This is a genomic window from Citrobacter sp. Cpo012 (assembly GCF_030333015.1).
In the GTDB taxonomy this organism is placed as follows: domain Bacteria; phylum Pseudomonadota; class Gammaproteobacteria; order Enterobacterales; family Enterobacteriaceae; genus Citrobacter; species Citrobacter portucalensis.
Genome location: NZ_JAOWGR010000036.1, coordinates 517,764 through 575,434 on the forward strand (window position 1 = coordinate 517,764; position 57,671 = coordinate 575,434).

General features: G+C 45.5%; 60 protein-coding genes and 1 pseudogene (2 of these 61 cut by a window edge). 57 read left to right on the forward strand and 4 right to left on the reverse strand.

The features are described from left to right. The 27 genes from OGX90_RS09185 to OGX90_RS09315 all read left to right on the forward strand — a co-directional run. Positions 1-718, forward strand: partial view of a DEAD/DEAH box helicase gene (locus OGX90_RS09185; RefSeq protein WP_286623583.1) — the 3' end only. It extends 1,220 nt beyond the left edge of the window; the window shows 718 of its 1,938 coding nt (coding positions 1,221-1,938); its start codon lies off the left edge, out of view; its stop codon occupies positions 716-718. 98 nt (positions 719-816) lie between these two features. Continuing rightward, positions 817-975, forward strand: coding sequence for a hypothetical protein (locus OGX90_RS09190; protein ID WP_286623586.1), 159 nt, complete (start codon positions 817-819; stop codon positions 973-975). Between the two features lie 272 nt (positions 976-1,247). After that, positions 1,248-1,736 (forward strand): hypothetical protein, encoded by a 489-nt coding sequence (locus tag OGX90_RS09195; protein ID WP_051129171.1) that lies wholly within the window; start codon positions 1,248-1,250, stop codon positions 1,734-1,736. A 391-nt stretch (positions 1,737-2,127) separates the two neighbouring features. After that, positions 2,128-2,508, forward strand: a complete 381-nt coding sequence (locus tag OGX90_RS09200) for a hypothetical protein (protein ID WP_051129173.1) — start codon at positions 2,128-2,130, stop codon at positions 2,506-2,508. A 40-nt stretch (positions 2,509-2,548) separates the two neighbouring features. Next, positions 2,549-2,797 carry a hypothetical protein gene (locus tag OGX90_RS09205; RefSeq protein WP_286623589.1) on the forward strand — a complete coding sequence of 83 codons (249 nt, stop codon included), beginning with the start codon at positions 2,549-2,551 and terminating at the stop codon, positions 2,795-2,797. A gap of 77 nt (positions 2,798-2,874) precedes the next feature. Continuing rightward, entirely contained in the window at positions 2,875-3,204 is a 330-nt protein-coding gene (locus tag OGX90_RS09210) for a hypothetical protein (RefSeq protein WP_052959842.1), read from the forward strand. Continuing rightward, positions 3,204-3,410, forward strand: a complete 207-nt coding sequence (locus tag OGX90_RS09215) for a hypothetical protein (RefSeq protein ID WP_051129176.1) — start codon at positions 3,204-3,206, stop codon at positions 3,408-3,410. Before OGX90_RS09210 ends, OGX90_RS09215 begins: the two co-directional genes overlap by 1 nt. A gap of 371 nt (positions 3,411-3,781) precedes the next feature. Further along, positions 3,782-4,264 (forward strand): hypothetical protein, encoded by a 483-nt coding sequence (locus OGX90_RS09220; RefSeq protein WP_286623592.1) that lies wholly within the window; start codon positions 3,782-3,784, stop codon positions 4,262-4,264. A 37-nt stretch (positions 4,265-4,301) separates the two neighbouring features. Beyond that, the gene (locus OGX90_RS09225; protein WP_191215596.1) at positions 4,302-4,976 is read left to right on the forward strand and encodes a hypothetical protein; all 675 of its coding nucleotides are present in this window, start codon (positions 4,302-4,304) and stop codon (positions 4,974-4,976) included. Next, positions 4,977-5,321, forward strand: coding sequence for a hypothetical protein (locus OGX90_RS09230; protein WP_109017401.1), 345 nt, complete (start codon positions 4,977-4,979; stop codon positions 5,319-5,321). Positions 5,322-5,471: 150 nt separating this feature from the next. After that, a complete protein-coding gene (locus OGX90_RS09235; protein ID WP_109017402.1) occupies positions 5,472-5,705 on the forward strand; it encodes a hypothetical protein in 234 nt (77 codons plus the stop codon). A 714-nt stretch (positions 5,706-6,419) separates the two neighbouring features. Further along, positions 6,420-6,974, forward strand: coding sequence for a hypothetical protein (locus tag OGX90_RS09240; RefSeq protein ID WP_128295872.1), 555 nt, complete (start codon positions 6,420-6,422; stop codon positions 6,972-6,974). Beyond that, positions 6,889-8,784, forward strand: coding sequence for a terminase gpA endonuclease subunit (locus tag OGX90_RS09245; RefSeq protein WP_284884755.1), 1,896 nt, complete (start codon positions 6,889-6,891; stop codon positions 8,782-8,784). The genes OGX90_RS09240 and OGX90_RS09245 overlap by 86 nt, the downstream gene beginning before the upstream one ends. A gap of 12 nt (positions 8,785-8,796) precedes the next feature. Next, entirely contained in the window at positions 8,797-9,288 is a 492-nt protein-coding gene (locus tag OGX90_RS09250; RefSeq protein WP_051129218.1) for a hypothetical protein, read from the forward strand. After that, on the forward strand, positions 9,288-10,793 hold the full coding sequence (locus tag OGX90_RS09255; protein ID WP_286623598.1) for a phage portal protein: 1,506 nt from the start codon (positions 9,288-9,290) through the stop codon (positions 10,791-10,793). The genes OGX90_RS09250 and OGX90_RS09255 overlap by 1 nt, the downstream gene beginning before the upstream one ends. After that, positions 10,738-12,576 (forward strand): phage major capsid protein, encoded by a 1,839-nt coding sequence (locus OGX90_RS09260; protein ID WP_286623600.1) that lies wholly within the window; start codon positions 10,738-10,740, stop codon positions 12,574-12,576. Before OGX90_RS09255 ends, OGX90_RS09260 begins: the two co-directional genes overlap by 56 nt. 9 nt (positions 12,577-12,585) lie before the next feature. Further along, positions 12,586-12,897 (forward strand): hypothetical protein, encoded by a 312-nt coding sequence (locus OGX90_RS09265; protein WP_191215601.1) that lies wholly within the window; start codon positions 12,586-12,588, stop codon positions 12,895-12,897. Beyond that, on the forward strand, positions 12,894-13,292 hold the full coding sequence (locus OGX90_RS09270) for a hypothetical protein (RefSeq protein WP_286623602.1): 399 nt from the start codon (positions 12,894-12,896) through the stop codon (positions 13,290-13,292). The genes OGX90_RS09265 and OGX90_RS09270 overlap by 4 nt, the downstream gene beginning before the upstream one ends. 9 nt (positions 13,293-13,301) lie before the next feature. Then, positions 13,302-16,076, forward strand: coding sequence for a tail fiber domain-containing protein (locus OGX90_RS09275; protein ID WP_286623604.1), 2,775 nt, complete (start codon positions 13,302-13,304; stop codon positions 16,074-16,076). Between the two features lie 55 nt (positions 16,077-16,131). Next, a complete protein-coding gene (locus OGX90_RS09280; protein ID WP_052959875.1) occupies positions 16,132-16,596 on the forward strand; it encodes a hypothetical protein in 465 nt (154 codons plus the stop codon). A gap of 54 nt (positions 16,597-16,650) precedes the next feature. Further along, on the forward strand, positions 16,651-16,932 hold the full coding sequence (locus OGX90_RS09285) for a hypothetical protein (protein ID WP_052959879.1): 282 nt from the start codon (positions 16,651-16,653) through the stop codon (positions 16,930-16,932). A gap of 2 nt (positions 16,933-16,934) precedes the next feature. Continuing rightward, positions 16,935-17,327 carry a hypothetical protein gene (locus OGX90_RS09290; RefSeq protein ID WP_223585396.1) on the forward strand — a complete coding sequence of 131 codons (393 nt, stop codon included), beginning with the start codon at positions 16,935-16,937 and terminating at the stop codon, positions 17,325-17,327. Next, positions 17,314-19,479, forward strand: a complete 2,166-nt coding sequence (locus OGX90_RS09295; protein ID WP_286623606.1) for a hypothetical protein — start codon at positions 17,314-17,316, stop codon at positions 19,477-19,479. The genes OGX90_RS09290 and OGX90_RS09295 overlap by 14 nt, the downstream gene beginning before the upstream one ends. A 47-nt stretch (positions 19,480-19,526) precedes the next feature. Next, positions 19,527-20,090, forward strand: a complete 564-nt coding sequence (locus tag OGX90_RS09300) for a hypothetical protein (RefSeq protein WP_052959882.1) — start codon at positions 19,527-19,529, stop codon at positions 20,088-20,090. After that, positions 20,090-20,713: a DUF2163 domain-containing protein gene (locus OGX90_RS09305; RefSeq protein ID WP_252428763.1), complete on the forward strand. Its 624-nt coding sequence runs from the start codon at positions 20,090-20,092 to the stop codon at positions 20,711-20,713. Before OGX90_RS09300 ends, OGX90_RS09305 begins: the two co-directional genes overlap by 1 nt. Further along, positions 20,713-21,093 carry a DUF6950 family protein gene (locus OGX90_RS09310; protein WP_284881532.1) on the forward strand — a complete coding sequence of 127 codons (381 nt, stop codon included), beginning with the start codon at positions 20,713-20,715 and terminating at the stop codon, positions 21,091-21,093. The genes OGX90_RS09305 and OGX90_RS09310 overlap by 1 nt, the downstream gene beginning before the upstream one ends. Then, complete coding sequence (locus OGX90_RS09315) at positions 21,093-24,116, forward strand: phage tail tip fiber protein (protein ID WP_284881531.1); 3,024 nt, start codon at positions 21,093-21,095, stop codon at positions 24,114-24,116. The genes OGX90_RS09310 and OGX90_RS09315 overlap by 1 nt, the downstream gene beginning before the upstream one ends. Before the next feature lie 29 nt (positions 24,117-24,145). On the opposite strand, the gene OGX90_RS09320 is transcribed toward OGX90_RS09315, so the two are convergent. After that, entirely contained in the window at positions 24,146-24,598 is a 453-nt protein-coding gene (locus tag OGX90_RS09320; RefSeq protein WP_286623608.1) for a glycoside hydrolase family protein, read from the reverse strand. Positions 24,599-24,639: 41 nt separating this feature from the next. Here OGX90_RS09320 and OGX90_RS09325 point away from each other — a divergent pair, with 41 nt between their 5' ends. From OGX90_RS09325 to OGX90_RS09360, 8 genes are all read left to right on the forward strand, one after another. Then, positions 24,640-25,074: a GIY-YIG nuclease family protein gene (locus OGX90_RS09325; protein ID WP_052959887.1), complete on the forward strand. Its 435-nt coding sequence runs from the start codon at positions 24,640-24,642 to the stop codon at positions 25,072-25,074. Next, a complete protein-coding gene (locus tag OGX90_RS09330) occupies positions 25,056-25,616 on the forward strand; it encodes a hypothetical protein (RefSeq protein ID WP_052959889.1) in 561 nt (186 codons plus the stop codon). Before OGX90_RS09325 ends, OGX90_RS09330 begins: the two co-directional genes overlap by 19 nt. Next, positions 25,616-25,942: a hypothetical protein gene (locus tag OGX90_RS09335; protein WP_286623609.1), complete on the forward strand. Its 327-nt coding sequence runs from the start codon at positions 25,616-25,618 to the stop codon at positions 25,940-25,942. The genes OGX90_RS09330 and OGX90_RS09335 overlap by 1 nt, the downstream gene beginning before the upstream one ends. Continuing rightward, complete coding sequence (locus OGX90_RS09340; protein WP_119174073.1) at positions 25,939-26,232, forward strand: hypothetical protein; 294 nt, start codon at positions 25,939-25,941, stop codon at positions 26,230-26,232. The genes OGX90_RS09335 and OGX90_RS09340 overlap by 4 nt, the downstream gene beginning before the upstream one ends. Continuing rightward, the gene (locus OGX90_RS09345; RefSeq protein WP_191215606.1) at positions 26,232-26,495 is read left to right on the forward strand and encodes a hypothetical protein; all 264 of its coding nucleotides are present in this window, start codon (positions 26,232-26,234) and stop codon (positions 26,493-26,495) included. The genes OGX90_RS09340 and OGX90_RS09345 overlap by 1 nt, the downstream gene beginning before the upstream one ends. Beyond that, positions 26,495-27,154 carry a hypothetical protein gene (locus OGX90_RS09350; protein WP_191215607.1) on the forward strand — a complete coding sequence of 220 codons (660 nt, stop codon included), beginning with the start codon at positions 26,495-26,497 and terminating at the stop codon, positions 27,152-27,154. The genes OGX90_RS09345 and OGX90_RS09350 overlap by 1 nt, the downstream gene beginning before the upstream one ends. 19 nt (positions 27,155-27,173) lie before the next feature. Then, positions 27,174-27,428 (forward strand): hypothetical protein, encoded by a 255-nt coding sequence (locus OGX90_RS09355; RefSeq protein WP_191215608.1) that lies wholly within the window; start codon positions 27,174-27,176, stop codon positions 27,426-27,428. An 83-nt stretch (positions 27,429-27,511) separates the two neighbouring features. Then, the gene (locus OGX90_RS09360; protein WP_286623610.1) at positions 27,512-28,240 is read left to right on the forward strand and encodes a class I SAM-dependent methyltransferase; all 729 of its coding nucleotides are present in this window, start codon (positions 27,512-27,514) and stop codon (positions 28,238-28,240) included. A gap of 54 nt (positions 28,241-28,294) precedes the next feature. On the opposite strand, the pseudogene yegD reads toward OGX90_RS09360, so the two are convergent. Further along, positions 28,295-28,975: pseudogene (gene yegD / locus OGX90_RS09365) on the reverse strand (molecular chaperone); the annotation flags it as partial. Between the two features lie 136 nt (positions 28,976-29,111). Here yegD and alkA point away from each other — a divergent pair. Further along, positions 29,112-29,981 carry a DNA-3-methyladenine glycosylase 2 gene (gene alkA / locus OGX90_RS09370; protein WP_079934518.1) on the forward strand — a complete coding sequence of 290 codons (870 nt, stop codon included), beginning with the start codon at positions 29,112-29,114 and terminating at the stop codon, positions 29,979-29,981. On the opposite strand, the gene OGX90_RS09375 is transcribed toward alkA, so the two are convergent. Further along, positions 29,949-33,278, reverse strand: coding sequence for a diguanylate cyclase (locus tag OGX90_RS09375; RefSeq protein ID WP_079934592.1), 3,330 nt, complete (start codon positions 33,276-33,278; stop codon positions 29,949-29,951). The two genes, alkA and OGX90_RS09375, sit on opposite strands and share 33 nt — an antisense overlap. Positions 33,279-33,593: 315 nt before the next feature. On the opposite strand from OGX90_RS09375, the gene udk reads away from it, so the two are divergent. The 3 genes from udk to asmA all read left to right on the forward strand — a co-directional run bounded on the left by udk (position 33,594) and on the right by asmA (position 36,788). Continuing rightward, the gene (gene udk / locus OGX90_RS09380) at positions 33,594-34,235 is read left to right on the forward strand and encodes a uridine kinase (RefSeq protein ID WP_003036776.1); all 642 of its coding nucleotides are present in this window, start codon (positions 33,594-33,596) and stop codon (positions 34,233-34,235) included. Between the two features lie 91 nt (positions 34,236-34,326). Further along, the gene (gene dcd / locus OGX90_RS09385; protein ID WP_003834269.1) at positions 34,327-34,908 is read left to right on the forward strand and encodes a dCTP deaminase; all 582 of its coding nucleotides are present in this window, start codon (positions 34,327-34,329) and stop codon (positions 34,906-34,908) included. Positions 34,909-34,934: 26 nt separating this feature from the next. Further along, positions 34,935-36,788 carry an outer membrane assembly protein AsmA gene (asmA, locus tag OGX90_RS09390; RefSeq protein WP_286623611.1) on the forward strand — a complete coding sequence of 618 codons (1,854 nt, stop codon included), beginning with the start codon at positions 34,935-34,937 and terminating at the stop codon, positions 36,786-36,788. A gap of 44 nt (positions 36,789-36,832) precedes the next feature. On the opposite strand, the gene OGX90_RS09395 is transcribed toward asmA, so the two are convergent. Next, positions 36,833-38,416 carry a TerC family protein gene (locus tag OGX90_RS09395; RefSeq protein WP_032943936.1) on the reverse strand — a complete coding sequence of 528 codons (1,584 nt, stop codon included), beginning with the start codon at positions 38,414-38,416 and terminating at the stop codon, positions 36,833-36,835. A 655-nt stretch (positions 38,417-39,071) separates the two neighbouring features. On the opposite strand from OGX90_RS09395, the gene OGX90_RS09400 reads away from it, so the two are divergent. From OGX90_RS09400 to wcaK, 18 genes are all read left to right on the forward strand, one after another. Beyond that, complete coding sequence (locus tag OGX90_RS09400) at positions 39,072-40,211, forward strand: polysaccharide export protein (protein WP_003834266.1); 1,140 nt, start codon at positions 39,072-39,074, stop codon at positions 40,209-40,211. 5 nt (positions 40,212-40,216) lie between these two features. Next, entirely contained in the window at positions 40,217-40,666 is a 450-nt protein-coding gene (gene wzb, locus OGX90_RS09405; RefSeq protein ID WP_032949610.1) for a low molecular weight protein-tyrosine-phosphatase Wzb, read from the forward strand. Beyond that, positions 40,663-42,825, forward strand: a complete 2,163-nt coding sequence (gene wzc / locus OGX90_RS09410) for a tyrosine-protein kinase Wzc (protein WP_234692124.1) — start codon at positions 40,663-40,665, stop codon at positions 42,823-42,825. The genes wzb and wzc overlap by 4 nt, the downstream gene beginning before the upstream one ends. Positions 42,826-42,897: 72 nt before the next feature. Beyond that, complete coding sequence (wcaA, locus tag OGX90_RS09415; protein ID WP_000206145.1) at positions 42,898-43,740, forward strand: colanic acid biosynthesis glycosyltransferase WcaA; 843 nt, start codon at positions 42,898-42,900, stop codon at positions 43,738-43,740. A 2-nt stretch (positions 43,741-43,742) separates the two neighbouring features. Beyond that, entirely contained in the window at positions 43,743-44,231 is a 489-nt protein-coding gene (gene wcaB / locus OGX90_RS09420; RefSeq protein ID WP_181641060.1) for a colanic acid biosynthesis acetyltransferase WcaB, read from the forward strand. Continuing rightward, positions 44,228-45,445, forward strand: a complete 1,218-nt coding sequence (gene wcaC / locus OGX90_RS09425) for a colanic acid biosynthesis glycosyltransferase WcaC (protein WP_286623612.1) — start codon at positions 44,228-44,230, stop codon at positions 45,443-45,445. Before wcaB ends, wcaC begins: the two co-directional genes overlap by 4 nt. Then, entirely contained in the window at positions 45,420-46,637 is a 1,218-nt protein-coding gene (gene wcaD / locus OGX90_RS09430) for a colanic acid polymerase WcaD (protein WP_286623614.1), read from the forward strand. Before wcaC ends, wcaD begins: the two co-directional genes overlap by 26 nt. Positions 46,638-46,642: 5 nt before the next feature. Next, complete coding sequence (wcaE, locus tag OGX90_RS09435; protein ID WP_048224450.1) at positions 46,643-47,389, forward strand: colanic acid biosynthesis glycosyltransferase WcaE; 747 nt, start codon at positions 46,643-46,645, stop codon at positions 47,387-47,389. 9 nt (positions 47,390-47,398) lie between these two features. Next, on the forward strand, positions 47,399-47,953 hold the full coding sequence (gene wcaF, locus OGX90_RS09440) for a colanic acid biosynthesis acetyltransferase WcaF (protein ID WP_001153539.1): 555 nt from the start codon (positions 47,399-47,401) through the stop codon (positions 47,951-47,953). Positions 47,954-47,977: 24 nt separating this feature from the next. Next, positions 47,978-49,099: a GDP-mannose 4,6-dehydratase gene (gmd, locus tag OGX90_RS09445; RefSeq protein ID WP_003036748.1), complete on the forward strand. Its 1,122-nt coding sequence runs from the start codon at positions 47,978-47,980 to the stop codon at positions 49,097-49,099. Positions 49,100-49,101: 2 nt separating this feature from the next. Further along, entirely contained in the window at positions 49,102-50,067 is a 966-nt protein-coding gene (gene fcl / locus OGX90_RS09450; protein WP_286623615.1) for a GDP-L-fucose synthase, read from the forward strand. Between the two features lie 2 nt (positions 50,068-50,069). After that, positions 50,070-50,549, forward strand: coding sequence for a GDP-mannose mannosyl hydrolase (locus tag OGX90_RS09455; RefSeq protein ID WP_048224447.1), 480 nt, complete (start codon positions 50,070-50,072; stop codon positions 50,547-50,549). Further along, complete coding sequence (gene wcaI / locus OGX90_RS09460; protein ID WP_286623616.1) at positions 50,546-51,772, forward strand: colanic acid biosynthesis fucosyltransferase WcaI; 1,227 nt, start codon at positions 50,546-50,548, stop codon at positions 51,770-51,772. The genes OGX90_RS09455 and wcaI overlap by 4 nt, the downstream gene beginning before the upstream one ends. Then, positions 51,772-53,208, forward strand: a complete 1,437-nt coding sequence (gene cpsB, locus OGX90_RS09465) for a mannose-1-phosphate guanyltransferase (RefSeq protein WP_008785192.1) — start codon at positions 51,772-51,774, stop codon at positions 53,206-53,208. Before wcaI ends, cpsB begins: the two co-directional genes overlap by 1 nt. A gap of 135 nt (positions 53,209-53,343) precedes the next feature. Next, positions 53,344-54,714: a colanic acid biosynthesis phosphomannomutase CpsG gene (gene cpsG / locus OGX90_RS09470; protein ID WP_286623617.1), complete on the forward strand. Its 1,371-nt coding sequence runs from the start codon at positions 53,344-53,346 to the stop codon at positions 54,712-54,714. A 54-nt stretch (positions 54,715-54,768) separates the two neighbouring features. Continuing rightward, positions 54,769-56,163: an undecaprenyl-phosphate glucose phosphotransferase gene (wcaJ, locus tag OGX90_RS09475; RefSeq protein WP_008785190.1), complete on the forward strand. Its 1,395-nt coding sequence runs from the start codon at positions 54,769-54,771 to the stop codon at positions 56,161-56,163. 1 nt (position 56,164) lies between these two features. Then, positions 56,165-57,643, forward strand: a complete 1,479-nt coding sequence (wzxC, locus tag OGX90_RS09480) for a colanic acid undecaprenyl disphosphate flippase WzxC (protein ID WP_234692117.1) — start codon at positions 56,165-56,167, stop codon at positions 57,641-57,643. Between the two features lie 23 nt (positions 57,644-57,666). Beyond that, positions 57,667-57,671, forward strand: the start of a protein-coding gene (wcaK, locus tag OGX90_RS09485; RefSeq protein ID WP_286623618.1) for a colanic acid biosynthesis pyruvyl transferase WcaK. The gene runs 1,276 nt beyond the window's last position; only the first 5 of its 1,281 coding nucleotides appear in the window; it begins with the start codon at positions 57,667-57,669; its stop codon lies beyond the right edge, outside the window.

Below are 57,671 nucleotides of genomic sequence, written 5' to 3' on the forward strand. Positions count from 1 at the left end.
TTTGAAACTAAGTGAAAGTGAAGAACGCGAAGAAATTCTCTCATCTCTTATTAGTTCATTTGATAGTGGGAAGTTTGAGTACTCAGGTAAACATGAAGAGTACGACGCATTACGGGAAAGTATTGTAAAACTACAAAAAGTTGGATTGAAAGATTCACAGATTGAACTTGTAGTAAATGGTGTCATTGAAGATAAGACATTTATTAGTAAAGTTTGGGCAGATTATAACTATGTAGAAGAACATTCGAGTATTCGTAATATGATACTTGGTTATATCGCTAAGGAGTGTCCAAATGATGTACTAACGAAAGTAGATCTACATATTCTTTGTGGAATGATCGTGAAGAAAGTACAAAAGGAACTTTTCAATGGTGATCACAAAGCAATGCGTAAAAACACTTTATGGTCTAAATGGCTTGAGTATCAGGGAAGTGAATTAGTAGTACGTGAAAAGTGTCAGACTAAAGTAATCAATCGTTATATTACTTTAGAAACTCCAGTACGGAAACGTACAAGTACCTGTACTGATAGAATGTATAAAGCACTCTTAGATATGAAAGGTGAAGATCGTTATTATGAGTACAAAGTAAAGTATACAAATCTTACTGGATTCTCTATTGATAAGGTTGATGTACTGACTGAACAAGTGAAACAGGAAGTAAAACAGGCTGGAATTTTGAAAGCAAAAATGATGAAAATGGCGGGGGTTTTCGCCTAATCGGGGGTTTTGTCCCGATTGTTGATATAGAGTATTATAATATATTAATACAACAATCGGGACAGACTACATAACTACACACCACAGGGACATAAAAAATGGAAATCAACCAACTAAAGAAAATAATCGATGAAGTGAAGAAAATCGAAGATAAGACCTATACACCATATGATAATTTAGTATACGTACTAAAGGCACTCGATAACACAGAAGAACGTATGAAGAACGTAACAGGAATACCAAAAGGTAAACTATGACCGTACCAAACACTACAGGGAAATAAAAGTGAGCACATGGAAACAAATAAGACAGCACTATAAAGCGTCAGGAATGAAGTCTAACGGACTCTATAACAAAGTACAGCAATCCTCACTTACGGATACACCACACGTAGGGGAAGAACTGAAGGAAGCTATAGAAGCGTACATACGCCACTACAAGACGACCAACGGCAAAAGGCCATCATACTTACACCTAAATCATAAGTACGGTCTAAGGGCTTCCCAGACGTTCTATAAAGGATTATCAAATGAATAAACTAACCACCTACCACCACACGCGGGGAATACTTTTTTACGATAAGAAACGTGAACGTAGATATGCCGTGAACAAGAAAGGATTCACAGTAAATACTATCGATATTGAAGGTACACCCGAATACTTTCTAAACCTATCAGAAGAAGAACACTTTCAACAATCTTTAGTAAGGGATGATTTGGAAGAACTAATATACATGGCAAATATAATTATCAATGGAGTAACCATTATGGAAATCAAAGTAATCAATAATAACCCCAATAACTTTAGAGCACTAATCAATGGTTCATTGGAACTATCAATACACTATCAAGATGGTGTACGTGCGATGGATGGTCTACCGAATGTTGACCTATTAGAGCAGTACTGGAAATCTGGAGTACTGGAAAATGCGAATGAAAATGAAGCACACGTAATTGGACTACTAACCTATGTAGAACCAGTGAAGAAAGAAAAGAAACCTAAGAAAGAAAAGAAATAAAAAAGCCCCGATTAACGGGGCTTCATTGTTTAGGGCTTTGCTTTCTCTACATGGTACGTTGCGAAGTGTAGAGCTGTAAACTCGCCTGGCTGGGCTTCATTCTTATGTACCGTTCTGTACTTCCCATCTTCCCCTTTCACTACACAACCCATATACACGCCATCTACCAGTACATCAGTAATGTTCCCACGCTGGTTATAAGTAACTGTATTCATCTTTGCTTCCTCATATGTTTGGTATTGATACATATTAACATACGTATTGAATTAAACCATAATTAAATACTATTGTAATTCAATGGCTTATATCTAATCGTAAAAATATTGCTTGTCAGGTATGTATACAGGTATCTATACTTGACACTCCAGCAACAAACGAAGCGAGAAACGAAATGGACAAGTTCAAAAACTTTTCTACCAAGTACGTTAAAGATTTGAACAAAGCGGCAATGGGTTTTTATGCCCACGTGGAAGTACAGCAGCACGTGAACGGTACGGTAGTAAAGATTGATACCTACCAGATGGAACAACCCAACTATGCGTTTCTCGCTTTCGAAAGTGGCTTACAGGTATCCGTAGAATTAAAGAATGGTGTACTGAAAATCGGAACAGCCGATGAATACCGTACAAAGGACTTAAACAATCACCCATGCTTTCACACAGATTCACGTAACGCACTTTTGGGTGTATGTGTCCGGTACTTCTTGGGACGTGTAGCAACCGCCGCAGAACTTGAAGCAATCAAAGATGTATTGATTTACGAAGTAGCATAACAACCAACAACGGGGGCAAAAGCCCCCATAAGGAAACAACATGAAAACATTACGCATTATCGTACTCGCAATCTCCGCATTTGCTACGGTCGCTTGCTCTACCACTCCTAACCCAACTGTAAAAGCGGTTGATTGTCAGGGCTTAACAAAGATTGAAAGCATAAACCGTTATAGTGCTATCAAACTTACCAAAACCCGTATCAATACCACTACAGGAAAAGTACAGTATTGGCATCCTACATCTTTATGGGTAGACGCGGATCATTTTGATAAGGTGGTATGTAAATGACATTTACTATCACCATACGTAAAGAGCACGTGTTAGTAGCAATACTAATCACTATCTTTTGTTTGACGGGGGTATAAATGGGCATTCGTGATCTGGTAGTTGCGGCATTCTGTCAGCAATCAGTATCTACCGATTTTATCATGAAGTGTAAAGAGTTCGGACTGAACGTTACGGAAGTATTCGACTCTAGCACAGGCACTAATACGGTACTGTTTACCCGTCCTGAACACATGATGCCCGTAGTTAGCTTTACTCTTATGGCTGGTGGATTGTTCCGACTTGGTGACAATATTTGTTTACCACCAAGTATTGTCCAAGAGTTACCCCGCCGGATGGATGATGAAGAAGAAGCTCTATTAGCTCTTGAATATATCAGTACAGAACTAAGGGAATGGGAAGCGGTTTAATGCGATTCCATATTATTTGTGGTGGTCTGATTACCGAAGTGTATGACGACCACGAGAAGAAAGTAGGTAGCGTTTCTATGTCAAAGCAACAGAAACACGCTACCAAACCGTTTAGCGACGGGAAGAACTTTTACCCGTCATTCAATGAAGCACTGATAGCACTACTCAAACGAAAGAGGGTTAATATTCGTGGTGCGATTGGTTGAAGAGATAAAAGCTCTAAACGGTATGGTAGTGAATTCTATACGTACTCTACCATTGGATGACGTAGTAAACATTTTCGGTATTGATCGGGAGGTAGCAAAGGTAATACGTAAACTACCTAAGAAGAAGCTGTATGTATTAAATGAGTTAACCCAATCACTTTTAATTACTAACTATACCGTACTAAAAGAGGAAATAGATAAATTATGAAATGTGTAGTCATGTTATTAGTATTGGTAGTAACTGGCTGTACTACTACGCCATCTAATAAGCGTCCCTGTACTACCGAAGAACGCCAAATGATGGAAAACGTATCTTCAAAATTCGCAGTAGTTAACCCATCAATACGTGCCATTTGTAAATAAGGAAAAGTATGAAAGTACAAAACATTATCACCAGTAAAGAAACTCACAATGTAACAGCAAAAACTAATCTCGGTTACTTGATCGCATGTTGTGGTGTAGTGAAGTTCCACGTATGGGAAATGGATAACGAATATTTCCCCGCAGTAGAGGATCAGGGCGGTTTAGTTGTCAATATGAACCAATTACCTATTAACTTTGGTGATATTGAACTGGTAAAGATTCGCCAGTACCTACCACCTGAAATTGATATGGAAGGGGATTGTGTACTAATCAAGCCCAAAGAGGGGCAACCCCTGTATGAAGTAGAAGAGGCTAGTTTCTACTATCGTGATATCCAGATGTTGTATGACGGGCAGCACCTAAGAGCGGCAACAAAAGACAGTGAAGTATGGAACTGTATGTGTTGTAAGGATTCGGGCATTGAACGTACTGGTACTGATATCAAAAAGGTACAGGCAGCATTACGCCACATTCGCAAACTAATAATGTAATTGATACACTGGGGGATACGTACCCTAATGAGGCTATATGTTGATGCCAACTATTAACGAAAAGTTTCTAAAAATTTTACAGAATGATGACTTTCACCCAGGAATGTTAAGTGTTGATTCAGAGCATCGCGACATTCTGGCTACTGTAACAGTACAGGACATAGAAACGCTGATAGCCCGTTTACAGGAGGTTAAACCCCTAATTGAGCATTATCACACGGAACGCCATAAGGCCGCTCTAAAGCTCTTACAGGACGTTGTAGCGGCATCAGGGCAATTCGGTACTGTAGAAGAGTTATTAATGAGTGTATCCGGTTCAGTACCGACCGTTAAGGCCGAAACTGTACCCCAATCGGGCAATCACGTATTCGAAGTAGTTCTATATGACTCAGTGAAGAATGAACACCGTACATATAGAGTAGTGAATACCCGTATGCCCTTAGCATTAACTAATGATCCCGTATATCGAACTATCATTAATAAAGATAAATCGATGATGGAGATCGAAAACTTTCTAAGGGCATATTCAGAGGATTACCGGAAACTGTATCCCATTAACGCTAAGTGGGATGGTCAAGAGTTCCATATGAATGAACGTGGTGTACTGAATAAGACAGCACAGAAATACTTTAAACAGTACATGAAGAAGAACCCACACGGCACGACTAAACAATTCCGTGAACAATCGTTACTGGCATATAAGCAGGTATAAATGAAACGTACTATCATTGCTTTACTGTTTACCGTAGCAGTACCCGTACAAGCTACTGTACTTAAATGTGATGTGATCATACATGATATGATCGGGGATCATATGGAATTCCGTAAAAGCTACTATAAGAAAGCTATTGTAGTTGATTCAGGTAATTCCTATTCAGTAAAATTTGAAAACATCAATATAACTACGCCAGCTCTAACTAAAACTACTGGCAATATTATATTTGCTTCAGATAAGAATTATGTATATGGAATTAATCGCAGTACGGGCAATTTCATGTTCCAAAACTTACCATCAAAATTGTCATACACGTTCAATGAATGTAGGAAACATCAATGATATGGGTACTGGTAATCTTGCTTGTACTGGCATGGTGTAATATTTGGGGCTTAAGTAATCAGATTGAATCACTTAAGAAAGAGATGGATAATCTTAAGTGGGATTTAATAAACGAAAGAGAAATAAAACCACCACAGAGGAAATAAGACAATGAACAATATTGAAACACTAACCAATACTTTCACTGACCTAATCGAAAACGCAGCCGCAGTAGGTCTAACCATTAACGCAGTAACAGTAGAGGCTAATAATAAACATTACTCTATTAACCCATATGAAGATACGGTAGTAGAGGTAAATGCTGATGGTACACGCATACCAGAAGCCGAAGAATATGACATTCAGGAGTTCTACCAACTACACCCCGCACTATTAGAAGATTAATCCCCACAGCCCACTAATCACAGTGGGCTTTTTTTATTTCTAAATACTCCTATATGGCATAGGAGTACCACACAATGACTACCATTCACTTACACTTCCCAAACGGTACACAATCAATTCTAAGCGGTACTTACTCAGGGTATGAACCGTCACGCAAAGATAAGCTAATAACCGCTCATATCACCACACAGGACGGTTACGGGCTATTCATAGACCAATACACTCTTACTCTAAAGTATAAATACGTTACGCTGGATTACTCCCGCTTTAGCATAGGTCAAACGGTCTACCCCTTAGTACAGTTATGTACATTCAAAGGTACAGAGAAGAAGCACCTCACCCGCCTAAGAGATCTACGCGATGAAGTAATGCTACACGGTACTGTAGACGGCGAACCCATTCCCTACCGACTCAGTTTATTAATAGATTCCATGCAATAAACTGCATAACAATTCATTTCAATGTGAAAGTTATAAATTTGTACTGATAGGTGAAAGCTATCATAATAGCACATTATTTGTACTATATAAGCTCTAAATGATAATGATTCTTAAGAACGGGTTAGGGTTCGAGTTTCCGCCGCGAATTATCTTTATAATCCGTGGGATTTTTAAACCAAAACAAACAAAACGAAAGGTAAAACCTTTCAAAGCGAAAGTACAATAACAATTACCTATCAATGGTAATGAATATAAAGTGAATAGGATATGAATAATGTCAAAGATTAAAGATGATGGTACGCGTTATACGTGGCAAGAGATAGCGGATCGGTTCGGCGTAGAGCACAGTACAGTAAGCCGTATATGGTCAGGTAAGGGACTTGATATTAATTGGCCTAAGAAATTAGTAGATGATTGGTTATTAACTAATGTTATTGAACCATTACGCAACGGCGATACTAAAGGCCAAATACAAAAAGCCACACTACGCAAACTTGAAGCAGAAGCAGATATAAAAGAATTAGAACTACGTACTGCCAGTGGTGAACTAATCCCCGTAGCAGTAGTACAGCAAACTTTATCCCAATACTTTTATCAAATGCGTCAAGTATTAAGAAGTATTCCCGCATCCAGCTATGTAGAACTATTCGAATCAGCCGACGCATTAGAATTAAAAATGAAACTACAAGAAAAGATAGATCGCCAATTGGAAGAAATTGGTCAGTACGAATATGAAGGAACATATGAAGAACAATTACCAGAAGATGATGAAGATCCTAACCAGATCTGTGAAGTCGATATTACCACCGAAGAAACAAAAACCGAGTGATTGGGTAGAAGCAAATTTAGTATTCCCAGATGGAGAATTACAAGGGCAAAAAGTACGTTTGTTTGAGTTTCAAAAATCAGCCATAAATGACATTGTAAATCCTAGAGTACGTAAGATTGTACTAATGAGTTCGGCACAACTCTTGAAAACCACAGTACTACAAAACTCAATGTACTATTTCCTCGCAAATGATCCAAGTAACCAAATATTCGCAGGGGCAACGGCAGGTACTACAAGTAAGTTTCGTACTGGTAAATGGCAATCAGTAATTGAAGCATGTCCGGTACTAAAAGATCTCGTTAGTAATAAGAATGATAAGAATTTTACTAATAACGATAAAACACAGCAGAACTTAGATGGAACGTTTACGTACTTCCTTACTCTTGGATCATCAGCACAGCTACGTGGCCTCACAGCACCAAGAGTATTTTTGGATGAGGTTAGTAATGTTGACGCAGAAGGCGATGAAGGCAACCCCTTAAAGCTCGCAGAACAGCGTACAAAGGCATTCAGTACACCCCTGATTATGGTATGTAGTACTCCACTTGATGAAAACGATCTAATCACTCAGCAGTACGAACAAAGTAATAAACAGAAGTTCTATGTACCGTGTCCACACTGTAATCATTCACATGAATTAGTTTTTGAAAACGTTAAATTTGAGTGGAAAATTATCGATGGTGGTCGCCGTCGCATACCCGACGCAGAAACAGCACAGTTACAGTGTCCAGAATGTAATAATGTTATTACGGAAGCCGAACGTGTACGCATGATCAAAAAGGGTGAATGGGTAGTAACAGCACCAGAGATTAAAGATATCATGGGATATCACATATCACGTTTATACTCACCAATAAACTCTATTAAATCCATAGTACAGGACTTTGCCGAAGCACATTATACCTTCGATCTCGCGTCATTCTATAATAACGTTTTGGGCTTGCCGTACATTGATAAAGAGAATACCGATCACGATTTAGTACTACTTGAAAATTTACGTGATAGTTCAATAGACATTGATAACATACCGGATGATGTATTAGGTATTGTACTTGGAGTTGACCAACAATTAGACCGCTTGGAAGTAACTACTCTTGGTATTAGTGAAAAGAATCTTTATGTACTGGATCATAGAAGTATCCATAGTATCGACTGTACAAAAATAGAAGCCCCCGCATGGAATAAACTTACAGCCTTTTCCCAATACGCATTTAAAACAGTATCGGGTAAACCGCTTAAAGTATTGGGTGGTTTTGTGGACTCCAGTAACGGCAACGCGACAGCTACCGTATACCGCTATTGTGGAGCGTCCACGGTGTTTAAACCTATCAAGGGTGGTACTTCACCAACTAACCCACTATTCAAACAGAGTACAGCAGGTGGACATACACTAATTAACCTTAACGTTAACTTAGGTAAAAGTAACATTAGACAGCTACTAAACAGGGCAGTAACTGATAATGAAAACTCAAAGGAAGTACAAATACATTTCTCTAACTCCCTACCAGATGATTACATGCTTCAATTAACATCAGAGAAAAGAGTAATCAAAGCTGGTAATTGGATGTGGGTAAAGAAAGTAAGTACCCAACGAAATGAAGCTCTTGACTGTTTAAATTATTCATTGATTTGTTTCAACTGGTATCTATCTAAATTAGGTTCACAACCATTCCGAAAACTACGTGAATTCAATCATAAACAGAAAGAGAAAGCTGTACTAAATACAGGAGTAAATAAAGAAGAAACTAAGCCAGTACAGAAACGTGTACAGAAATCACGATTTAAACAAGGTGGTGGATTCTTCAAATAAGGAAAAAATAAAATGGCAATTGTTCGCAAAGTAACGCTAAAGGGCGATATCATCAAAGGTGAATCAATTACATTCGATTATCCACAGGGAAGTGAAATTGATCTCATTAGCCCTACTGGTACTAAAACTTCATACACTTACCCATTCCCAGATATTGATACTAATCTTTGGGATGTGGGTATTTGGACTGCCATTATCAGTAGTCCTATTGCGTATGGTGTAAACCAATTCGAATTAATTGATCCCACAGCAAAGGTTTCTGAATATCAGGACTTGATTCAGATTATCAAAGATATCGACCAAATTACACTAGACCGTATAAAGGGTGGTGGTGTACTAAGTCAATCAATTCAAAATAAAGCACTAACCTATGAAAGTTCGGAAGTTCTAATGAAACTACGTTCTATCTATGTATCACGTGCTAATTCCCTAATTTCGGATATGAAAGGACTAAATACGGGATGCCCGATTAAGTCAGTAACGAATTTTAGGAGAACAAAATAATGTGGCCTTTTAATAAAAAAGAAGTACCAGTACAGGAACCAGTAAAGCAAGTACGCCAATTAGATCATAAAGTCCCATTGATGAAACACAACCCCATGAAGCGGGCAATGTCATCTCTAAACATGGGATCACAATCACCCGTTATCAGTTTTGGTTTTGCTTCAGGTAATCAGGCCGGAAATATTAACGCAATCATTAACCGTACTTTACCCGTAATGGTCGCCGCTTCACGTGAGTTATCACTAAAGAATGGTATCGTTAAAAAGTATGTTTCTACTAATAGTAGTGGGGTTACTGGTGCTGACGGTTTATACATCCGTCCATGCGTACACGTTAGTGATGATGATTCAATAAATAACGATATAAACAAACTACTTGAAGAACAGTTTTATAAATGGGCAGAAAACCCTAAATTGTTTTCACGTTGCGGTACTTTAGATATCAGTACTTTCCAAAGGCTAGTTGAACGTACACGTAGTATTGATGGCGATTGTTTTGTTCGTATTCATGAAATTAATGGTTCACTACAAGTAGAAATTATTGATTCCATGCGTATTAGTACATACCAAAACGTACTACTACCATCAGGAAACTACATTTCAAATGGGATTGAATTTGATGGTATTTCTAACCGTCCAGTAGCTTATATGGTTACACGTTATAACCCAATACTATACAACTATGATATCGGTGAACGTGAACGCGTACCCGCTGAAGAAATTCTACATCTATTCCAACAGGACTACCCAACACAACAACGTGGTATTCCAGATGTACACGCAGGAACGGATAAGCTAAAAGAATTTGAAGAGTTTATGAGTGCTGCAATTACATCCCGTAAAGTAGCGGCATCAGCAATGGCATTTATCACTAATCCAGACTCAGATGATATTGATCTGATTACAAGTGATGAAGTAGCCCATTATGAACAGGACTACTTAAACCCCGCAGCAATCGTAGAACTACAGGCAGGACAGGATATTAAAACTGTAAACCCAACTCAAACCACAGACGGTATCAATGAGTTTACAGATAAGCAAATGCAACTAATCGCAATGGGTTTAGATATCACTACTCAATCACTAACAGGTGATACAAGTAATGCCTCATTTAGTGCCGCAAAATTAGTAGACAAATTACAACAATCAACCTTTAAAGGCCGTACAAATGCGTTAATCGTTTCTGTACTAAAACCGCTTTATATTCGTTGGTTAAAATCTTCAATGCTAAATAATCCAGTACTAAACAATTTAAGTTTTAGTGACTTTGATAACCTTACCCACGCTCAATATGTACCAACTCGCCAGATTAGTTTAGATCCATATAAAGATTTACAAACTGAAGTTCTCGCAATTGAAAACGGATTGAAGAGTAAAGCAATGGTTATTTCAGAAATGGGCTATGACCCGCAAGTAGTATTTGAAGAAATTAAAAAGGAAGAAGTAGAAAATGGAATTGAACCAACTACAACAAATGAGGGCGATCAACCTAACACAGATAAGTAATGCTATTGATGAAGTAGATCGTACCGTTGAACTTTCCTTTGCCTCAGAAATTCCAGTAACACGCGAAATAGAAGGACAGCTCTATAATGAGATCCTTCTATGTAATTCTGACAACGTAGATCTATCCCGCCTAAACGATGGAGCACCAGTTTTAATTGAACATGATGCTTCCCGCCAAGTGGGAATAGTAGAAAACGCTCGCGTAGATATGGATAAAGTATGTCGGGCAACGGTTCGTTTTAGTGCTCTTGGAAGTGCCAACACTATATTTGGAATGATCCTGGAAGGTATCAGACCTAAAGTCTCAGTAGGCTATAACATTCGTGAATATTACTTTGAAGGTAATGATCTAATCGTTACACGTTGGGAACCATACGAAATTAGTAGCGTAAGTACTCCAGCGGATAATTCAGTGGGCATTGGACGTTCACTAAATAGTAATGATGAAATCACTTTAAAGGATGAAACACAAATCATGGATGAAAATCTAAACCAAGAAGTTATTACAGAAGAAGTACAAGAAACTGTAGAAGTACAGGAAGAAGTACAAGAAGTAATTACCGAAGAAAAAGCAGTAGTAGCCGAAGAAATTCAAGAAGTAGAAGTACAGATTGAAGTAGAAGCGGAACGTTCAATTGATATTAGTTCAATTGTAGACGCTGTAAAAGAATCACTAAATAAAGATGTAGAAGATAAGCGAGTACGCGAACTTCAATCTATTTCAGCGGTGTTAGGGATTGATACCAATGAAGCAATTAAAAACAACGTAAGCGTAGAAGAATTTAAACGCTCACTAAATAAAGAAAATCAACCAATTGATAAGGAAATCAAAATGGAACAAAAAAATGTAATCGCTGAAGGTCTACGTAGTCTAAAAGGCGAAGCTAACGAACTAGCTACACTTGATCGCGGTTCACGTGGTTATTCCGTAGATATGAACGCAATGGTACGTTCTACTTCAGATACAGTATCTACCGTTACCGCAGCAGGTCTTGTAAAAGAGCAACTAGCCGATTCTTATATTCGTGAACTACTAGCCCGTACTGTACTTGGTCAACTACCAGTAACTGTATTTGGTGGTCTTGATGGTCTTGGTAATTTCTCTATTCCACGTGCTAAAGGTATGACCCCTGTAGCTCGTTTTTATGCTGAAGATGAAGCAGTAGTAGATGGTTTTGAGAACTTCGATAAGATCACTCTAAAGCCTACTATGTTTGCCGCAGGTATGAAAATTACCAAGCAAATGCTACTAAGTAACGCAGCTACTGAACGTTATGTAACTGACGAACTACTACGCCATTGTTCAAACGGTCTAGAGCAAGCTGTATTTGCTAAGATCGCTCTAGAAGTACCAGTACAGACTACCGCAGCCGTTGGTACTGTAACTGAAGCAGACGTACAAGCAGCAATTCAAAAACTTGGTGTAGCAAACGTAGATGTAAATCGTTGTGTTGCTATTGTCCATCCAGCAATGTTAGCAAAACTACGTCAAACCGCAGTTCTAGGTAACACCGCAGCCGTTTCTATGGTAGCTGGTCATCGTTATGATATGTGGCTAAATGATGAAGTACGCGTAATTGAATCTACTTTCGTAGCTCAAGACTCTATCGTAATTGGTGACTTCTCAGAACTAATTTTTGCTAACTGGAATTCCGGTCAAGAATTGGATTTTGACGATACTACTTATCGTGCGGCACAAACTATTGCTATTCGTTCATATCAGTACCTAGATACTGCTATTGCTCATCCAGAAGCATTTGTACAAATCAAACTACAAGCATAAGGAATAACCATGAGGCATTTTACAAGTAATCAAGTTGATACTTTTCTAAATGCCTTTGGTGAATCTATCACTTACGGGGCGTCAACATTTAGAGCAATTCTTGATGTTCGCCCCGTAGTCATTGAAGGAACCGAAGGATTAATAGAAGATGAAGAAACATTTCTATCAGCAAAAACAATAGATATTAGTGCGTTAAATCTATCTATTGATTCTCAGCTAATAGTACGCGGTACTGATTATACCGTATACAGAATTTATAACGACCTAAGCGGAGTAAGTGAAATCTATATCCGTGAAACAATAGCGGGGCTTGTACTATGAAACTAATTGAAAACATGAAAGCCGCTACTGTTACCGTACTAAAAGGTTATCAAGAATTAACCCCATCTTTAAGTAAAGGCACAGGTAAAGATATTTTTCAGATGGTAACATTTGACTATCAACTTGAAGCAGCCAACTTTAATGGAAATTCTCGTTTACGTGGGCAATTCGATATGGAGTTTTTAGTAAGTCCCCAAGTGAATACTAAAACCCCATCAACAAAGTACGATGAATTAATTACATATTTTGAAGCAAACTATGCCCCAATCTTTAAAGCACAGGGTGTAACTGTACTATGGGTTAACTATGGTAACAGTTCATTAGTCACAGATAAAACTACTGGTATTTCATCCCTTATTTTCACACTAAATATTGAAGCATTAGAACGAAAATAAGGATTCAAAATGGCAGATATTTTTAATGGCGGTACAGTCAAGTTATTCTATAATCTTGACACGGCAAATCAAAACGTAATCAGTAGTGGGAATATTGAGATTGAAAACGTTGCTACATTCCCAACTTTTAGTATTAGTGATTCAGCTAATAAAATTGAAACATATGATTCAGAATATACCCGTACTGTAGTTGGTGATAAGGCTATTGGTGATCTAGAGATCGTAGTGAACTATAGACCGGATTCAGAAACACACCAATTCTTAGACTCAGCATACGATAACAAAACTGAATTCCAGTTAATTGTAAATTACATTGAAGATCAAGACGCAGGAAAGGTAGAAGCCGTAATTGTATCGGGTAATATTAACTCCCGTATGATCTCCGGTGATAAAGACGATGTAGTACGTATGACGTATACCTACTCACCCCGTACTATCATTTCAATGGGTACTCGTTTAATTCCTCCTGTACTACGCCGTGGTGATTATGGGGTAGGCTCAGACGGTACACCAGATTACCCACAGTACAGCCCACAGGAAGCCGAAGGTAACGCCTTTGTAATGATTCCCGCAGCCGACACAGATAACCCCGCAGGAACGGATCTATACGGTATTGAGTTAGTATCACAACCTACAGGACAATCTAACACTAACCTAATGTTAACCGACTCCGGCGATCTACGCATTTACGCACGTAATAATACTACGCCGTGGTCACGTGTTTATACTTCTGGTGAATCGGATACTTTATATCTAAGTAAAGCTAATAACTTATCAGATCTTGATAATGTAATCACCGCACGTAGTAACTTAGGCATTCTAAGTACCACAGAAAATGACGCACGTTACATGATCGGATCGCGTAACCTTTCAGAACTAACTGACAAAGCAGCGGCATTATCAAACTTGGGTATTCTCAGTACAGTACAAAATGATACCCGCTATTTAAAATCGGAAAGTAATCTAAGTGATCTAGCTAACGTAGCAACTTCCCGTACTAATTTACAATTAGATCGTTTTGAACAATCTACAAATGAAACTGTAATTTATTCCCCCGATAAAATTAAGTACATTGGTATTTCTAATGGTACTAATGGTTCATGGGGCGTATATGATTCACAAACTACTAAGTGGATTCCACTGGGAGTGGGTCAGGGTGGTACAGGCAGCACTACAGATGAAGGTGCTAGAATAAACCTTAAATTGGATCGTATACGCCAACAGGATAATGGTACTTTTATTACATCGCCAGATTATAATAGTTCTTTTTTTGTATATGACGGTGCTGATTGGGGGTGTATTGATAGTGCCACGGCACAAGTAAAACCCCTATTAGTAAATTATGGTGGCACAGGTGCAACAACCGCAGAAGGTGCAAGATGGAACCTAAACATAAACCGTTTAGTACAAGCAGATGGATTCACTTTACTAAATGCACCAGATAATACACGTCTAGTAGTTGCAAATAATAAAGAAATTCAATTCCAAGATCAAAACGGTGTTGGTTTTGGATTACCAATTTTAGCTGGTGGGACAGGTGCGATGACTATAAATGGTGCTAGGGATAATCTTAATTTAGGGACTGGAAATGACGTTGATTTTCGTGGTGTAAATGCTCACAATTGGAGTGATTCACTCGAATATCCTTCCGGCGGTTTTCTCACTAGTACCCTATATAATACATCAAATGGTGTACGTGCTATTGGGCGTTTGTATTCTGAAATTCCCCCAGATGGAATTCCCAAAACAGTAATTCAAAGTACAGATAATGCTGGTAGAAATGCGTATATGTCTTATGATGTTAATGGACTATTACAAGGGATCGGAACACTTTCAGTTAATTCTAAAATCCGCACTCCAACAATTGCTGTTACTGATCGTATGTCAGTTGGTACACCCGGTGATGCTCAAGCATTAGGTGCTCGATCTATTGCTATTGGTGATTCGGACACTGGTTTAGCACAGCGTAGTGATGGTATTTTAGATGTTTATACCGATAGTGTTAATCGTTCTTCTTTTAGTCCAAGTGGATTAACAATTTCGGATGGTAAAATTATTATTAATCAGGGGAACCGTGGAGATAACTGTATATACATCGGTTCCCCACGTGATGGATCGTCATCTGCATTTATAGCAGGTATTGTTGATGGTGTTCCAAACTGGGCAAACTGGCGGGATCGTGCGGCAGGTATGATAGTAGAAATACCCGGATCTGCTAAATGTGTAAATATTTGGAAGTCCGTACAATGGGGTACTGCTTTCACTACTTCATTTGATACATATAACCCAGACCCGAACACTGTAGAAGCCCGTCTAAACGTTGGTGGTGCTTTCTTCATGTACACCTCCGCAGGTGTAGGTACTGCTACTTCATGGGTTAGTACATCCGACCAACGTTTGAAATCTAATATTGAAGAAATAACAGGCTCACTTGATAAACTTAAAAAACTTACAGGTTATACCTATGATAAGCGTAGCGACTTAACACCTAATGAACATACCTATACTTCACATGAAGCGGGGTTAATCGCACAGGAAGTACAGAAGGTATTACCAGAAGCAGTTACCTCAAGTGGTGATGAATTACTATTAGCTGTTAACTCATACGCAGTACAAGCCCTACAGATTAACGCTACTAAAGAACTAGACGCGAAAGTAGAAGCAAATGAAGAAACTATTGCTGTACTAACTTCTAAAGTAGAAGCACAGGCTTTACAACTTGAAGCACAACAACAACAAATTGATGAACTAAAAGCATTAGTACAATCACTAATTACTAAATAAATACAACGTGGGTAGAGGGACTACCCACAAATAAACTTATATAAGGATATAAAAAATGGCATTTGATATTTTTTCAGGTAGTAACGTTACTGTAGAAGTCGGCACTCATACAGCAGGTTCTAAAACAGTAGCTACTGACTTTAAGGAAATTCCAGAATTGGGTAGTTTCCCAACTATCGGAGCAGAGAACGTAGTGATCGACGTTGTAGAATACAATGATAAGTACAATCGTAAGCTAATTGGCAGTAAGTCAGTACCTGATATTACTTTGACAGTACACTATCTTCCAGATAATGAAGTACACATTGATCTACTAAACGCGGAAGAAAACCAACTACGTAAACAATTTCGTATTACTTACTATGAAGATGGTACTCATACTAATGGGTATCAAATTGTAGTAGTAGGTTTTGTATCAAGTTCAGTTACTTCAGGTGATAAAGACGACGTAGTAAATCGTGATTTTGTAATTGCGGTAGATGGTGGTCCACTAGAAGCTAAAGTAATTCCAGTAGTGTAATAAATAAGGATGTGAATCAATAACGGTTCACATCCTTTTTTTATGGAGAACATAATGAACATTGAAGCACTCAAAAAAGCACTAAAACCAAAACTACATAAAATCGAAGTAGAAGGTATTGAATTATACATTTCCCGTCCTACAGTAAAAGACGCACCCCATTGTACTGACGTTCTATCTGTACTGGTATATTGTGTTAAAGATGAAAACGGGGAATCAGTTTTTGATAAGGACTCAGCACAAGAAATTGATGCTACAGTAGCAAATGATATCTACATTAAAGTTTTAGGACTACTCACCGTTGAAGATGGTGTAGACGAAGTAGAAAAAAAATAAGAGTGAATCCTCAAGCCCGCTTTAGTATTAAGATGCTACATAAGCGGGGACTCTCACCCCAAGAATTAGACGAATTAGATCCAGATATTTTTAATGCCCTTTATATCTATGATCAACTTATTGAACCTAATGGAGCTAAAACGGATATGATCGCACATGCTCAATTATGCCACACATTATTACTATCTTCTCAGAGTATTACTAAAGAAGGGCGTAAAAATCTAACTCTAAATGATTTTGATTATCTAGGGATTCTTGGTGATGATTCACTCACGGCGAAAGAAAAGAACGCCAAACGTGAGAAAAAGAAAGAACAAAATACAAAACAAAACGCGGCATCATTTGGGGCAATGATGAAAGGACTTGTAGAAGGTAAGAATAATGGCAAGAAATAAAAAGATAATTGTAGAAGTAGATGGTGATACTACTGGTTTACAAAAGAAGTTAAACCAAGCAGAAGATAGTATAGGCAAGTTCGGTAAAAAGGCTGGCGGTACTATGGGATCTGTAGCCGATAATATCAGTGGTGGTATCGGGCGTATCTCAGGTGGTCTAACTGGTCTGGTAGGTGCGGTAGGCATTGCGGGTACAGCACTAGCAGGACTTACACTAAAGGCTAACGATCTAGTACGGGAACTTAATCAAGTAAGTACGGCATCAGGTTTATCAGTAACGGCAATCCAGCAATGGAATCAGGCATTTCGTGAAACGGGGCTAGCCGTTGATAAGGTCATGGATCTAAATCAAGACTCACTCGATAAGCTCGGTGATGCGTACCGTAACGGTGGTTCATTAGTAGATGACTTTGTAGCGGCAGGTTTAAATATCAAAGAGTTTACACCACTACTTAATCAGACGGATGGCGGTTTAAAGGCTGTAATTAAAACTTTCTTTGATTTAAAAAAAGCTGGAGCGGATCAAGCTACCCAAACTTGGATACTTGAAACATTAGCAAGTGATGCCAGTAGATTAATACCAATACTAAATCAATCAGCAAGTGAACAAGACGCATGGAATAAAATCCAATCACAAACAGTAGCAGTAACTGAAGAAGCGGCAAGAAACTTTAAAGAATTTGATAAGAATCTAAATACTCTCACAACTACCGGACAAACTTACTTGATTGATGTTTTAAATCCAGTAGTGAAAAGTACAAACGATTTAATCGAAGCAATGAATTCTACTAATGATAATTTCTTTGTAAACCTAATTGATAAGGCAAATGAATTTCAGGCAATTCTAAATAAAATTGGTATGTTTCCTGGCTTGGGATTTGTCACAGATGCTATTAGAAGTTCATTACCTGAAACAGATAACACTTCAAATACTCCTGTACTAAATCCCCCTTCAAGTGCTTTTACTGGTAAAGCTGGCGTACAACCAAATGCGAATACTGGATGGGTAGATAAAGGTAAGGCACAGGCAGAAGCCGATAAAGCATTAAAGGCACAGGAAGCCGCAGCACGTAAAGCACAAGCCGCAGCACAAAAGGCCGCAGCCGCACGTGAAACAGCCCAACGTAATTGGGAAACAGCACTAACTAATATTGCCGATAATGCCAACGAATTAAGACTACAGAATTTTGACCGCCAACAATTACAGCTACAGAAAACCATTAAAGATACTGGTGCTATTCTCAAGAAGTCGCAAGACGAAATAGACGCAATGGTAGATAAAGCTAAAGAGTCGGCAGCACAAGCCCGTACTGAATTAGTAGATCAAATGATTGGTTATAGTAATCCTAATCAGGACTTAATTGATCAAAACAATCTATCAGGTCTTAACGGTACTCAAAAAGGTTTCTTAGCAGATCAACAAAATCAGCGTATTAATGGTGGTAATCCATTTGCCTATGATAATACTGAAAAGTTACTTCAAGAGAACGCACAGAGGGAACAATTAGAACTTCAATTAAATGAAAAACTACTTGCTGGTACTGAAGATTTTGAAAAACGCAAAGCTGAAATCAAGGCACGTTACGCAGAACAAGCCCTACAGTTAGAACAGCAAAACGCACAGCAACAATTATCTCTTATGTCAACCGCAGCGGGTGATATGGGTACTATGTTAGCGGGTGTTTTTGGTGAATCTTCAGGTGCGGCAAAGGCAGCCTTTGCTATTCAGAAAGGAATATCAATGGCTCAGATCATGATGAACCTACAAGTAGCACTATCCAGTGCTTTAGCTACTCCTTTTCCGGCTTCATTGGCGGCATATGCTCAAGTAGCAAGTATGGGAGCACAGATTATTAGTACAGCGGGACAATTCCACGGCGGTGTAGATTCTCTTGATCCTTCTATGGATAACAAATCATTTGTACTAAAAGCTGGTGAACGTGTAGTACAGCCAGAAGCGAATAAAAAACTAACACAGTTCTTAGATGATAATGCGAGTAATGGCGGTACAGGTGAAACAGTTATTAACGCACCTTTAATTATTCAAGGTAACGTAGATGGCGGTGATGATGAAACATTTAATAAGATGTTGAAAAAGCACTCCCAATCAGTAAACCAAGCTGTTATATCAGCACAGAAACGCAGTACATAATATGGGGGCTTCATGCCCCCTAAATACATTAAAATAAGGGGCATATAATGGCACAATTAACTTTTAAAAATGTATCTATTAGTGACTTTACACTACAGGATCAATCACCACAATATTCTAATCAGTCATGGACGGGAGCACTAATTCAACGTAGTACGGGTGTCCAATGGTATGATTATCAATTTACACTTTCATTCAATCAAAAAGACCGTTTAGAAGTACTGGCATTCTTAGCCCAATATAGACAGGGTAAACCTTTTCAGATGAGCATGGGGCATTTATCCCAATATAACGGATCTCAATCTGGTACGGTAACTTCAAAGGTAGCTGTTAACCGTGGGCTTTATAAAGTACAGACCAATTTACCGCAAACTTTAGAAGTAGGGGCAATGATTCAATTTGCCAACCATAAGAAACTTTATACTGTAGTACAAAATACGGGTACTGAATTATCTTTGTTTCCGGCACTTCAAGCTAACGTACAATTGGGTGAAACTATTTTTTATAATGGCCTTGTAATTGAAGGTACATTAGCACCTGATAATGATTACCAAATGCCAGTTACTAACCTTGTACAAATGCAGTTTAAATGTCATGAGGTAGTACGCTAATGAATCCAAATATCTTAACCAATCCGGCACTATTAGAATATTACAATCTATTCAGGGGTACAAATAAGACAGTACTAACTATTATGGATGTACTTTCTATGGGTGTTCACGTAAGGGCATTTGATGTAATACCTAAGAGTATTCCCCCGTTTTACTGGAATGATGGACTTAACCCCATTACATTTGGTGGTACTCAGTACACCCCATTTCCCGATTTAATAACGGACTCACTACCCGTATTTTCAGAAGAGAAGCAAATAGTGAACGCCGCAATGACTTTTAAAATCAGTAATGTGAATGGTTCAGTACGGGCATTATCTTTAGGTGGTGCTCTTAAAGATGCTCAAGTAAACCTATACATGGTAATTCTCAATCCGGCAACGGGTGATGTACTGGATTATTGGCGTATGTACACTGGCTTTATTGACTTTATCGAAGCCACTGCTAACCCAATCAGTACAACAAATGAATTAACCGTAACAGTTAACTCAGTTTATAAACAACTCGATCTACAGACACGTACACTTGCCGCTAACTCAGTATATCAGAGTTACTATAAAGGCGATGAAATCATGTCATTACTTGGCGTAGTAAACAGTGGTCAAACTTGGAGATACAAATAATGGATTTATTCACAATCGTAAGTACCGCATTGAGTACGGAATATAAACTTGGTACTAATGACTGTAATCTAATGTGCTTACAAGTTTTAGATTTACGTTCGGGTACTGACTACTCCCAAATTGCCAAGTACAAAACAATTAAAGCAGGTGTAAAACAACTACAATCACTCGGCTTTATTAGTACGGGTGATATTATCATTAAATATAGTGATCTCGTAGAATTACCAATTGATGGTGATATCTGGATTAGTGATGATAATCCCCTAATTATGGGCGTAGTACATTCCAATAGACTAATTGGAGTTGATGAAGATCACACACATTTTAAATTAATAGCTATCCCACGGAATGGGAAGTTTTACAGAGTAAGGAAAAACTAATGGGTAAAGGTGGAGGCGGTTTTCTATCCGCAATTGTAATGGCTGTAGCCGTATTCGCGGCATTCTATACGGGTGGTGCTTCCCTGTATGCGGCGGCGGCATGGGGAGCGGGGGCAGGTGCTCTATCTTTCGTCATGTCCTCACAATTGGCACAGATTGGTACTACTGGTTATGATGATGCCGCTACATCATTAAGTAGATCTACCAGTCCGGCAAGTGGTTTACCCGTAATTCTAGGTGGTGAAGCACCACATAAGAACACGGCAGCGTTAAACGGTTCTTTCGTACTATGCGGTACTATTGTTAGTTGGTATAACATTAAAAATAGTGATTCACAGTACCTTTATACTGAACACATCGTAGCAATGACGGGAACCGAAAAATGGATTGAACAAATCTATATTGATGATGAACCAATTTTAGATGTTGCTATTCGTGCTGATGGTGTAGTACCAGAGAATTCAATTAATGCTCGTTTCCGTCCATTCATTCAATTGGAAGTACGTTTTGGTGGAGCATATACAAATACTAAAACCTTAGCTACTCAGTATGCGGGAGATCGTTATAATAATAACTTTCGTGGTGATGGTGTAGTATCTATTGCTACTGTTATTAAGAAAACACAAGATTCATTAGAAACAAGTACACTTGTAAATGACAACTACGTAATGCAAGTAGAACTAAAAGGACAATTGATTACAGATCTTTCTGATATGTCACGTAAACCTTCTAGTAATGGTCCATCCCAAATATATGAAATTCTCACTAACCCAATTTGGGGTATGGGACTTGAACCAGCATTGATTGATATGAATTCATTTAGAACGGCAGCACAATATTGTAAAGATATGGCCTTTTATTCTAATGGTGCGGTATCTTATAATGAAACTTATAAACAGACTATTGAAGCAATTCTACAAACATTCTCAGGTTTCGTATATACGAATATGGGTAAAATTTGTTGTGGTGTGGATCGTAAATCTGTATCACTAAAAACATTCAACGAAACTAATATTGTGGGTGATGTTAAAGTAGTAACATCAGGTAATAGTGATTATTGTAATACCATTGATGCCAAATACACAGCAGTGGGTAATAAGTACGGTAATGATATTGTACGTTTTCCTTCAGAAATTTCTCAAGATGAAGTGATTCGTTCAGATGGTCGGGTAATTACCAGAGCATTAGATTTTACTTGGATTTATGAGAAAACACATTTAGCACAATTGGCAAACCGTGAACTTCTCAAGATGAAGTACGGGCAGAATGTAATTACACTAACTACCCCCGATGCATGGGATCTTGAAATCTATGATTGTGTAGACGTACAACTACAGGAACTTGAAATTAACTCAAAGTACCGCATTGTAGCTAAAGATATTAGTACAGCACAGGATTCATTAGGATATATTCAGCTAACACTAGCACAGACTAATGATGGTATCTATGAAGGTAAAGATCCGGGTGTATGGACTCCAGATGGTTCAATCAATAATGTCATTGGTGTACAACCCCCAAGTAACCTAGAAGTGGTCAAAAAGGGCGGTACTATTAATGGTATGATTGTTAATATGTCATGGACGGCTTCACCAGATCCTAACCTACGTGGATACTATGTATATTATCGCCGTTCCGGTACTAATGATTGGTCATATCTTGCCGCTACAAATATCTATGAAACTTCATATGACGTTTATAATTTAGTAGATGGTGTACTATATGATTTTGCGGTAGCCGCATACAATAACTTAGGTTTTGTTTCAAATAAACTTGAAGTTAATGGTGTTACACCAGATTTTAACTTTACGTTACCAACTCCTACGGGACTTGTACTAATTAACGCTTCAATCAATGCGACTACCACAGAGGCAGAAGATTTTTATATTGGCTGGAATGATCAAACTTCACTACAAGTTAATGGTAGACCGTTTATGGATTACTTTAAAGAGTATGAAATAGGCGTTTATAAATCAGGCGTGAAGGTCAAAACTTACCGTACTAAAGATCTTACCTTCATGTATACCCTAGCACAAAACAGGGCAGACGACATAGGGCGTACAGTACGCTTCAGTGTCTCCGCACGTGGTTTTAGTTCGGGTACATACTCAGCCGAAGCATTCATTGAAGTAACGAACCCACAAGCCCCACAGGTACTAGATTTTAAAGTAGCTAGTGGTATTGGTGCTCTTGCCTTTACATGGTCAGTTGCTAACCGTCCTATTGACTTTGATCACATGATCTTTCAAGTCTCCAGTACAAGCGACTATTCAAGTGGTGTAATCACGCATACCAGTACCGCAGCGTATACCGACTGGATGAGCGTACCCGATGGGGAATACTACATTAGAGCGGCACAGGTGGACGTATACGGGGCAGATGGTAATATCAACTGGACTTTATCACTACCATATAAACAGAATACTTCAATTCCATTTAGTCAACTAAACGAAGATATTATAGATGGTGTATTAGATTCGGCTAAGATGAATACTATTAAACAAGAGATTATCGATAACGTTGATTATAAAGGGTGGCAGATATCCGCAAACGTAAACGGGTATATCTCAGGTATTGCTCTTGGTAACTCCGGTACTGAATCAGTATTCACAGTTATAGCGGATCGCTTTAGCTTGATTAGTTCTAGTGGGGCAAGTGAAACTACACGTAACTATCCTTTCGTAGTAGATGCCAGTACAGGCACTACTTATATGAAATCGGCAATGATTCAGAATGCCAGTATTAACGGTGCTCAGATAGCAAACGCAACTATTCAAACTGCTAATATAGCAGATGGTTCTATTAACAATGCTAAGATTCAAAATGGTTCAGTTACTAACCTTAAGATAGGAAATGAAATCTATAGTAATAACTATGTATGGAATAGTACTGGATGGTATTTGGGTAAAGATGGTGGTATGTACTTGAATGGTACGGCAGCAGATGGGCGTATGACGCTATCACCACAGGGTATAAGCGTTTATGATCAATGGGGTACACTACGTGTACGTCTAGGGCAACTATAAAAACAATTAAGGGGCATTATGCCCCTTTCTTATTTGTTAACTAATTGTTTTACCATATCATTTAAACGATTTGGTGTCTGTCGATACCATAAAGAATCTTTAGCCTGTTTAATTGCTTCCTTATAGTCCTGTACTTTTAGGGCGGCAATCATCTTTTTGAATTTCTTAGTACCTGCTAAACCTAATTGAAACACCATAATGATCATGAAATCTTCCCAATCCTTTGGGAGTGTAAGACCAAGTGTTTTTACATCTTTCATAGTACGGTCAATATCCCATGCCAATAGTAAATCGGCATCCATTGGGGTAATACCTAATTTGAATTTTTCACGTTCATGGTTTTGTACTAAATGCCCGTAGCCTATCGTGTCGTATCCTTCAGTATCTTTATACATCCAGAATTTACCTTGTTTAAAATATCCGCGTGTTGCTTGGTACTCTTTCGTACCTTCATAGTTAATTAATCGATCTTTTAAGTCCATTGCTAAATACCTTTATAAAAATAATAATATATGAGGTATTTATGAATGATTGGCAGTATTCACCGGATTGGTCGGAGGATGAATTATTAGATGGTAGTTCAGTTGGTTTTGTTTATTTGTTTCAATTTGAAGATGGCTATTACATCGGCGTAAAACAAATATGGAAAGGGGTAAAGGACTGTACCAAATTAACAGGGGCAGAAAAAGAAAACGGATGGCGAGACTACAAGACAAGTTCTAAGAAAGTACAGAGTATGATCGACTCAGGCTTGAACTATACCCGTACTATCCTATGGGGCTTTGAGACAATGACAGAAGCAAACTATGTAGAATCCTTTCTAATCCTCACACACTCACTTGATGAAAACATTTTGAATAAGGCAATGATGACAAAATGCCGTATTCCCAACAACACACAGAAACGAAAACTAAAAGGAATTATAAGGACTATAGAAGAATGGCTAGGCAATATGTAAAAGGCATAAAAGAAGTACAGGGTTATGTGAATAAACGTGGACGTGAAGTTAATAATGAATTCCGTAGTGAATTAATCAATGATCTACGTAAGGTATCACGTGAACTTCAAACGGGAATCAATCAGGCCGCAGCAGGGGGTGTAGTACCGTTCACTGGTAACGCAATGTTAACATTCTTCTCTAAGCGTCCTACGGGCGTTACCGTAACGATTATGGTTAAGGATATACAGGCACAATATCTATACGGTTCATTAGTAGAGCGAGACAACATTGATAAGTTCATTCCTACTAGTAATGCTCGATTAACTAAACAAGGTAACATTACTGGATTAAAGAGTAATCTTAAATCTGGTAAATATAAAGTAATAGAACAAAAAGGAACTAAACGAATTATTGATACACGTAAAAAAGATGATCGCGTAATAGCGGTCAAAAAGCCAAAAGAACGTAAGATTATCTTTGATTGGTACGCAAATGCCGATAAGAAAATAAATATTGTGATTAATGGGTTACGTGGGGAATTCAGTACAAGGAACAAGTAATGATAGAGATAATGCAACAACACTATGAAGAACAAACGCCATATATCTTAGTAGATAATGTAACACCATTGATGAATTCATTACCTTATGATCGTGGGTTTATGGGAAATAAGAAACTAAAGAAGGTACTAAAAAGTCATAAATCTAATGATCAAGTACAGTACATAATGAATATAGCATTTGAAAAACCCCAGGATCTAAAAGAAGGTGATGTAGTAGAGTGGCAATTACGCGATTTGGTATTAAATGTTGTTGTACTCAGTCATGAAAGGGTTTTTGTAAAAGGTACTTTCGTTTGGTTATCAATCGTAGGAATAAAAGAATGATAGGACTAATCACAAAAATAATTGAATTGGGTATGGGTTACTTTACTAAAACTAAAGTAATTGAAAAAGAAGTAAAAGTGTCGAATGCCGAAGGGCAAATTGAAACTAATAAAATTGAAATTGAAAAAACTACAATTCATTGGCGTAATGCTCTTGGTTTTGTAATTACTGCCATTGTTGCTTATAACTGGTTAATAGTACCGCTACTGGATGCCTTTGGTATTGTGGTTATTCAAGTCCCATTAGGGGAATTACTAACTATTCTACAAATTATGTTAGGGGGTGTGTAATGGCCTATGGTATTCAGGTATGGCGTAAAGGTGTATTAGTGAATGCCGTCATTAATCCAACTAATGTTATTGATGTAATCACATCGGGTTCAGGATCTAAATCTTATACCCCCTTAACTGGATGGGCTTTAGAAGTATGTGCTACTGGTATTTTAATTAATGGTCAATCGGCACAAAGTACTGCCAGTGTCTCAGGATGGACAGTGAACTACACCAACGCCACCACACTAAGACCAATCATCGTAACCATAAGGGGTGTGTAATGGCATATGGAGCAATTCTAACAGATAGTAATGGTAAGCAATGGGTAACACCAGATGCCCCGCCATTATGCCTTGTAAACCGTTTTAACTTCTCATTGCCTACATCGGGACAACTCAATACATATATTAATACATGGGTTCCCGATTATCTAACGTGTGTCATTTTCACTAAATGGACAAGTGGCAATCAGACATTTAACGGTCAAATGGTAAAACTTGGTGGATATTGGCAGTACGATATTCTAAGTGCTGGTACGGGTGGTTATGCCGCACCAACGGCAACTAACTTTACTGTATATGTTTTTGCTAATCAGGTAACAGCGATTAGCGGTTGGGGTGTTCAAATATATGGGGCAAATGGTCAACCTACATGGAATGATCAAATGTTACCATTACAAATAAAGTCAGCGTATCTACCACTGACGGAAACACTTTACAACATGGGGCATGGTGTAGCAGTCATGCCAGCCGCTAGCCAGTGGGCATTAATCTATGAAGATGGGGGTTCATACTACTATTCAAGTAGCTTTAATGCGAAAGGCACAAACCTAGAACGGGCATCCACTCAAGTAGAAGATGGAATGTACGCAAACGAAAATGAAGGGGTTATTAATCGGACGTGTTATTACATCAATACAGACGTTTATGACTCATATTAAACAATAAGGAAATAATGTAATGGACTTTTACGCGATAGGGGGTCTGTTTATAGCATTCCTCACATTAATGGGACGTTTATTTTTTAAGCGTAAACAAGAAATCTTAGAAGCTGAAAGGCGAATAAGTGATATTGAAAGTAAACTTGCGGTATTAGAAACTAAAACAGAAAGCAATGAAGCAGATATTGATGAATTGTATGATTTAGTACGGGAACTTTCAGACATTAAAAGTGACGTTTCCGAAATCAAAGGAATGTTACGCAGTCAGAAGTGACAGTACACCACAAATGCCCCTTAATTGGGGCTTTTTTATGCCCGTAACTAAATACCCATACATTAACTGTATAAGGGTATTTTATGGCAAGAGTAACTAAAAAAGAATCACAACTACATTTAAAAGTAATGGAGTTAGTACACTCAGATAAGCAACTAACAGAAGATGATAAAGAGTTTATCTTCAATAACTACAAAGGTGATGGTATTGGTGCTACTGGTAGTTTCTTTACCCCCGAAATGCTAGCATGGGATTTTATATTAGATGCTGGCTGTAGTGATGACTGTATAGAACTATGTGCTGGTATAGGTAGACTTAGCTACTACCAATTCATGCGTAATAAACCTTCACATATTACATGTGTAGAACTAAATCCAGAGTACGTAATGATTGGAAAGCGGGTACTACCACAAGCCGAATGGATTACAGGTGATGCTCTCCAATACACACCAGACCGTTTCTACCGTGTTGCTTATGGTAATCCCCCATTTGGTAAGATTAAAACATCAGGGACGTATACAGGCCGTTATACGGGTAGTGAATTTGAGTTCAAGATAATTGATAGGGCAAGGGAGTATTCCAGCTATGGGGCATGGATTGTTCCACAGGGTAGTGCGGGGTTTAAGTACTCAGGCCATACGTACTATGACCGCTCGATACAAACTACCAAGTACCTCAAATTTGAAAAGGATACGGGGCTAATCTTACATCCTGGGGTGGGCATCGACACATCAATCTATCGCGACCAATGGAACGGTACGAAGGTAACGTGTGAATCGGTGTTAGTGGACTATGACGGTACTAATCTTTGATGGGTTTTAGTTAACGCATTGAAAGCAATGGATTTTATTTGGGCGTACTTACTATACCAATTGGGAACAGTCGGTCGTACCCCCGCCAATATCCACCACCAACACGCGTTTTTCTTCCTGCAGCGTCGCTTCGTAATCCAGTCCCGCCGCTACCGGCTCGTACTGGAAGACGACATCCTGAAAACCGGCGCGTTTGGCCGCACGTTCAAGAATACCCTGCGCCTGGGTGTTGGCGTCATCGCCACCTAATCCCTGGAAGTTGATGGGCCGACCAATCACGGCCTGAGTGATAGCTTCCGGCAGTTGGCTTTGCGCCTGGTTGCGAATGTGCAGCATCATTGCACAGACCAGATCTTCAAACAGCGCAACCTGCTGCGGCTTCAGACCGCTGGCACCCAAAAATGATTTTGGCGATTTAACGAAGTACACCTCTTCCGGGTCTTCAATATACTGACCCAGCGATGCCAGACCGAACTGCACGCTGTTGGCGTTAACGTCGATGTCTTCTTCGCGGTTGTAGCGCATCGCACGGCGAAGCAGCGCCTGCGTTTCATCGTCCGTAGTTGGGATGTCGTGATGGCGATACAGCCACTCGCTAACCGCTTCGCGCGTTGGTGCGCACAACATTGAGGGTAGCAACGTGCTGTTATTTTCCATTTTGAGCAGGTGAGGCTGCCCATCACGCATAACGGCCACTGAACAGTTTGCCGTACCGTAGTCAAAACCAATAAACACCGTAAAAATCCCCATGCCAGTGAAGAAGGGGCGTGACTTTAACGAATAGTTGACGCCCCGACAACTGGAATATGAAAGCAAGGCGTACTGATTGAATACCGTTTATGCTTTAGGTTTGCGTAAAAAGGAAAACTAAATGTTCACGCTGAGCTGGCAACCGCCTTATGACTGGCCCTGGATGCTGGGATTTCTTGCCGCCCGTGCGGTTGAAGGTGTCGAAACCGTAGAGGAACTGAGCTATGTCAGAAGCCTGTCCGTAGGGGAGCATCGTGGTCTGGTGCGCGTTGTCCCGGATCTGCACGCCAACGTGCTACACGTGACATTGAGCACAGGGTTACAGCCGGTAGCTTCCGAGTGCCTGGCAAAAATAACGCGCTTGTTCGATCTTGGCTGTTGCCCGCAGCAAATTATCGGCGCGTTGGGTAGCCTCGGTGCGGCGCGTCCGGGACTGCGCCTGCCGGGCAGTGTCGATGCGTTTGAGCAAGGGGTGCGGGCGATTTTAGGGCAGTTAGTCAGCGTATTGATGGCCGCGAAACTGACGGCGAAAGTGGCGCACGCTTACGGGGAAGCGCTGGAGGATGCGCCCGAGTATGTGTGTTTTCCTACGCCGGAAGCGCTTGCCAATGCCGATCCGCTGCACCTGAAAGCGTTAGGAATGCCGCTCAAACGCGCTGAAGCGTTGATTCACCTGGCTCATGCAACCCTTGAAGGAACGCTCGCGACAACAGCCCCTGCCGATATCGAACAAGGCGTTAAGCAGCTACAAACGTTTCCCGGGATAGGGCGCTGGACCGCCAACTATTTCGCGCTTCGTGGTTGGCAGGCGAAAGATGTTTTTCTGCCGGATGATTATCTGATTAAGCAGCGTTTTCCCGGCATGACACCGGCCCAGATCCGACGGTATGCAGAGCGCTGGAAACCCTGGCGCTCCTATGCGTTATTACATATCTGGTATACGGATGGCTGGCAGCCGTCAGTTGATGGCGAAATTACTGGTATTCAGTAACAGGTCCAGCGGTTGGGCGTCGGCAATGATATCGCCATAAATCATATCAATCCCGATGCCAGAAAGCGCATCCATGATCAGCGGCAACTGCACCGGGCCGGCGATGGTTTTAATGTCCAGACGCTGAGCATGGCCCTGGATAATGGACACCCACATTTCGTCAATCAAGTTACCGTGGACGCTGGCGCTTAGCTCGCTGTCGAGCAGCAGGTAATCAACCATGTGATATTTCAGGTTGTCAAAAAGATCTAAATCGCGACCGACATGACTTAGAATAATTCGACATCCGCACTGACGCAGTCGATGTAGTGTGGATATAGCCTGCGTTGGGTTTGTTTTTATCACGTTAGACGGAACGGTCAGGTGCAGCAGTCGTGGTGGTAACGGACTTCTTTGCAGTTGCCCCAGCAGCTCGTCAACAAGTTCTGTATTCAGCAGCCCGGCGGCGGAAAGGGGCAGGGCAATGCTGAGTCCCTTACTGGCGACGGCCGGTGCAGCACTCTGGAAGAATTCGGTAAATACCCGGCGGTCAAGCGCCTGATTCAATGTAGGATCGACCAGCCCGGCACGGAAAGCGTGTTCTTCAATAATCTCCCCTTCAGCTGTCCCTAAACGTAGCGAGAGGAGCCAAAAGCTGAACGTCTCCGGTATACGCGGGGAGGCCACGCCCCTGGCGATCATCAGCATTGGGTTGTGCAAAATGCTGTGTCTTTGCTCATCCAATGTCAGTTGACTACGCGCGGCATGACCCTGGCTTTGCTGCGGTTCATAAACGCAGACGCGTCCACGCCCACTGTTTTTCGCCGCATAACAGGCAATATCCGCTTGAGACATGACGTCGCTGGCGACATGATTTTTTTCATCAATGAGCGTAATCCCCGCACTGGCGCCAATGCGGTGTAACCGGCCTTCCCACATAAAGTGGTAATCGTTGATGGCGCTGATCATGCGACCTGAGATAAAGCGGGCGCTTTCGATATTACAATCTGGTAGCAACAGACCAAACTCGTCACCGCCAAGACGCGCCAGCATATCGCTGGAACGCAGCATGCTGAGCATCAGTGAAGAGAGTTCGCGTAGCAGGGCATCGCCTGCGGCGTGACCGGCGCTATCGTTTACGGCTTTAAAACGATCGAGATCGATAAAAACCAAAGCATGCTGTTGGTGCGTGTCGTGAACCGTATGCAGTAACTGTTTTAGATGATTTTCGAAGCTGACGCGGTTTGCCAACTGGGTCAGGTCATCATGCGAGGCGCTGTAGCTAAGCTGGCGGAGCATCTTCCGCGACTCGGTAACGTCCTGAATAACCAACACCGAGCCAATGCTGCCGCCATCAAGGGTGCTGAGGGGCGTGATGCTGTACTGAATGTCATAACTGTTGCCGTTACGACAATGCAGGACCACTTCCTGTTCGATTGCCGTACGCGACATGTCAGCACTGTAGATATTTTCCATCAGCGGACCGTTCTCGCCAAAAGTAATATGTAGTACCGTCAATAGCGGAATGCCGATGGCACTGTCCTGCTGCCAGCCGCTCATTTTCTCAGCAACCGGATTCATAAAGGTCACGTTCATATCGACATCAATACAAATCACCGCTTCGCCGATTGAATCCAGCGTAATGTGCAGGCGCTCTTTTTCCTGAAACAGCGCTTCGTTAAGCTGCTTGACTTCGGTCATATCCATATTGATACCAAGTAAGCGTTCAACTTCACCGTCTTTATTCAGTACCCGGTTGGCCAACGAACGGATATGGCGTATGCCATCTTTTACCGCGATACGAAACTCAAGCTTAAACGGAGCCCGTGCGGCCAGTGAATCACGAATCACATTTTCGGCGTACTCACGATCTTCGGGTACCACGCACTCATACCAGACTTGCCAACTGGGCTTGATATGCGCAGGAACTTCGTAGAGATCGAACATCCGTTTATCCCAGCTGATCACGTCAGGCTGTAGTTCCCATTCCCAAATCCCAATCCCCCCGGCTTCATTGGCGAGGGTAATGCGCTCCATCAACCGTTTGTTAATCCACTCGGTATGCTTCAGGTCGTTAATGTCCTCAACCTGCGCGATAAAATAGAGTGGGGTATTGTCGCTATGACGCACCAACGAAACGGCCAGCAACGCCCAGACGACGTCGCCCGAACGGGTGTAATAGCGTTTTTCCATGGAATAGCTATTAATCTCTCCGCGTGCCAGCATGTTCAGCTGTTCAATGTCGTTATTCAAATCTTCCGGCCAGGTTAATTGCTGGAAGGTCAGTGAACGTAACTCCTCCTGGCTATAGCCCAGAAACTGACACAAGGCTTTATTGGCCTGTAACCATTGCCCCTCGGTACCGACTAACGCCATGCCAATCGCGGAATATTCCATTGCGTTGCGAAAGCGTGACTCGCTTTCTGAAATGTGCTTGCGTTCGGCTCGAAACGCGTACATCACCATGGTCATCATATTAGCTGGCAACAGGATCATCAAAAACGGCAACCAGGGGATGTCCGTCATCATGTTCGGTTTCGGGGTGTAAAGCAGCGAAGGGTCGGCAGCCAGCATCAGCGAAACCATCATCACGGTGCTGAGGAATATTAAAAACGCCTCCATACGCGGCAGACGGACAGCGCTCCACATCAGCAGGACAATAACGCAGGTAAATGGCCATGGAATGTACATCATGGATAGCCAACTGAGCGTTAAGGTCACCAGCAGGGTAATCAGGGTCTCAAGCAATAATCGCGGGTCGCGATGGCGCAACAGGTAATGTGGTTTAAACAGTAAACCTAACGGCACCAACGCCAGTGCGCCAATGGATTCTGACAGTACCCAAATGAGAAAGGTATTTAACGACGTGTCCTTCGGCAGCAACAACCACATCAAAATGCCGCCCAACAGTGGCGGAACAACCGCGCTACCAAATGCCAGGCGCGCCCAGTCATTCAAATTTTGTAAGGGATTGTACCAGGGCAGCAGTTTACGCAATAACATTGCGCCAACAACAGCCTCAATAATGTTAATGACCGTATAGGAGAAATTAAGCGACTGTCCGGGGAAAAAAAGTAAAGAGGCGCCGATGCTACCGAATGAGCAAGCCAGCGCGATCCCTGGCCACATCTTTCCCGCGTGACGGTAAAAAGCCACCATCATGATAGAGGTTGGAAACCACAGAGGGGCAAGCTGTGCGCCGTAACGTGATAGTTCCAGCGAAAACAACGTAAAGATGAAAGCCACCAGACCTAAACTGGCCAGGCGCAGTAGAGGATGGGGTAAGGTAACTAAAACATGTTGGGATTGTTTACTCATTACCACTCTACCCAAATAGCCGTTGTCGCCCAGCAGAGATGCCGGACGCATCACATTTAATCTGGGATTATGCTAGTACAAACAATTTACAATTTATACGCCAGCTGCTCATAAATTAACACTCCCAAGCTATTAATTCCTAAGGCAGGTGAATAAATATAGCGGCTGTTCTAAATCTGACCATTTTAATTTGCGACAGGGACAGCATTGGTGCAGCCTGGGGTGGCATCGCGCCGCTGAAATCCCTATAATTGCCGCGTTTGGCGTTTCGACGCCGCCCTTCCTTACATCCAGGTTAATCAGGTCGCTAAATTTATGACTGATCAGTCCCATCAGTGCGTCATTATCGGCATTGCCGGCGCATCGGCTTCCGGCAAGAGCCTTATTGCCAGTACTCTTTATCGCGAATTGCGTGAACAAGTCGGTGACGAACATATTGGCGTTATTCCCGAAGACAGCTATTACAAAGATCAAAGCCATCTGTCGATGGAAGAACGCGTAAAAACCAACTACGACCATCCGAACGCGATGGACCACAGCCTGCTGTTTCAACATCTGCAAACGCTGAAGCGCGGCTCTGCCATTGAGCTGCCGGTTTATAGCTATGTTGAGCACACGCGTACGCAAGACACTATTCATATCGAACCGAAGAAAGTCATTATCCTGGAAGGCATTTTGCTGCTGACGGATGCGCGTTTGCGCGATGAGATGAACTTTTCTATTTTTGTTGATACGCCGCTGGATATTTGTCTGATGCGCCGTATCAAGCGGGATGTGAATGAACGTGGTCGTTCAATGGATTCGGTGATGGCGCAATACCAGAAAACCGTCCGTCCAATGTTCCTGCAATTTATTGAGCCTTCAAAGCAATACGCCGACATCATTGTGCCGCGCGGGGGTAAAAACCGCATCGCCATCGATATTCTGAAGGCTAAAATCAGTCAGTTCTTTGAATAAGTTCAGCGAATTGTGTACCGTTCAGTGATAACCTGGTTCACCCTTAACGCACCTGGCATTAAGGGTTTGAAGCACGAAAGGAGAAAGTGCCATGCGTTTATGTGACCGAGATATTGAAGCCTGGTTGGATGAAGGTCGCCTGTCGATCACTCCACGCCCTCCTGTCGAGCGAATCAATGGCGCCACGGTAGATGTGCGTCTTGGCAACAAATTCCGTACGTTCCGCGGTCATACGGCGGCGTATATCGATTTGAGCGGACCGAAAGATGAAGTCAGCGCCGCGCTGGATCGCGTGATGAGTGATGAAATCGTCCTCAAGGACGGCGAGGCATTCTTCTTGCATCCGGGTGAGCTTGCGCTGGCAGTAACATTCGAATCCGTGACGTTGCCTTCCGATCTCGTCGGTTGGTTAGATGGCCGTTCATCTCTGGCGCGTCTGGGACTGATGGTACACGTCACCGCACACCGTATCGATCCGGGCTGGTCTGGCTGTATCGTACTGGAGTTTTACAACTCCGGAAAATTACCGCTGGCTCTGCGTCCGGGCATGCCGATTGGCGCGCTAAGTTTCGAACCGCTTTCCGGTCCGGCAGCGCGACCATACAACCGTCGTCAGGATGCGAAGTATCGCGACCAGCAGGGCGCCGTTGCCAGCCGGATCGATAAAGACTGAGTGTTTATCAGTCCATTGGGGATAGCATGAGACGATTTCTGACGACGCTGATGATTCTTCTGGTCGTGCTGGTGGCCGGCTTTTCTGCGTTAGTACTGTTGGTGAATCCGAATGATTTCCGCGCGTATATGGTCAAGCAGGTTGCCGCACGTAGCGGGTATCAGCTGCAGTTGGATGGCCCCCTGCGTTGGCACGTATGGCCGCAACTGAGTATCCTCTCAGGGCGAGTGGTGTTAACGGCTGAAGGTGCCAGCGAACCTCTGGTTCGTGCCGACAATATGCGTCTTGACGTTGCGTTATGGCCGCTGTTGAGCCACCAGCTCAGCGTGAAGCAGGTGATGCTCAAAGGCGCAGTGATTCAACTGACCCCGCAAACTGAGGCGGTACGCGGCAAAGATGCACCTGTTGCCCCAAAAGACAATATGTTGCCCGATCTGGCGGAAGACAAAGGATGGTCGTTTGATATCGCCCGTTTGCGGGTTGCCGACAGTGTTCTGGTATTCCAGCATGAAGACGATGAACAAGTTACTGTTCGTGATATTCGTCTGGAGATGGAACAAGATAGCCAGCACCGCGGCACGTTTGATTTTTCCGGGCGTGTAAACCGCGATCAGCGCGATCTCGCGTTATCCTTTAACGGTACGGTCGATGCCTCCGATTATCCGCACAACTTATCTGCGAATATCGAGCAGTTAAGCTGGCAATTGCAGGGGGCCGATTTGCCGCCGCAGGGGATCAACGGTCAGGGACATCTTCAGGCGCAATGGCTGGAAGAGAAAAAACAGCTTTCGTTTAGCCAGATAAATTTGACCGCCAATGACTCTTCGTTCTCCGGGCAAGCGCACGTATCCTTGTTGGAAAAACCGGAATGGGCCGTCGACCTGAAATTTGGTCAGCTCAATCTGGATAACCTGCTCGTACAGCATGACGCAGCGGCGACAGCAAAAGGTGACGTTCAGCAAGGTCAGAGTCAGTCAACGCTGGCGCGCCCCGTCATTGCTTCCCAGGTTGATGCCGTTTCGTATCAGGGACTCAAGGGTTTTTCGGCAGACATCGCTTTGCAGGCTGACAAAGTGCTGTGGCGGAAAATGGCGTTTGAGAATGTATCGGCAAAAATTGACAACCAGTTCGGCTTACTGAACATTGCGCAGTTGCAGGGAAAAAGTGATGGCGGGCTGATCTCACTGCCCGGCACGCTGGATGCCAGAAAAGGAGAACCGCGAGCGGTCTTTCATCCGCGCCTGGAAGGTGTGGAAATTGGCACGATTCTGAAGGCCTTTGATTACCCCATCGCACTCACCGGCAAGCTGTCGCTGGCGGGAGATTTTTCCGGCTCAGATATTGATGCCCAGGCGTTTCGCCATAGCTGGCAAGGGCAGGCCCATGTCGAAATGAACGATACGCGAATGGAAGGGATGAACTTCCAGCAGATGATTCAACAGGCTGTAGAACGCAGCGGTGGGGATGTTAAATCTCAGCAAAACCTCGATAACGTGACCCGGTTGGATCATTTTGTAACCGATATGACGCTGGATAACGGAGAGGTGACGCTGGATAACATGGCAGGCGAGTCCGCGATGTTGGCGCTGACCGGCAAAGGAGCGTTAGATCTGGTGAAGCAGAATTGCGACACGCTGTTTAACATTCGCGTGCTGGGCGGTTGGGATGGCGAAAGTAAGTTGATTAGTTTCCTGAAGGCCACCCCGGTTCCTCTCAGGGTCTATGGCCAGTGGCAATCACTGAACTACAGTCTGCAAGTTGATCAGCTTTTGCGTAAGCATCTGCAGGATGAAGCAAAACGTCGTCTGAATGACTGGGCAGATCGCAATAAAGATTCCCGCAACGGCAAAGATGTTAAAAAGTTGCTGGATAAGCTCTGATTCATATTGCCGGATGGTGGCTAATGCCCCATCCGGCTCGTGACTTACACCTCGTAATCCATCTCTTCTTCACTGTGTAGCGGTATCAGTTGGACCTTTTGCACGCGATGATTTTCCACCTGAAGGGTTTTTAGCCGATAGTCGCCAACCTGAACTTCCTCCCCGGTTTTCGGGATGCGCTGCAAATACTCCATTAACAGTCCGGCAATAGTGTGATACTCACGCTTATCGTCTAACGGGATAGGCACGTACTGCACCAGGTCTTCCAGTGGCATATGTCCGTTAGCGGTCCACGAACCATCGGCGTTTTTCTGAATATCATGACGGGCGTCGATTTCCTCTACCTCGTTTGGCAGATTGCCGGCGATGGTTTCCATCACATCACTCAGCGTCACAATCCCTTCGACGGAACCAAATTCATCGGCTACAAACGCGAAGTGCGTGCGGGCATTACGGAACTGCTCAAGCGCCGGAAGCAGCGGCAAGGTCTCCGGGAACACCAGCGGCTGGCGAATCAAGACGCGCAGGTCGAGCGGTTCGCCGCGCAGAGACTGTTGTAGTAAATCGATGACATGCACCACGCCCAGCAGTTCCTCCTGCTCGTCTTCGCCAGTGACCACCAGACGCGTATGCTGGTTTTTTTCCAGTAAGGCGCGGATTTCTGCTTCGGGCGCATTGAGGTCGATATGTTCAATATCATGGCGCGAGGTCATGATACTGCTGACGGTACGCTGATTGAAGTTCAGTACACGTTCAATCATCCGCCGCTCCTGAGGCGCAAAAATCTGACCTTCATGATGATCCGCCAGCATCGCCGCGGTTTCGGCATCCAGTTCAGCATCTTCTTTTTGCCCGCTCAGCAGCCGCATTACCGCCTCGGCGGTGCGCTGGCGCAGAGTATGGTTGGCTGAGAGGAAGCGACGACGGTTAAAGATAGCCAACTGGTTCAATGCTTCGATCATGACCGAGAAGCCGATGGCCGCGTACAGGTAACCTTTCGGGATATGGAAACCAAACCCTTCGGCCACCAGACTGAAACCAATCATCAGCAGGAAGCTCAGACAAAGAATAACAATAGTTGGATGGCTGTTAACAAAGCGCGTCAGCGACTTGCTGGCCAGCAACATCAGGCTGATGGCAATAATGACTGCCGCCATCATCACCGCCAGGTGATCGACCATGCCAACAGCGGTAATGACGGAATCCAGAGAGAAGATGGCGTCCAGCACCACGATTTGCGCGACCACACCCCAGAACTTAGCGCCTTTACGCTGGGTGGGGTTATCGCTGTCTTTCCCTTCCAGCCGTTCGTTGAGCTCCATAGTGGCTTTAAACAGCAGGAAGAAACCCCCGAACAGCATGATCAGATCGCGGGCGCTGAAGCTGAGATCGCGAATGCTGAACAGCGGCGTGGTCAGCGTTACCAGCCAGGATATTGATGCCAGCAGCAGCAGGCGCATAACCATCGCCAGCAGTAGCCCGGTAATACGCGCCTTATCCCGCTGGGCAGGAGGTAGTTTCTCCGCGAGGATGGCAATAAAAACAAGATTATCAATGCCAAGAACAAGTTCGATCACGATTAACGTGACCAGTCCGGCCCAGATTGACGGATCGGCAATCCATTCCATAGTAAATGCTATACCCATAGTTGTATGACAATTGTCACAGTTCGATCATGGGTAAAACTGGCGAAAAATGCAATGGCGAGAAGGGGTTTCTCTGTCGGTTATATCAGAACTGATGCAGGATAATAGCCTTAATGTAACTACAGGAAATGATTTTATTAATCTAAATATATTTAGGAAATATCGCAGGTGGAATATTTCTATATCAATATTGTCAATATCAATAAAATCCTAAAAATATATAAAACCGACGCTTAATATTAATCTTAAAAGCCAGGTATCGGCGGTTTGTTATCTTGCCTGATATTCGCATAGCTGCAACAATTCTTGCGGTAATAATCAAAAGATAAATATTTCCTCATCAATCAGTGGCGCCATTCCCGATGCGTTAACGCTGTAAATGTGATGAAAATAAAGGAGAAGATAAAAATTTAAATTAATCAGTGCATTGGTAGCTAGTGAAGCCAGGGGCGGTAGCGTGTCAGGTCGCCTGAAACAAGCCTAAATTATTCTGTCAAGAGACCGCAGATGAATTCATTTTTTTTAGGACTGATGCCAGTTAAATTCCATTTCAATTAACGGCAAGGTAAATACGTACAGGCGAAGTCGCTATTTAGATTGCATGTGATAAATACTCTGCCAAAGTGATAAATAATCAATGATGAAATCCAAACTTAAATTGATGCCAGTATTGGTATCGGTGATCTTGATAAACGGTTGTACCGTGCTTCCGGGCAGCAATATGTCTACGATGGGCAAAGATGTGATTAAACAGCAGGACGCTGATTTTGATATCGATCGCATGGTTAATGTTTATCCACTCACGCCACGGCTGGTCGAACAATTACGTCCTCGACCAAATGTTGCCCAGCCAAATATGTCGCTGGACCAGGAGATTTCCGGATATCAGTACCGGGTCGGCCCGGGGGATGTCCTGAATGTGACCGTCTGGGACCATCCCGAACTCACCACGCCGGCCGGGCAGTACCGTAGCTCAAGCGATACCGGCAACTGGGTGCAGCCTGATGGCACCATGTTTTACCCCTACATCGGCAAAGTCAGCGTGGTAGGGAAAACGTTGGCAGAGATTCGTAGTGATATTACCGGGCGCTTAGCGAAGTACATTGCTGACCCGCAGGTGGACGTTAATATCGCCGCTTTCCGCTCGCAGAAGGCCTATGTCTCCGGGCAGGTGAACAAATCCGGCCAGCAGGCCATCACCAACGTGCCGCTTACCGTTCTCGATGCCATTAACGCCGCTGGCGGTCTCACCGAGGCAGCAGACTGGCGCAACGTTGTACTGACTCATAAAGGGCAGGAGCAACGTATTTCACTGCAAGCGCTGATGCAAAATGGCGACCTGAGCCAGAACCGTCTGCTCTATCCTGGCGACATTCTGTTTGTTCCGCGTAATGACGATCTGAAAGTCTTCGTAATGGGAGAAGTGAAAAAACAGAGCACCCTAAAAATGGACTTCAGCGGCATGACGCTTACCGAAGCGCTGGGCAATGCCGAAGGTATTGACCTGACCACCTCCAATGCCAGCGGCATTTTCGTTATTCGACCATTGAAAGGCGAGGGCGGGAACAACGGCAAGATCGCCAATATCTATCAGCTTGATATGTCCGATGCGACGTCGCTGGTGATGGCAACATCATTCCGACTCCAGCCATACGATGTGGTGTACGTCACTACCGCGCCGGTTGCTCGCTGGAACCGTTTGATCAATCAGTTGCTGCCGACTATTAGCGGTGTTCGCTATATGACGGACACGGCCAGCGACCTTCACAACTGGTAATCATCATGTTTAACAAAATCTTAGTTGTCTGTGTGGGGAACATTTGTCGTTCCCCGACGGCAGAGCGCTTATTAAGGCAATTTCATCCGGCGTTAACGGTCTCTTCAGCCGGTCTTGGGGCGCTGGTGGGGAAAGGCGCGGATCCGTGTGCTATTAGCGTGGCGCAGGCGCACAACCTGTCACTGGATAATCATTGTGCCCGGCAGATCTCGGGACGAATGTGCCGGGAGTATGACCTGATCCTGACCATGGAAAAGCGCCATATCTCTGCCCTGTGTGAAATGGTGCCGGAGATGCGCGGCAAAGTGATGCTTTTTGGGCACTGGGACAGCGAGCGCGAAATTCCCGATCCGTATCGTAAAAGCCGTGATGCGTTTGACGCGGTGTACGCATTACTTGAACGGTCTGCCCGCCAATGGGCTCAGGCACTGAACGCAGAGCAGGGAAAACAATGACAGAAAAAGTTAAACAGTCTGCTGCGCCGGTAACGGGCAATGATGAAATCGATATTGGTCGTCTGGTCGCAACGGTAGTGGAAGCCCGCTGGTGGGTTCTTGGCATTACCGCGGGCTTTGCATTGTGTGCCGCGGTCTACACGCTGTTCGCCACACCTATCTACAGTGCGGACGCGCTGGTGCAAATTGAGCAAAATACCGGAAATTCACTGGTGCAGGATATTGGCTCGGCGTTGTCGAACAAACCGCCGGCCTCGGAAGCGGAAATTCAGCTCATTCAGTCGCGACTGGTATTAGGGAAAACGGTAGACGATCTTAACCTCGATATCGCCGTTACCAAAGATACATTCCCTATTTTTGGCGCGGGCTGGGACCGGCTGATGGGGCGTCAGAACGAAACGGTTAATGTAACCACCTTCACGCTGCCAAAGGCAATGAATGAACAGACCTTCACGCTCAATGTGCTGAATGACAAAAGCTATCAACTGGTGAGTGACGGGGGTTTTAGCGCCCGGGGGCAAGTCGGCAAGGTGTTGGAACATGATGGCGTGACGATGCTGGTTGAGGCGATTCATGCCAGCCCGGAGAGCCAATTTACCGTCAGCAAATTCTCCACGCTGGGCATGATAAACACCCTGCAAAATAACCTGATGGTGACGGAAACTGGCAAAGACACCGGCGTATTGAGCCTGACCTTTACCGGCGAAGACCGCGAGCAAATCCGCCAGATCCTCGACAGTATTACCCGCAACTATCTGCAACAAAACGTGGAACGTAAATCTGAAGAGGCCGCCAAAAGTCTGGCGTTTCTGGCAAAGCAACTGCCTGAGGTGCGTAATCGGCTGGACGTTGCTGAAAACAAGCTGAACGCCTTTCGTCAGGATAAAGACTCCGTGGATTTGCCGCTGGAAGCCAAAGCGGTGCTGGATTCGATGGTGAATATCGATGCGCAGTTGAATGAACTGACCTTCAAAGAAGCGGAGATTTCCAAGCTGTTCACCAAAGCGCATCCGGCGTACCGCACGCTGCTGGAAAAACGCCAGGCGCTGGAAGATGAGAAAAGTAAGCTGAACGGGCGCGTAACGGCGATGCCGAAAACGCAGCAGGAAATTGTTCGTCTGACGCGTGATGTCGAGTCCGGTCAGCAGGTCTATATGCAGTTGCTGAACAAGCAACAGGAACTGAAGATTACCGAGGCCAGTACGGTTGGCGATGTGCGCATTGTCGATCCCGCGATTGCCCAGCCTGGCGTGCTGAAGCCGAAAACGGCGCTGATTATTCTCGGCAGTATCATTCTCGGTTTGATGCTTTCCGTGGTGGGCGTACTGCTGCGTTCTCTGTTGAATCGCGGTATTGAAAGCCCGCAGGCGCTGGAAGAGCATGGTATCAGCGTGTATGCCAGTATTCCGTTGTCTGAATGGCAAAAAGCACGTGATAACGTTCAGACCATTAAAGGTGTGAAACGCTACAAGCAAAGCCAGCTGTTGGCCGTGGGTAATCCAACCGATCTCGCCATAGAAGCGGTCCGTAGCCTGCGTACCAGCCTGCACTTTGCCATGATGCAGGCGCGTAACAACGTATTGATGCTGACCGGCGTCAGCCCGTCGATTGGTAAAACGTTTGTCTGCGCCAACCTGGCGGCAGTCATCAGCCAGACCAACAAACGCGTGCTGTTGATCGACTGCGATATGCGCAAAGGCTATACCCACGAACTGCTGGGGACCAATAACGTCAACGGCCTGTCTGAGATCCTGATTGGCAAGGGGGATATCTCATCCAGCGCCAAACCGACATCGATTCCGCATTTTGATCTGATCCCTCGCGGTCAAATCCCTCCCAATCCTTCCGAGCTGCTGATGAGCGAACGTTTCGGAGAACTGATTGCCTGGGCCAGCTCGCACTATGACCTGGTGCTGATTGACACTCCACCAATTCTGGCGGTGACCGATGCAGCCATCGTGGGGCGTCACGTCGGAACCACGCTGATGGTGGCGCGTTATGCGGTCAACACGCTGAAAGAGGTGGAAACCAGCCTGAGTCGCTTCGAGCAAAACGGCATTCAGGTGAAAGGGGTGATCCTCAACTCGATCTTCCGCCGTGCCAGCGGGTATCAGGATTACGGCTACTACGAATACGAATACACGTCGGATGCGAAATAAATCACCAACCCTGCCGGATGCGGCGAAAACGCCTTATCCGGCCTACAAAAGCGTATCTATCCGGAAACGAAAATGACGACAGAAAACCCGCTAATTTCAATTTATATGCCAACCTGGAACCGCCAGCAGCTGGCCATTCGGGCGATTAAATCGGTGTTGCGCCAGGACTACCCTCACTGGGAGATGATCATTGTGGATGATTGCTCTTCCTCATATGAGCAGTTGCAGCAGTTTGTTGAGGAACTCAACGATCCGCGCGTGTCGTATACGCATAATTCCACCAACTCCGGGGCCTGTGCGGTGCGTAATCAGGCCATTATGCAGGCCAACGGGCAATACATTACGGGGATTGATGATGATGATGAATGGACGCCGAACCGCCTGAGCGTGTTCCTGCAGTACCGGCATCAACTGGTCACACGGGCGTTTCTGTATGCCAATGACTATGTCTGTGAGGGCGAAGTGTATTCGCAGCCGACCAGTCTGCCGCTCTATCCGAAGTCCGTATATTCACGCCGCAGGTTTTATAAACGCAACATCATTGGTAATCAGGTATTTACCTGGGCATGGCGGTTTAAAGCATGCCTGTTCGATACCACGCTGAAAGCGGCGCAGGATTACGACATCTTCCTGCGCATGGTGGTGGCGTATGGCAAACCGTGGAAGGTCAAAGAGGCGACGCAGATCCTGCATGTGAATCACGGCGAGATGCGTATTACCTCATCGCCGAATAAATTCTCCGGTTACTTTCAGTTTTACCGCAAGCACAAAGGCAAATTTGACCGGGCCAGCAAGAAATATCAGCTGTTTACCCTCTATCAGATCCGCAACAAACGGATGAACTGGCGCACGCTGCTGACGCTGCTTTCTGTTCGCAACAGTAAGCGTCTGGCCGACGGACTGCGAGGACGCTAAGTATGCTGGAAGATTTACGCGCGAACGGCTGGAGTCTGCGCCCCTGCTGCATGGTGGCGGCCTATCGGATTGCCCATTTTTGCTCCGTCTGGCGTAAAAAAAACATCATAAACAACCTGTGGGCTGCCCCGGTGCTGGTGATGTATCGCCTTATCACCGAATGCATGTTTGGCTATGAAATTCAGGCTGCTGCATCAATCGGTCGTCGTTTCACCATCCATCATGGCTATGGGGTGGTTATCAATAAAAACGTGGTGGCGGGGGATGATTTTACCCTACGCCACGGCGTCACCATCGGCAATCTTGGTGCCAACGATCCATCCTGTCCGGTCATCGGTAACGGCGTTGAGTTGGGGGCCAATGTCACTCTGCTCGGCGACGTTGCTATTGGCGATAACGTGACGATTGGCGCCGGGAGCGTTGTGGTGGATAGCGTTCCGGACAATACGCTGGTCGTGGGCGAGAAGGCACGGGTGAAGGTAATAAAATGAAGATATTACAGTTTAATGTGCGACTCGCAGAAGGTGGTGCGGCAGGCGTGGCGTTAGATTTGCATCTGAGGTCGCTGGAAAAAGGGCTGTCGTCACGGTTTGTCTATGGCTATGGCAAAGGTGGCAAGAAAAGCGCCAGCCACAGGGATTATCCGCATGTTGTCAAACATACGCCGCGTCTGACATCGGTGGCGAATATTGCGCTATTTCGTTTCGCGAACCGCGACATGTTTGGCAATCTCAACAAGTTATACCGTGAAGTTACCTGCACCAGCGGCCCACTGGTACTGCATTTTCATGTGTTGCACAGCTACTGGTTGAACCTGGAAGAGGTGGTGACCTTTTGCCAAAAAGTGAAGGCGCATAAACCGGATATCACCTTCGTCTGGACCCTGCACGATCACTGGAGCGTGACCGGGCGCTGTGCCTTTACCGATGGCTGCGAAGGCTGGAGAACGGGCTGTCAGAAATGCCCAACGCTCAGCAACTATCCGCCGGTAAAAGTCGATAAAGCCCATCAGCAGTTGCCCGGTAAGCGGCAGATGTTCCGTGCCATGCTGGCGCTGGGCTGCCAGTTTATCTCGCCCAGTCAACATGTGGCCGACGCATTCAACAGCCTGTATGGCGTGGGATGCTGCCGCGTTATCAATAATGGCATTGATGTGGCAACCGAAGCCATTCTTGCCGAACTACCCGCGATGCCTGCGGAGAGCGGTCGGCCGAAAATTGCCGTGGTGGCTCATGACCTGCGCTATGACGGCAAAACCAGTCAACAACTGGTGCGAGCGATTACCGCGCTTGAGGACAAAATTGAGCTGCATACCTTCGGCAAATTTTCGCCATTTGCGGGAGATAACGTCATCAACCACGGTTTTGAGAGCGATAAGCGCGCGTTGATGAGTGCGCTTAATCGGATGGATGGACTGGTGTTCAGCTCCCGTGTCGATAACTACCCGCTGATTCTGTGCGAAGCGCTTTCCATCGGCGTACCGGTAATTGCCACGCACAGCGATGCCGCGCAGGAAGTGCTGGCTAAATCAGGCGGTAAAACGTTCAGCGAAGCGGACGTATTGCAGCTGGTGCAGCTGAAAAAATCAGACATTGCGCAGGCGGTATTTGACACGTCCCTTACCGCGTTCAGTCAACGCAGTCGGGTGGCATACAGTGGGCAACAGATGCTGGAGGAATATGTCTCATTCTATCAGAATCTGTAGCTATCTGGTGCTACCGCTGCTTTATCTGCTGGTTAACGTCAAACTTGCCCAGCTTGGCGAGAGCTTCCCGATAACCATCGTCACGTTCTTGCCCGTTCTGCTGTTGCTGTTTGTCGAGCGCATCAATATCAAAAAATTAATGATTGCGCTGGGCGTAGGGGGCGGGCTGACGGCGTTTAACTACCTGTTCGGCCAATCACTGGATGCAAGCAAGTACGTAACGTCAGCGATGCTGTTTGTTTATACCGTGGTGATTATTGGCATGGTGTGGAGTATTCGCTTTAAAACCATTTCACCGCATAACTACATTAAGATTTTGCGTTTTTTCTGGCTGGTGGTGGGGCTGGTGGTGGGGTTAGCTGCGGTTGAAATGGCACAGATAATTCTCAGCGGCGGCAGCAGTTTAATGGAAGTTATTTCGAAATATCTTATTTACAGTAACAGCTATGTTCTGAACTTTATTAAGTTTGGTGGGAAACGTACCACTGCGCTCTATTTCGAACCGGCATTCTTCGCTCTGGCGTTAATCTCAATTTGGCTCAGCATCAAACAGTTTGGTATCAAAACACCTAAGTCCGATGCTATGATTCTGGCAGGGATAATATTATCAGGATCTTTTTCAGGGGTAATGACGTTTATTTTGTTTTATCTCCTGGAGTGGGCGTTCCAGTACCTGAATAAGGATGCGATAAAAAAGAAGCTACCGCTGGCGATAATCTCATTAAGCGTGTTTTTAGTTGGGGTGATATTTGCTTTTCCGTACATCGCAACGCGGCTTGGTGATTTAGGAACTGAAGGTTCGTCATCGTATTATCGTATCGTAGGACCATTGGTGATGGTCGGTTATTCATTACTGAATGTTGATGGCGTAGTGAGATTTGGCTCACTTTATGAATACGTTGCGTCATTCGGAATTTTTAACGGTGCAGATGTCGGTAAAACAATAGACAATGGTTTGTATCTGCTGATTATTTATTTTTCATGGTTCGCGTTGATATTAGCCCTATGGTACATGGGGAAGGTCATGAAAATGATGATCAATGCGTTTGGCGATAATCAGAATTATCGGGTGCAGCTTTATCTTTTTACACCGTTGTCCCTGTTTTTTACAGGTTCAGTATTTAGTCCGGAATACGCATTTTTAATTGTGTGTCCGTTTATATTGCGCAAGGCGCTGAATATCGCGAGGTAACTCACATGCTGCTCAGTATCATTACCGTCGCCTTTCGCAATCTGGAAGGGATCGTCAAAACTCACGCATCGCTGGCACATCTGGCGCAAGCGGGTGATATCAGTTTTGAGTGGATTGTTGTTGATGGCGGCTCCTCGGATGGTACGTCGGCGTTTCTTGAAGGGCTCAGTGGGGAACACCGGTTACGGTTTGTCAGCGAGCCGGATAACGGCATCTATGATGCGATGAACAAAGGCATCGCGATGGCGCGCGGGCGGTTTGCACTGTTCCTCAACTCCGGGGATATTCTGCATGCGGATGCGGCACATTTTATCCGCCAGCTAAAAATGCAGAGCGACCAAACCATGGTCATTGGCGATGCGTTGCTGGATTTCGGCAATGGCAACAAAATTAAGCGCCGGGCAAAACCAGGTTGGTATATTTATCACAGCCTGCCCGCCAGTCATCAGGCGATATTCTTTCCGCTCTCAGGGCTGAATGTCTGGCATTATGATTTGCAATATAAAATATCGTCTGATTACGCGTTGGCAGCCCAATTATACAAGTCCGGTTACGCTTTTAAAAAGTTGAGCGGGTTGGTATCGGAGTTTTCTATGGGCGGAGTGTCAACGACGAATAATCTGGAATTGTGTCGGGATGCCAAAAAAGTACAGCGCCAGATATTACACATGCCAGGTTTTTGGACCGGTTTGTCAGAATATTTACGTCTGCGCACAACCGCTAAAACAAAAACCTTATATGGGAAAACGTAAGGGCATATTATGCAGGACTTAAGCGGATTTAAAGTGCCTGGAGGTTTTCGCGGCGGTGGTGCTATTAAAGTGCAATTATGGTGGGCGGTGCAAGCAACATTATTTCGCTGGTCACCGCAGGTCATGTATCGCTGGCGTGCATTTTTATTACGAATGTTTGGTGCGAAAATAGGAAAAAACGTAGTCATTCGGCCTTCAGTAAAAATTACTTATCCGTGGAAATTAACCCTGGGAGATTATGCCTGGGTGGGTGACGACGCGGTTTTATATACGTTAGGTGATATTACGATTGGCGCCCATGCGGTTATTTCGCAAAAAAGTTATTTATGCACCGGGAGTCATGATTATGCCAGTCAACATTTTGATATTAACGCCACGCCGATTGTGGTTGGCGCTAAATGCTGGTTGGCGACAGATGTCTTTGTCGCGCCTGGCGTGACGATTGGTGATGGCACCGTCGTTGGAGCACGAAGCAGCGTATTTAAATCGCTGCCAGCAAATGTTGTTTGTCGGGGAAATCCCGCAGTAGTCACGCGCGAACGCGTCGAGAAAGTTACTCCCTGAGGGGATCACTGAAGAGGTTATAACATGTCAAAAGTCGCTCTCATTACTGGCGTAACCGGGCAGGATGGTTCTTACCTGGCAGAACTCCTGCTGGAAAAAGGGTACGAAGTACACGGTATTAAGCGTCGCGCTTCATCATTCAACACCGAACGTGTGGACCACATCTACCAGGATCCGCATTCAGGCAATCCCAAATTTCATCTGCACTATGGCGATTTGACCGACTCCTCCAACCTGACCCGTATTTTACAGGAAGTCCAACCGGATGAAGTCTATAACCTGGGCGCCATGAGCCACGTTGCGGTGTCGTTTGATTCACCGGAATACACCGCAGACGTTGATGCGATCGGCACCTTGCGTTTGCTGGAGGCGATCCGCTTCCTTGGTCTGGAGAAAAAGACCCGTTTTTATCAGGCGTCCACCTCTGAACTGTATGGTCTGGTACAGGAAATTCCACAGAAAGAGAGCACGCCGTTCTATCCGCGTTCACCGTATGCTGTTGCCAAGCTGTACGCCTACTGGATCACCGTCAACTACCGCGAGTCTTACGGGATGTATGCCTGTAACGGCATTCTGTTCAACCACGAATCTCCGCGCCGCGGCGAAACCTTTGTCACTCGCAAAATTACCCGGGCGATCGCCAACATCGCTCAGGGGTTGGAGTCTTGCCTGTACCTGGGCAACATGGATTCACTGCGCGACTGGGGGCATGCCAAAGATTACGTCAGGATGCAGTGGATGATGCTGCAGCAGGATAAGCCGGAAGATTTCGTGATTGCCACCGGCGTGCAGTATTCCGTGCGCCAGTTCGTGGAAATGGCGGCCGCTCAGTTGGGGATTAAATTGCGCTTTGAAGGCGAGGGCGTGAATGAGAAAGGCATCGTGGTTTCTGTGACCGGACACGATGCGCCGGGGGTGAAACCCGGGGATGTCATGATTGCCGTTGACCCGCGCTACTTCCGTCCGGCTGAGGTGGAAACGCTGCTGGGTGATCCGGCCAAAGCACATGAAAAACTGGGCTGGAAACCGGAAATCACGCTGCGCCAGATGATCTCGGAAATGGTTGCCAACGATCTTGATGCGGCGAAGAAACACTCCCTGCTCAAGTCGCACGGTTACGAGGTCGCCATCGCGCTGGAGTACTGAGGATGAAGACACAACGTATTTTTGTGGCGGGTCATCGCGGGATGGTGGGGGCCGCCATCGTCAGACAACTGGCGCAGCGAGATAACGTAGAACTGGTGCTGCGTGCTCGCGACCAGCTTAATCTGCTGGACGCCGGTGCGGTGCAGGCGTTCTTTGCCGCTGAACGTATTGACCAGGTTTATCTGGCGGCGGCAAAAGTGGGGGGGATTGTGGCGAACAATACTTATCCTGCTGATTTTATTTATGAAAATATGATGATTGAGAGCAACATTATTCATGCGGCGCATCTGCATAACGTGAATAAACTGTTGTTCCTCGGGTCATCCTGTATTTATCCCAAGCAAGCTACCCAGCCAATCGCCGAAAGTGAACTGTTGCAGGGGACACTTGAACCGACCAATGAGCCGTATGCGATTGCCAAAATTGCCGGTATCAAGCTGTGCGAATCGTATAACCGACAGTATGGCCGTGATTATCGCTCGGTGATGCCGACCAATCTGTACGGACCGCATGACAACTTTCATCCGAGTAATTCGCATGTGATCCCGGCGCTGCTGCGCCGCTTTCATGAGGCTCGCGAGCAAAATACGCCGGATGTGGTGGTGTGGGGAAGCGGGACGCCAATGCGTGAATTTCTGCATGTCGACGATATGGCGGCGGCCAGTATCCACGTGATGGAGCTGGCTCAGGAAGTGTTGCAGGAATATACCCAACCAATGCTGTCGCATATCAACGTGGGCACCGGTGTGGACTGCACCATCCGTGAACTGGCCCAGACTATCGCGCAGGCCGTGGGTTACAAGGGGCGCGTGGTGTTTGACGCCAGCAAACCGGACGGCACGCCGCGCAAATTGCTCGATGTTACGCGTCTGCATCAGTTGGGCTGGTATCACGAGATATCTCTGGAAGCGGGGCTTGCCAGTACATATCAGTGGTTCCTTGAAAACCAGCACCGTTACCGGGGGTAAGCATGTTTTTACGTCATGAGGATTTTGCCACCGTTGTACGTTCAACTCCGCTGATTTCCATCGATTTGATCGTGGAAAACGCCCAGGGCGAATTTTTGCTTGGCAAGCGCCTCAATCGTCCAGCTCAGGGGTACTGGTTCGTGCCCGGCGGTCGGGTGCAAAAAGATGAACCGCTGCGCGCGGCTTTTGAGCGGCTTACTGACGCTGAGCTGGGGTTACGTTTACCGCTGTCCGCTGCAGAGTTTTACGGGGTCTGGCAGCACTTCTATGACGACAACTTTTCCGGGGAAGATTTCTCAACGCATTACATCGTGCTGGGATTTCGTCTGCGGGTGTCGGAAAACGACCTGCAACTGCCTGACGTTCAACATGACGCGTACCGCTGGCTGGCAATTGAAGAGATTCTGACCAGTGACCACGTCCACGACAACAGCCGGGCTTACTTCTGTGAGAAGAGTCAGGCCGGAGTACCCGGGCTATGAAGATCCTTGTGTATGGCATCAACTATTCGCCGGAGTTGACCGGTATCGGTAAATACACCGGTGAAATGGTGGAGTGGATGGCGCAACAGGGGCATGACGTAAGGGTGATCACTGCGCCGCCTTATTATCCGCAGTGGAAGGTCAACGGTCGCTATTCATCCTGGCGCTACCGTCGTGAAGAAGGCGATGCCATCGTCTGGCGTTGTCCGCTGTATGTGCCTGAGCAGCCCTCTACGTTCAAGCGCTTGCTGCATCTAGGCAGTTTCGCCCTGAGCAGTTTCTTCCCGCTGCTGGCGCAGCGCCGCTGGAAGCCGGATCGCATCATTGGGGTAGTGCCGACGCTGTTTTGTACGCCGGGCATGCGCCTGCTGGCGAAGCTGTCCGGGGCGCGCACGCTGCTGCATATTCAGGATTACGAAGTTGATGCCATGCTGGGGCTTGGCATGGCGGGCAAAGGCAAGCGTGGCGCGGTGGCAAAACTGGCCAGCGCCTTTGAGCGCAGTGGGCTGTTGAATATGGATCATATTTCGACCATTTCTCGCTCAATGATGAATAAAGCGCAGGAGAAGGGCGTTGATGCACAGAAGGTCATTTTCTTTCCGAACTGGTCAGAAGTAGCGCGTTTTCGTGACGTGAACGACGCCGATGCTCTGGCGTTGCGCCAGCAACTGGGCTTGCCTGATGATAAAAAAATCATTCTCTACTCAGGCAATATCGGTGAAAAGCAAGGGCTGGAGAGTGTGATCGACGCAGCGGCCCTGTTGAGCGAACAGCCCTGGCTGTTTGTGATTGTCGGGCAGGGCGGAGGTAAAGCACAGCTGGAGAGTATGTCTGGCGAACGCGGCCTGAACAATGTGATCTTCTTTCCGCTGCAATCTTATGACGCGCTGCCTGCGCTGCTCAAGATGGCGGACTGCCATCTGGTGGTACAAAAGCGCGGTGCGGCGGATGCCGTATTGCCCTCCAAACTGACCAACATCCTCGCCGTTGGCGGTAACGCGGTGATTACCGCCGAACCTGAGACCGAGTTGGGTCAGCTGTGTGACGCTCACCCAGGCATCGCGGTGTGTGTCGAGCCTGAATCAGTGAATGCGCTGGTTGGCGGGATTCAACAGGCGCTAACCATGCCAAAAGTTAACACGGTGGCACGTGAGTATGCCGAACGCACGCTGGATAAAGAAAACGTGCTGAGCCAATTTATTGCAGATATTCGGGGTACATGATGAGTCAAAACAAACTCTTTCCGGTGGTGATGGCCGGTGGCTCGGGTAGCCGTTTATGGCCACTGTCCCGCGTGCTGTATCCAAAGCAGTTCCTGTGTCTGAAAGGCGATCTCACCATGCTGCAGACAACGATCTGTCGTCTGAACGGCGTGGAGTGTGAAAGCCCGGTGGTTATCTGTAACGAACAACACCGTTTCATCGTGGCGGAACAGCTACGACAACTGCATAAGCTGACTGAGAATATTATTCTCGAACCCGCCGGGCGCAATACGGCACCGGCGATAGCGCTGGCCGCGCTGGCGGCAAAACGTCAAAGTCCTGGGGAAGATCCGCTGCTGCTGGTTTTGGCGGCCGATCACATGATTGCCGACGAGGAGGCATTTCGCGAGGCGGTTCGCAATGCAATGCCCTATGCCAGCGCGGGTAAGCTGGTGACGTTTGGCATCGTGCCGGACCAGCCGGAGACCGGCTATGGCTATATACGTCGCGGCGAGGTTTCGCCGACCAATACCGACGCCGTGGCTTTTGAGGTGGCGCAGTTTGTTGAAAAGCCCAATCTGGAAACCGCGCAGGCTTACGTGGCGAGCGGCGACTACTACTGGAACAGCGGCATGTTTCTGTTCCGGGCCGGGCGTTATCTGGAAGAACTGAAAAAATATCGCCCCGACATTCTTGAGGCCTGCGAAAACGCCATGAGTACGGTTGATCCCGATCTCGATTTTATCCGCGTTGATGAACAGGCGTTTCTCGCCTGCCCGGAAGAGTCTGTGGACTATGCGGTAATGGAACGTACGGCCGATGCGGTGGTGATGCCCATGAACGCAGGCTGGAGCGATGTTGGCTCCTGGTCATCGCTGTGGGAAATCAGCGCCCATACCGCTGAAGGTAATGTGCATCATGGTGACGTCATTAGCCATAAAACGGAAAACAGCTACGTGTATGCCGAATCTGGCCTGGTGACGACCGTCGGGGTGAAGGATCTGGTTGTGGTGCAGACCAAAGATGCGGTGCTGATCGCCGATCGCAACGCGGTGCAGGACGTCAAAAAAGTGGTGGAGCAAATTAAAGCTGACGGACGACATGAACACCATATTCACCGTGAAGTTTACCGTCCATGGGGCAAGTACGACTCTATTGATGCCGGAGACCGTTACCAGGTGAAGCGGATTACCGTTAAACCCGGTGAGGGATTGTCCGTGCAGATGCATCATCACCGGGCTGAACACTGGGTTGTGGTGGCTGGTACCGCGAAGGTGACAATCAATGACGACATCAAACTGCTCGCTGAAAACGAGTCTGTCTATATTCCGCTGGGGGCGACCCATTGTCTGGAGAACCCGGGGAAAATCCCGCTCGATCTGATTGAAGTGCGCTCCGGATCTTACCTCGATGAGGATGATGTGGTGCGGTTTGCGGACAGATACGGGCGTACCTGATGCCGGATGCGCTGCGCTTATCCAGCCTACAACACCGTAGGCCCGATAAGCGAAGCGCGCCGGAAAATGCATTTAACACTCATTAAAAGGCTCATTAAGAGTCAGGGCCTCCTGTTGCCTGAAGAAGGGTAAATCATGACGAAATTAACCTGTTTCAAAGCCTACGATATTCGCGGCAGGCTGGGCGAAGAGCTGAATGAAGATATTGCGTGGCGTATTGGCCGCGCTTACGGCGAGTTCCTGAAGCCAAAAACCATTGTCCTCGGCGGTGACGTGCGCCTGACCAGCGAGACGCTAAAGCTGGCGCTGGCGAAAGGATTGCAGGATGCGGGCGTGGATGTGCTGGATATTGGCATGTCGGGCACCGAAGAGATTTATTTTGCCACTTTCCACCTGGGCATTGATGGCGGTATTGAAGTGACCGCCAGCCATAATCCGATGGATTACAACGGCATGAAGCTGGTGCGGGAAGGGGCACGGCCCATCAGCGGTGATACCGGTCTGCGCGACGTGCAGCGCCTGGCGGAAGCCAATGACTTCCCGATGGTTGATGAGACAAAACGTGGCCGCTACCAGCGCATTACTACCCGTGATGCCTACATTGACCACCTGCTGGGTTACATCAATCCCGCCAACCTGAAACCGATGAAGCTGGTGCTAAATTCCGGCAACGGCGCGGCAGGTCCGGTGGTTGACGCCATTGAAGTCCGTTTCAAGGCGCTGGGCGTGCCGGTCGAGTTCATCAAAATTCACAACACGCCGGATGGCAACTTCCCCAACGGTATTCCCAATCCTCTGCTGCCGGAATGCCGGGCCGACACGCGCAATGCAGTGATTGAACACGGCGCGGATATGGGGATTGCCTTCGACGGTGATTTTGACCGCTGCTTCCTGTTCGATGAAAAAGGTCAGTTCATTGAAGGCTACTACATTGTCGGCCTGCTGGCGGAAGCGTTTCTGGAGAAAAATCCGGGGGCGAAAATTATCCACGACCCACGCCTGTCCTGGAACACCGTGGATGTGGTGACGGCGGCAGGCGGTAAACCGGTGATGTCAAAAACCGGGCACGCGTTTATCAAAGAGCGGATGCGCCACGAAGATGCCATTTATGGTGGCGAAATGAGCGCGCACCACTATTTCCGCGATTTTGCCTATTGCGACAGCGGAATGATCCCGTGGCTGCTGGTGGCGGAGCTGCTGTGTCTGAAAGGACAGTCGCTGGGCGAACTGGTCCGCGACCGGATGGTGGCCTACCCGGCGAGCGGAGAAATAAACAGTACGCTGGCAGAGCCGACGGCAGCGATTGCGCGCGTGGAGCAGCATTTTTCCCGTGAGGCGTTGTCGGTGGACAGAACGGACGGTATCAGCATGTCGTTTGTCGACTGGCGCTTCAATTTACGCTCATCCAATACCGAACCGGTGGTGCGCCTGAACGTGGAATCGCGCGGAGATATTCCGTTGATGGAAGCGCGAACGCGCACTCTTCTGGCGTTACTGAATCAGTAATGCTGGTGCTTCCTTTGCCCGATGCTGGGCAAAGGGTGACTAACAGGAACCACGATGACACATCTAAAAAAGCGCGAACGCGCCAAAACCAATGCGTCGTTAATTTCGATGGTGCAACGCTTTTCAGATATCACCATCATGTTTGGCGGGTTGTGGGTAATCTGCGAATTAAGCGGTTTGCCTTTCCTGTACATGCACCTGCTGGTGGCGCTGATCACGCTGGTCGTTTTTCAGATGCTCGGTGGCATAACGGATTTTTATCGCTCCTGGCGCGGTGTCAAAATTTCCACTGAGCTGGTGCTGTTGCTGCAAAACTGGACGCTGAGTCTGATTTTTTGCGCAGGTCTGATCGCCTTTAATAATGACTTTGATAACCGTCTCGCCGTCTGGCTGGCGTGGTATCTGCTATCCAGCGTTGGCCTGGTGTTGAGCCGTTCGTTTATTCGCTACGGCGCGGGATGGTTGCGTAATCGCGGGTATAACACGCGCCGGGTGGCGGTGGCAGGGGACCTGCCCGCCGGACAAATGCTATTGGACAGCTTTCGCCATGAACCGTGGCTGGGATTTGAAGTGGCGGGGGTCTATCACGATCCTATCCCTGGAAAAAACTCCCGTGACTGGGCCGGTAATCTGCAACAACTGGTGGACGACGCCAAAGCCTCACGTATTCATAACGTTTATATCGCCATGTCGATGAGCGATGGCGCCAGCGTCAAAAAACTGGTTCGTGAGCTGGCCGACACCACCTGCTCAGTGATCCTTATTCCTGATGTCTTTACCTTCAACATTCTGCATTCACGGATTGAGGAGATGAACGGCGTTCCGGTGGTGCCGCTGTATGACACGCCGCTCTCGGGGATTAATCGCCTGTTAAAGCGCGCGGAAGATATCGTGCTGGCTTCGCTGATCCTGCTGCTTATTTCTCCGGTGCTGTGCGGCATTGCATTACTGGTAAAACTGACCTCCAAAGGACCGGTGATTTTCCGCCAGACCCGTTATGGCATGGACGGAAAGCCGATCAAAGTCTGGAAATTTCGCTCGATGAAAGTGATGGAAAACGACGCGGTGGTGACGCAGGCGACGCAAAACGATCCGCGCGTTACCCCTGTGGGGAATTTCCTGCGCCGAACGTCGCTCGATGAACTGCCGCAGTTTATTAACGTGCTGACCGGGGGCATGTCTATTGTCGGGCCACGCCCGCATGCGGTAGCGCATAACGAACAGTACCGCCAGCTTATCGAGGGGTACATGTTACGCCATAAGGTGAAACCGGGTATTACCGGCTGGGCGCAAATCAACGGCTGGCGCGGTGAAACCGATACGCTGGAAAAAATGGAAAAACGTGTGGAGTTTGACCTCGAATACATTCGCGAGTGGAGCGTGTGGTTCGATATCAAAATTGTTTTTCTGACGGTATTCAAAGGCTTTGTCAACAAAGCGGCGTATTAACATGAGCTTACGAGAAAAAACGCTGAACGGCGCAAAGTGGTCGGCGATTGCCACGGTGATCATCATTGGTCTGGGTCTTATCCAGATGACCGTACTGGCACGGATTATTGATAACCACCAGTTCGGGTTGTTAACCGTGGCGCTGGTGATCATCGCGCTGGCTGATACGTTGTCTGACTTTGGTATTGCCAACTCAATTATTCAGCGCAAAGAGATTGGCTATCTTGAACTGACCACGCTGTACTGGCTCAACGTGGGGCTGGGTATCGTGGTATGCGTAGCGATGTTTCTGCTGAGCGAGACGATTGCCAGCGTACTTAATAACCCAGAACTGGCACCGCTCATCAAAACGTTATCGCTGGCGTTTGTGGTGATACCGCACGGGCAGCAGTTTCGTGCGCTGATGCAAAAAGAGCTGGCCTTCAACAAAATTGGCATGATTGAAACCAGTTCGGTACTGGCCGGTTTTACCTTTACCGTAGTCAGCGCCCATTTCTGGCCGCTCGCACTGACGGCCATTCTCGGGTACCTGGTAAACAGTACGCTACGTACGCTGCTGTTCGGCTATTTTGGTCGCCGGATATACCGTCCGGGGCTGCATTTTTCGCTGGCATCCGTTTCGTCGAATCTGCGTTTTGGTGCGTGGCTGACGGCAGACAGCATCATCAATTACATCAATACCAACCTTTCCACACTGGTGTTAGCCCGCACGTTGGGAGCTGGCGTGGCGGGCGGATTCAATCTCGCCTGGAATGTGGCGGTTGTCCCCCCGATCAAACTGAACCCGATTATCACCCGCGTGCTGTTTCCGGCGTTTGCCAAAATCCAGGACGACAGTGAAAAGCTGCGAGTGAATTTTTACAAGCTGCTGTCGGTGGTTGGGATTATCAACTTCCCGGCGCTGCTGGGACTGATGGTGGTGTCGAATAACGTGGTGCCGCTGGTATTCGGTGAGAAGTGGAACGGCATCATCCCCATCCTGCAACTGCTGTGCATTGTTGGGCTGCTGCGCTCGGTGGGGAATCCAATCGGTTCACTGCTGATGGCGAAAGCGCGGGTCGATATCAGCTTTAAATTCAATGTGTTCAAAACCTTTCTGTTTATTCCCGCCATTTTCATCGGTGGACATCTGGCCGGGGCAATTGGCGTGACGCTGGGCTTTTTACTGGTCCAGGTGATTAACACGGTCCTCAGCTATTTCGTGATGATTAAACCTGTTCTTGGCCCCAGCTACCGCCAGTACATGCTCAGTCTTTGGCTGCCGTTGTATCTCTCCTTGCCAACCCTTGTGGTGAGCTATGCGCTGGGCGTAATGCTGCATGGCCAACTGTCGTTGGGCGTGTTGTTGGGGAGCCAGATAGCGGCAGGGGCGCTGGCGTTTGCGCTAATGATAGTGCTGTCGCGTCATCCGCTGGTGGTGGAAATAAAACGCCAGCTCTGTCGCAGTGAAAAAATGAAAACCTTGCTCCGTGCAGGATAAGAACAACGCTTTAAGAGGTCATAATGAA

What these genes read in the sequence shown, in the direction of transcription:
- asmA (WP_286623611.1), top strand. Translation starts at nt 34,935, where the DNA reads ATGAGACGATTTCTGACGACGCTGATGATTCTTCTGGTCGTGCTGGTG.
- OGX90_RS09220 (WP_286623592.1), top strand. Translation starts at nt 3,782, where the DNA reads ATGAAAGTACAAAACATTATCACCAGTAAAGAAACTCACAATGTAACA.
- OGX90_RS09340 (WP_119174073.1), top strand. Translation starts at nt 25,939, where the DNA reads ATGATAGGACTAATCACAAAAATAATTGAATTGGGTATGGGTTACTTT.
- OGX90_RS09375 (WP_079934592.1), bottom strand. Translation starts at nt 33,278, where the DNA reads ATGAGTAAACAATCCCAACATGTTTTAGTTACCTTACCCCATCCTCTA.
- OGX90_RS09275 (WP_286623604.1), top strand. Translation starts at nt 13,302, where the DNA reads ATGGCAGATATTTTTAATGGCGGTACAGTCAAGTTATTCTATAATCTT.
- OGX90_RS09270 (WP_286623602.1), top strand. Translation starts at nt 12,894, where the DNA reads ATGAAACTAATTGAAAACATGAAAGCCGCTACTGTTACCGTACTAAAA.
- cpsB (WP_008785192.1), top strand. Translation starts at nt 51,772, where the DNA reads ATGAGTCAAAACAAACTCTTTCCGGTGGTGATGGCCGGTGGCTCGGGT.
- OGX90_RS09350 (WP_191215607.1), top strand. Translation starts at nt 26,495, where the DNA reads ATGGCATATGGAGCAATTCTAACAGATAGTAATGGTAAGCAATGGGTA.
- wzxC (WP_234692117.1), top strand. Translation starts at nt 56,165, where the DNA reads ATGAGCTTACGAGAAAAAACGCTGAACGGCGCAAAGTGGTCGGCGATT.
- wcaC (WP_286623612.1), top strand. Translation starts at nt 44,228, where the DNA reads ATGAAGATATTACAGTTTAATGTGCGACTCGCAGAAGGTGGTGCGGCA.
- wcaI (WP_286623616.1), top strand. Translation starts at nt 50,546, where the DNA reads ATGAAGATCCTTGTGTATGGCATCAACTATTCGCCGGAGTTGACCGGT.
- OGX90_RS09215 (WP_051129176.1), top strand. Translation starts at nt 3,204, where the DNA reads ATGCGATTCCATATTATTTGTGGTGGTCTGATTACCGAAGTGTATGAC.
- OGX90_RS09360 (WP_286623610.1), top strand. Translation starts at nt 27,512, where the DNA reads ATGGCAAGAGTAACTAAAAAAGAATCACAACTACATTTAAAAGTAATG.
- wzb (WP_032949610.1), top strand. Translation starts at nt 40,217, where the DNA reads ATGTTTAACAAAATCTTAGTTGTCTGTGTGGGGAACATTTGTCGTTCC.
- wcaA (WP_000206145.1), top strand. Translation starts at nt 42,898, where the DNA reads ATGACGACAGAAAACCCGCTAATTTCAATTTATATGCCAACCTGGAAC.
- cpsG (WP_286623617.1), top strand. Translation starts at nt 53,344, where the DNA reads ATGACGAAATTAACCTGTTTCAAAGCCTACGATATTCGCGGCAGGCTG.
- OGX90_RS09355 (WP_191215608.1), top strand. Translation starts at nt 27,174, where the DNA reads ATGGACTTTTACGCGATAGGGGGTCTGTTTATAGCATTCCTCACATTA.
- OGX90_RS09330 (WP_052959889.1), top strand. Translation starts at nt 25,056, where the DNA reads ATGGCTAGGCAATATGTAAAAGGCATAAAAGAAGTACAGGGTTATGTG.
- OGX90_RS09250 (WP_051129218.1), top strand. Translation starts at nt 8,797, where the DNA reads ATGGCAATTGTTCGCAAAGTAACGCTAAAGGGCGATATCATCAAAGGT.
- OGX90_RS09315 (WP_284881531.1), top strand. Translation starts at nt 21,093, where the DNA reads ATGGGTAAAGGTGGAGGCGGTTTTCTATCCGCAATTGTAATGGCTGTA.
- OGX90_RS09230 (WP_109017401.1), top strand. Translation starts at nt 4,977, where the DNA reads ATGAAACGTACTATCATTGCTTTACTGTTTACCGTAGCAGTACCCGTA.
- dcd (WP_003834269.1), top strand. Translation starts at nt 34,327, where the DNA reads ATGCGTTTATGTGACCGAGATATTGAAGCCTGGTTGGATGAAGGTCGC.
- OGX90_RS09225 (WP_191215596.1), top strand. Translation starts at nt 4,302, where the DNA reads ATGTTGATGCCAACTATTAACGAAAAGTTTCTAAAAATTTTACAGAAT.
- OGX90_RS09295 (WP_286623606.1), top strand. Translation starts at nt 17,314, where the DNA reads ATGGCAAGAAATAAAAAGATAATTGTAGAAGTAGATGGTGATACTACT.
- fcl (WP_286623615.1), top strand. Translation starts at nt 49,102, where the DNA reads ATGAAGACACAACGTATTTTTGTGGCGGGTCATCGCGGGATGGTGGGG.
- OGX90_RS09395 (WP_032943936.1), bottom strand. Translation starts at nt 38,416, where the DNA reads ATGGAATGGATTGCCGATCCGTCAATCTGGGCCGGACTGGTCACGTTA.
- wcaB (WP_181641060.1), top strand. Translation starts at nt 43,743, where the DNA reads ATGCTGGAAGATTTACGCGCGAACGGCTGGAGTCTGCGCCCCTGCTGC.
- OGX90_RS09320 (WP_286623608.1), bottom strand. Translation starts at nt 24,598, where the DNA reads ATGGACTTAAAAGATCGATTAATTAACTATGAAGGTACGAAAGAGTAC.
- OGX90_RS09285 (WP_052959879.1), top strand. Translation starts at nt 16,651, where the DNA reads ATGAACATTGAAGCACTCAAAAAAGCACTAAAACCAAAACTACATAAA.
- OGX90_RS09300 (WP_052959882.1), top strand. Translation starts at nt 19,527, where the DNA reads ATGGCACAATTAACTTTTAAAAATGTATCTATTAGTGACTTTACACTA.
- gmd (WP_003036748.1), top strand. Translation starts at nt 47,978, where the DNA reads ATGTCAAAAGTCGCTCTCATTACTGGCGTAACCGGGCAGGATGGTTCT.
- OGX90_RS09455 (WP_048224447.1), top strand. Translation starts at nt 50,070, where the DNA reads ATGTTTTTACGTCATGAGGATTTTGCCACCGTTGTACGTTCAACTCCG.
- wzc (WP_234692124.1), top strand. Translation starts at nt 40,663, where the DNA reads ATGACAGAAAAAGTTAAACAGTCTGCTGCGCCGGTAACGGGCAATGAT.
- udk (WP_003036776.1), top strand. Translation starts at nt 33,594, where the DNA reads ATGACTGATCAGTCCCATCAGTGCGTCATTATCGGCATTGCCGGCGCA.
- wcaE (WP_048224450.1), top strand. Translation starts at nt 46,643, where the DNA reads ATGCTGCTCAGTATCATTACCGTCGCCTTTCGCAATCTGGAAGGGATC.
- OGX90_RS09195 (WP_051129171.1), top strand. Translation starts at nt 1,248, where the DNA reads ATGAATAAACTAACCACCTACCACCACACGCGGGGAATACTTTTTTAC.
- OGX90_RS09310 (WP_284881532.1), top strand. Translation starts at nt 20,713, where the DNA reads ATGGATTTATTCACAATCGTAAGTACCGCATTGAGTACGGAATATAAA.
- OGX90_RS09200 (WP_051129173.1), top strand. Translation starts at nt 2,128, where the DNA reads ATGGACAAGTTCAAAAACTTTTCTACCAAGTACGTTAAAGATTTGAAC.
- OGX90_RS09260 (WP_286623600.1), top strand. Translation starts at nt 10,738, where the DNA reads ATGGAATTGAACCAACTACAACAAATGAGGGCGATCAACCTAACACAG.
- OGX90_RS09245 (WP_284884755.1), top strand. Translation starts at nt 6,889, where the DNA reads ATGAAGAACAATTACCAGAAGATGATGAAGATCCTAACCAGATCTGTG.
- alkA (WP_079934518.1), top strand. Translation starts at nt 29,112, where the DNA reads ATGTTCACGCTGAGCTGGCAACCGCCTTATGACTGGCCCTGGATGCTG.
- OGX90_RS09400 (WP_003834266.1), top strand. Translation starts at nt 39,072, where the DNA reads ATGATGAAATCCAAACTTAAATTGATGCCAGTATTGGTATCGGTGATC.
- OGX90_RS09305 (WP_252428763.1), top strand. Translation starts at nt 20,090, where the DNA reads ATGAATCCAAATATCTTAACCAATCCGGCACTATTAGAATATTACAAT.
- wcaJ (WP_008785190.1), top strand. Translation starts at nt 54,769, where the DNA reads ATGACACATCTAAAAAAGCGCGAACGCGCCAAAACCAATGCGTCGTTA.
- OGX90_RS09345 (WP_191215606.1), top strand. Translation starts at nt 26,232, where the DNA reads ATGGCCTATGGTATTCAGGTATGGCGTAAAGGTGTATTAGTGAATGCC.
- OGX90_RS09265 (WP_191215601.1), top strand. Translation starts at nt 12,586, where the DNA reads ATGAGGCATTTTACAAGTAATCAAGTTGATACTTTTCTAAATGCCTTT.
- OGX90_RS09190 (WP_286623586.1), top strand. Translation starts at nt 817, where the DNA reads ATGGAAATCAACCAACTAAAGAAAATAATCGATGAAGTGAAGAAAATC.
- OGX90_RS09255 (WP_286623598.1), top strand. Translation starts at nt 9,288, where the DNA reads ATGTGGCCTTTTAATAAAAAAGAAGTACCAGTACAGGAACCAGTAAAG.
- wcaD (WP_286623614.1), top strand. Translation starts at nt 45,420, where the DNA reads ATGTCTCATTCTATCAGAATCTGTAGCTATCTGGTGCTACCGCTGCTT.
- OGX90_RS09240 (WP_128295872.1), top strand. Translation starts at nt 6,420, where the DNA reads ATGTCAAAGATTAAAGATGATGGTACGCGTTATACGTGGCAAGAGATA.
- wcaF (WP_001153539.1), top strand. Translation starts at nt 47,399, where the DNA reads ATGCAGGACTTAAGCGGATTTAAAGTGCCTGGAGGTTTTCGCGGCGGT.
- OGX90_RS09235 (WP_109017402.1), top strand. Translation starts at nt 5,472, where the DNA reads ATGAACAATATTGAAACACTAACCAATACTTTCACTGACCTAATCGAA.
- OGX90_RS09325 (WP_052959887.1), top strand. Translation starts at nt 24,640, where the DNA reads ATGAATGATTGGCAGTATTCACCGGATTGGTCGGAGGATGAATTATTA.
- OGX90_RS09280 (WP_052959875.1), top strand. Translation starts at nt 16,132, where the DNA reads ATGGCATTTGATATTTTTTCAGGTAGTAACGTTACTGTAGAAGTCGGC.
- OGX90_RS09210 (WP_052959842.1), top strand. Translation starts at nt 2,875, where the DNA reads ATGGGCATTCGTGATCTGGTAGTTGCGGCATTCTGTCAGCAATCAGTA.
- OGX90_RS09335 (WP_286623609.1), top strand. Translation starts at nt 25,616, where the DNA reads ATGATAGAGATAATGCAACAACACTATGAAGAACAAACGCCATATATC.
- OGX90_RS09205 (WP_286623589.1), top strand. Translation starts at nt 2,549, where the DNA reads ATGAAAACATTACGCATTATCGTACTCGCAATCTCCGCATTTGCTACG.